A 55,071-nucleotide genomic window follows, 5' to 3' on the forward strand; every position below is an offset into this window, starting at 1 on the left:
CGCCGGTCCGCTACCCACCCTTTCAGACATTTCATCTCGTCACCCCGGACTTGATCCGGGGTCCCGCTGTCCCTTTGGGCGGACAATTGAGCAGGAAGCGGGATCCCGGATCAAGTCCGGGACGACGAACATCGCAACGGCTGGAATTCACCCCAAAATTCCACCCAATCCAACTTGCGCATCCCCGCCACCGCACCGATAATCCCGCCATGCGCACCACCTACCATTCGGCCACCGTCCGCCTCTATCATCTGAGCGACGCCGACGGCGGCGGTGCGGCGACGACGCTTTTCTACGGCCCGCTGAGCGAAGCGCTGCTGATCGCCGAGCAGCAGCCGCAGGATGTGCAGGACGGCCTGTACCTCGCCACCGACAATGATGTGGTGGCTTATCTCGATCTTATAGAGGGTTAGCTTTCCGCTGCCCTCAAAGCCTCCCGACGCCCGGAACAAAGGCTGCCGAGGCCGGTTGACCCCGCGATGGCGGAGGGCGTCAGTTGCGGCTCTCGCAAGAAGGGCCGCGAGGAGAGAGATGTCATGGTCACGCTGACCCCGCTGGAAGTCGGCCTGGCGCTTCTGGCGCTTGTGCTGGTCGTCGCCATCGCCATCATGATCGTGAACAACCGCCGCCGCGCCCAGCTTCGCGCGCGCTTCGGCCCGGAATATGAACGGACCGTGGAACGGACCGGCAGTTCGCGCAGGGCCGAGGCCGAACTGCACGAACGCGAAAGGCGCGTCGCCGCCTTCACCATCCGTCCGCTGTCGCCGCAGCAGGCCGATGCCTTCACCGGCGCCTGGCTGCATGTGCAGGGGCAGTTCGTCGACGATCCGCAGGGCGCCGTCACCCGGGCCGACGCGCTGCTGACCGAAGTGATGGAAGTGCGCGGCTATCCGATCGCGGATTTCGAGCAGCGCTCCGCCGACCTGTCGGTGGACCATCCCGAAGTCGTCCAGAATTACCGCACCGCCCACGATATCGCCCTGCGGCATGCACGGGGCGAAGCGGATACGGAGGATCTGCGCCGGGCGATGATCCATTATCGCGCGCTGTTCGACGATCTGATCCACGAACCGGTGGATCACCGCATGGCGCCGAGCGTCTCGCGCCTGCGGCAGGACGATCTGCGCAGGCCCGACCCGCGCTGACCGGATAAAGGACCCGTCAAGACGTCCCCTGGGATGCGTTTACGCCCTAACCATCCGCAAAACCGAAGGGCGCGTGGGTCCGCCGGAAATCCTCCGGCAGCATGTCGCGCCCGATCGGCGGGGCGGACCGGGCCATGCACTGGCTGCGATGGCACAGGCGGCAGGTGACGCCGATCGGGGTGGGTTCGGGTACGGCCTCCTCCGTCGCATAGATCAGCCGATGGGCATGCTCCGCCGCGCAGCAGAGTGCGATCGCGCGCTCGACCCTGGGCGCATTCCAGGCCCCGCCGCCCGCCGTCACCGTCCGCGCGATCGAAAAGAAGCGCTGGCCGTCGGGCAGTTCCAGCCATTGCGTCAGCAATTCGCGCGGCCGTTCGAAGGCATGATGCACCGACCAGAGCGGGCATGACCCGCCATGACGGGCAAAGGGAAAGCCCGCCCCGTCCAGCCGCTTGCTGACATTGCCCGCCTGATCGACGCGCAGGAAGAAGAAGGGCACGCGCTCCTGCCCCGGCTTTTGCAGCGTCGTCAGCCGATGCGCGGTCTGTTCGAAACTGGTGCCGAACTGCCGGGCCAGCGCCTCGACATCGTAACGCCGCGCCTCCACCGCCTTGGCGAAGGCGCCATAGGGCATCAGGATCGCCGCCGCCGCATAATTGGCCAGCGCCCGCCGGGTGAGCCGCCGTCCGCCCTCGCTGACGAACTGCCCGTCCTTCAGCAACGCCTCGAAATCGCGGCGCATCTCCAGATAGGCGATCTGCAGGGCGAGCTGATATTGGGTGCTGGCCCCGTCCAGCGCATCGTCCAGCAGCACCGCGTCGCGATGCCGGTCCAGCCGCCGCATCGACCCCGCCATCACATCGGACGGCAGCCGCCGGACGCGGAGGTTATGCCGGGCCTTGAGCCAGGCGGGCAGGCCTCCGGCCGCCTCGGCCTCCGCCGCCAGCCTCTCCCCGGCATCGTCCAGCAACGGAAAGCTGTTGCGCCGCGCGGCCAGAAAGCGGCGGGATTCGGCGACCGGATCGGGCGCGTCGAGGGCGCCGTCCCGCTCCCCGCCTGCCGACCCGGCATCCCGATCGGCCAGCGCCAGCTGCTCCTCGCGATAGGCCGTGTGCAGGCGCAGCAGCGCTTCGGTGATGCCGGGATAATTGACCGCCACATCCCCGGTGGCGAGCGCCGGCAGGTCGATATCGGCGAACATAGGGTCCTTCAGCACCGCCTGCAGGCGCGCGGTCTGCTCGGCCCCGCCGTCCCCCGCCAGCTCGCTCATGTCCATCCGGTAGGTGCGGGCCAGGCGCAGCAGCATGTCGGCGGTCAGCGGCCGCTGGTTGCGCTCCAGCAGCGCGACATAGCTGGCCGAAATCTCCAGGTCCGCCGCCATGTCCGCCTGCGTCAGCCCCAACTCGCGCCGCAGCCTGCGCAGGCGCGGGCCCATGTAGACGGGACGATCCTTGGCCATCTGTTCACGCGCTCCTGTGCAGCCTTTACAACTTTACACGCAAATCTTGTAAAGTTCCACAACTCAACTTCACACCCCCTGCCGCACCCGCGAAAGCCTTTCTAGAAACGCTGTCAGTTCACCACTCCCTTCATGGAATCGAAGCGCATGACCTACCAACAGGAAATCACCAGGGCCGGCACGACCATCAGCGGTCAGGGCCATTGGGACGGCATCGCGGCCGAATCTGTCGCCCGGATGCGTCTCCAGAACCGCTTTCACACCGGCCTCGACATTGCCCGCTACACCGCCGCGATCATGCGCCGCGACATGGCGGCCTATGATGCCGATCCGGCGAACTACACCCAGTCGCTGGGCTGCTGGCACGGCTTCATCGGCCAGCAGAAGCTCATCAGCATCAAGAAGCATTTCGGCACCACCAAGGGCAAATATCTCTATCTTTCCGGCTGGATGGTCGCTGCCCTGCGCAGCGAATTCGGCCCGCTGCCCGACCAGTCGATGCACGAAAAGACCAGCGTTCCGGCGCTGATCGAGGAACTCTACACCTTCCTCAAGCAGGCCGACGCCCGCGAATTGGGCCTGATGTTCCGCGATCTCGACAAGGCCCGCGAGAGCGGCAACGATGTCGAGATCCAGCGGCTGACCAACGCCATCGACCATTATGAAACCCATGTCGTCCCCATCATCGCGGACATCGACGCGGGTTTCGGCAATGCCGAAGCGACCTATCTGCTCGCCAGGAAGTTCATCGAGGCGGGCGCCTGCTGCATCCAGATCGAAAACCAGGTCTCGGACGAAAAACAGTGCGGGCATCAGGACGGCAAGGTCACGGTTCCGCATGAGGACTTCCTCGCGAAGATCCGGGCGGTCCGCTATGCCTTCCTGGAACTGGGCATCGACGACGGCATCATCGTCGCGCGCACCGACTCCCTGGGCGCGGGCCTTACCAAGCAGATCGCCTACAGCCGCGAGGATGGCGATCTCGCCGACCAATATAACAGCTTCCTCGACGTCGATGAGGTCACTGACATCACCACCCTGCGCGGCGACGTCGTCCTGGCCCGCGACGGCAAGCTGTTCCGCCCGAAGCGCCTGCCGTCCAACCTCTTCCAGTTCCGCCCCGGCACCGGCGAGGATCGCGTCGTCCTTGATTGCATCACCTCGCTCCAGAACGGCGCGGACCTGCTGTGGATCGAAACGGAAAAGCCGCATGTCGAGCAGATCGCAGGCATGGTCGACCGCATCCGCCAGGTCATCCCCAACGCGAAGCTGGTCTACAACAATTCGCCCAGCTTCAACTGGACGCTGAACTTCCGCCAGCAGGTTTTCGACCGCTGGACCGCCGAGGGCAGGGATGTCAGCGCCTATGACCGCGCCCGGCTGATGAGCGCGGACTATGATGCAACCGATCTCGGCCGCGAGGCTGACGATAAGATCCGCACCTTCCAGAGGGATGCGGCGGCGCGGGCGGGTATCTTCCATCACCTCATCACCCTGCCGACCTATCACACCGCGGCCCTGTCGACCGACAATCTGGCCAGGGAATATTTCGGCGAGGCCGGGATGCTCGGCTATGTCGAGGGCGTCCAGCGCCAGGAAATCCGCCAGGGCATTGCCTGCGTGAAGCACCAGAACATGTCGGGTTCCGACATTGGCGACGATCACAAGGAATATTTCGCCGGTGAAGCGGCCCTCAAGGCCGGAGGCATCCACAACACGATGAATCAATTTGCAGCCTGAAGGCTGCGGGGGAATCAATCTGCAGCCTGAAGGCCGCAGGGGAATCAGTTTGCGGCCGACAAACCGCTGACCGGTCCGGATCGCGGGAGTGCAGTCTCGCGCGATCAGGGTGGAAGGACTGGACGGCCCGGAGCATCGCGCTCCGGGCCGTTTTTTCATAAGGACAGCTTGTGAAACCCTTTGCCGGTTCCGGCTTTTCCCGCCGGGAGGAGCTGCCTATGCCCGAGGGCCTATTTCAAGCGGAGAAACCGATGTCCTACACCCTCGTCACCGCCAACCGGAATTATTCGAGCTGGTCGCTGCGCCCCTGGGTGCTGATGAAGGCGCTGGAAATCCCCTTCATCGACCGGATCGAACCGTTCGAGGCGGCCGAGAATTATGCCGCCTTCCGCGCCTTCTCGCCGACGGGTCAGGTTCCCGCGCTGATCGACGGCGATTGCACTATCTGGGATTCGCTGGGCATCACCCTCTACCTTGCGGACCGTCATCCCGCCGTCTGGCCGCAGCGGGAGGATGCGCGCGCCTGGGCGCAGTCGGCGGTGGCGGAAATGCACAGCGGCTTTGCGACCTTGCGCAACGATTGCCCCATGAATGTCGGGGTGCGAGTGGAAATGCAGCTCCCTTCGCCCGCGCTGAACCGCAATATCGCCCGATTGACCGAGCTTTGGGGCGAAGGGCTGGCGCGCTTTGGCGGCCCTTTCCTCGCGGGGGAAAGGTTCACGGCCGTCGATGCCTTCTACGCGCCGGTGGCATTTCGGGTGCGGACCTATGGTCTGGAGGTCGGGCCGGTCGCGCGCGGCTGGGTCGATCACATGCTCGCCCATCCGGCGATGCGCGAATGGGAAGCAGCCGCGCTGGCCGAAACTTGGCGCGAGGAAAGCCACGAAGCCGAAATGGGCGCGGCTGGGCGCATCGTGGAGGATTATCGCGCGGCCTGAGAGCCTTTTTTGAAACTGCGCCCTTTGGCGCATCGCGGCACCCGGCCCTTTCCCCCACCCGGCCACCCGTAAGACACTGCCGTTGGGTGGCCGGGTGGGGAGAGGGCTGGCGCCGCCTCCAAATGCATTCCTCCGCGCATTTCCAAACAGGCCCTAACCCGTTGACCTGGCGTCGCCGCAGGCGACCATCGGCAAAAACAGGAAGAATGCGCCGCTTTTCCTCTTTTCCCCTGTCCTGTCCGGGTCTAGGGGAAACGCACTATGGGTAAATCGCGCACGCTGTATGAGAAGATCTGGGACGCGCATGTCGTCGAACGCCGTCCCGACGGAACCTGCCTGATCTATATCGACCGCCACCTCGTCCATGAGGTGACGTCGCCGCAGGCGTTCGAGGGACTCCGCATCGCGGGCCGCAAGGTGCGCCGCCCCGATCTCACGCTGGCCGTGCCGGACCATAACCTGCCCACCACCCCCCGCCGGGACGCGGCGGGCCATCGCATCCCGATCGCCGACCCTGAAAGCGCACAGCAGCTTGCCGCGCTGGAGAAGAACGCGCCTGAGTTCGGCGTGCTCCTGATCGGCGATGCCGATCCGGAGCAGGGCATCGTCCATGTCGTCGGGCCGGAACAGGGCTTCACCCTGCCGGGCACGACCCTGGTCTGCGGCGACAGCCATACCAGCTCCCACGGTGCGCTCGGCGCATTGGCCTTCGGCATCGGCACGTCGGAGGTCGAGCATGTCCTCGCCACCCAGACGCTGCTGCTGAAACAGTCGAAGACGATGGAGGTCGTGGTCGAGGGCGAACTGGGCTATGGCGTCACGCCCAAGGATGTGGCGCTGGCCATATGCGGCCGCATCGGCACGGCGGGCGGCACCGGCTATGTCATGGAATATCGCGGCTCGGTGTTCCGCGACATGTCGATCGAGGGCCGCCTGACCGTCGCCAACATGTCGATCGAGGCGGGCGCGCGCTCCGGCCTGTTCGCGCCCGACGACAAGACCTTCGCCTATCTTAAGGGCCGTCCCATGGCCCCCCGGGACGCGGAATGGGACGCAGCGGTCGCTTACTGGAAGACGCTGCACACCGACGAAGGGGCGGTGTTCGACAAGAGCGTCGTCATCGACGCGGCCGACATCGTGCCCAACGTCACCTGGGGCACCAGCCCCGAAGATGTCGTGCCGGTCACCGGCGTGGTGCCCGATCCGGAGAGCTTCGCCGACGCCTCCAAGCGCGCCGCCGCGCAGAAGTCGCTCGACTATATGGGCCTCGCCGCCGGACAGCGGATGGAGGATGTCGCCATCGAGCATATCTTCATCGGCAGCTGCACCAACAGCCGGATCGAGGATCTGCGCGCCGCCGCCGACCTGCTCAGGGGGCGCCACATCGCCAGCGGCATCAAGCATGCCATGGTCGTCCCGGGTTCCGGACTGGTCAAGCGCCAGGCCGAAGCCGAGGGGCTGGACCGCATCTTCACCGAGGCCGGTTTCGAATGGCGCGAGCCGGGCTGTTCGGCCTGCCTCGGCATGAACCCGGACAAGGTGCCCGCCGGGGAGCGCTGCGCCTCGACCAGCAACCGCAATTTCATGGGCCGGCAGGGGCCGGGGTCGCGGACGCATCTCGTCTCGCCCGTCATGGCCGCCGCCGCCGCCATCACCGGCCATCTGACGGACGTGCGCGCATTGATGGGTGAAAAGAGGCAGGGAGAGGTGGTCGCATGAAAAAGGTCTTCTGGCTGCTGGCGCTGGGCGCGCTGGCCAGTGCCGCCATGGCGGCAACATTGGGGCGGGCGGAAGACACGCCGCACCGGGCTACCAAACAGGTACATTGATGGAAAAGCTGAATATCGTCGAGGGCAAGGCCTATCCGTTCGGGATGAAGAATGTCGATACCGACATCGTCATCCCGGCGCATTGGCTCAAGACCATCAGCCGCGCGGGCCTGGGCAAGGGCGCGTTCGAGGTGTTGCGCAAGGAACCGGGCAATGTCTTCGACGACCCGGCCTATGCGGGCAGCCCGATCCTGATCGCGGGCGACAATTTCGGCTGCGGGTCCAGCCGCGAACATGCCGCCTGGGCGCTTGCGGACCTTGGCATCAAGGTGGTGATCGCGCCCAGCTTTTCCGACATCTTCTCCGGCAATGCCTTCAAGAACGGCATCTTGGCCGTGGTTCTGCCGCAGGCGGCGATCGACCGGCTGATGGAGGTCGCCCGAACCCCCGATCCGATCCATGTCGATCTGGAGCATCAGACGGTCACGACCCGGTTCCAGGACCGCTTCGCGTTCGAGATCGATCCTTTCCGCAAACATTGCCTGATCGGCGGCCTGGACGAGATCGGCCTGACCCTGGGCCAGGCGGACGCGATCGGCGCCTTCGAGGCGAAGGATGCGGGCGCGCGCCCCTGGCTCGTTCCGGCCGTTGCGTAAGCGGCGCGACCGACCTATTTCGGATATATCAATCCGCTTATTGTACAGGGCACAGGCATGACGACCTTCGACGACCGTGAAAAGGCCTTTGAAAACATGTTCGCGCACGACCAGGAGATGCAGTTCCGCATCCAGGCGCGGCGCAACCGTCTGCTCGGCGAATGGGCGGCGGCGAAGATGGGCCTGACGCCCGAAGAGACCGACGCCTATGCCAAGGCGGTGGTGCAGGCCGATTTCGAGGAAGCGGGCGATGAGGACGTCATCCGCAAGCTGCTGGGCGACATGACGCAGGCCGGGATCGACATCGACGAAGCGGGTGTCCGCGCGGCCCTGGACGAGCAGCAGGTGATCGCCCGCCGCATGTTCATCGAATAAGCCGGGGGTCGATTGCCGTGCCGATGGCCGCCGAAGACATTGCCGAGATGATCCGCGCCGCGATCCCCGATGCGGAGGTCGAGATCACCGATCTTGCCGGAGACGGCGACCATTATGCCGCGCGCGTCGTTGCGGAAAGCTTCCGGGGCATGAGCCGTGTCGCGCAGCAGCGCGCCGTCTATGCCGCGCTGGGCGGACGCATGGGCGGCGTGCTTCACGCCTTGCAACTCACCACCGCCGTTCCCAATTAACGGCAATCAGACATAGTGTGCGCCCTGAAAGCATGGCGCCTGACAGGAATGGACCATCCAATGACCGACGCCGTGCAGCAGCGGATCGCCGAAATCGTGAACGGCAATGATGTCGTGCTTTTCATGAAGGGCACGCCGCTCTTCCCGCAATGCGGCTTTTCCAGCCGGGCGGTGGCGATCCTCGATCATCTGGGCGTCGCCTATGAAAGCGTGGACGTGCTGCAGGACCAGGGCGTGCGCCAGGGCATCAAGGCCTTTTCCGACTGGCCGACCATTCCGCAGCTCTATGTGAAGGGCGAATTTGTCGGCGGCAGCGACATCATGATGGAAATGTACGAGGCGGGCGAATTGCAGCAGCTCATGACCGATCAGGGCGTCGCTTCGGCCAGCTGAACTTCGTGCGATCAATGACAGAAGGCGGTCCGGTTTCCGGGCCGCTTTTTTGTTGGAGGTGTGGTGCGACCGGGTGGGGGAGGAGGCGGAGACGGCCTCATCCCCCGGTAGGTGAACGGTCGGGAATGGCCCTCGCGTCGCAAGCGGCATGCCAATCCGCTCAAATCACGCAGATCCGGCCAGGACGAAGGTTAACCGCCAAAGCGCTGCGCCGCGCCCTGTAAAGCAGGCCGACAATCCGCCCCGCCAACCCTCGCCCGGCCTACTTGACTACAACTGTAATCAATGTGATTACATCTGTAGTCGAGTCGGGAGCAAAGGGTCGTCCGGTGAGCGAGAAGATCAGCGAGGCGGAACTGGTGGTGATGGAGGCGCTGTGGGAGCGTTCGCCCCTGACCGCCGCCGATGTCGCCGACAGGGTCGCGGCGGGCCGCGACTGGAGCGTCCAGACCGTCAAGACGCTGTTGTCCCGCCTGATGGCGAAGGACATCATCGGCGCCGATCAGGACGGGCGGCGATTTTTGTATCGCCCGCTTGTCGCGCGGGAGGAGTATGTTGCCAGCGAGTCGGGGCGGCTGGTCAACCGGCTGTTCGGCGGGCGCGTCTCGCCGCTGGTGGCCCAGCTCGCCAGCCAGGACCAGTTGACGGCGGAGGATATCGCCGAGCTTGAGGAAATCCTGAAGGGATTGAAATCATGAGCGTCTGGATCGCTGAAACGCTGATCGCCACGACCCTGCTGATGGCGCTGGTCATGCTGCTGCGGCGTCCGGTCGCGCGCTGGCTGGGGGCGGGGGCGGCCTATGCGCTGTGGCTGCTGCCGCTGGCGCGGATGGTGCTGCCCGCCCTGCCGCGCGAGGTCGCCAGTCCTTCGCCCTTGCAGCTTGCGGTCGATCAGGCCGGGATCATGACGATGCTGAACGCGGCGCCGGCGCAGATGGAGGTTGCCGCCCCGGCGCGATGGACCATGCCCTGGCTGGAAATCGGTGCGTCCGTCTGGCTGCTGGGCGTGCTGCTGTTCCTGGCCGTGCAGCTGGTCGGCTATGGGCGTTTCCGCCATCTCATCCTGCGGGGCGAAACGCTGATCGCGCAGGAAGGCCGCATCCGCATCGTCACCAGCCCGCGCGCGGGCGGTCCGCTCGCCTTCGGCGTGCTGCGGCCGACCATCGTCCTGCCCGCCGATTTCGCCCTGCGCTTCGACCCGCAGGAACAGGAGATGGCGATCGCACATGAGCGCGCCCATCATGAACGCGGCGATCTGGCCGCCAATATGATCGCGCTGCTGCTGCTGGGCCTGCACTGGTGCAATCCGGTCGCCTGGATCGCCTATCGCGCCTATCGCGCGGATCAGGAACAGGCCTGCGACGCGCGGGTCCTGTCGCTCTATGGGCAGGACCAGGCCCATATCTATGGCCGCGCCATCCTGAAGGCTGCCGGTGGGCGGCAATTTGCCGGAGCCTGCCATCTCAATCGCGTCACTGCGCTCAAAGGGAGGCTGAAAATGCTCTCTAACCATGAAATGTCGCTGCGCCGGATCAGCTGGGGCATGGCGGCGGTCGCCCTGGTGACTGCGTCCGGCTTGGCGCTGACCGCTTCGGGAAGCCGCGCGGCGCAACAGGTCGCGGCGATCACGGACAAGGTCGATTCGATGAACTTCGGCCGCCTCGCCGATCTGGTCGCGCAGCCCGCCTCCGCCGGCGAGATGGCTGTGGCCCAACCCTCCGAAGCACCCGCAGCGCCATCGGCCCCGGCGCTTGCCGCTCATGGAAAGGCAACCCCCAGCGCGGACGACATTCCGCCCGTTCCCACCGCTCCCCCGGCTCCGCCCGCCCCGGCCGTGGCCATCGCTCCGCCTGCCCCGCCGGCTCCTCCCATGCCGCCCATGGATGTGCGGGACGGCGGTGACGGCGACACGCACATGATCCCCAGCGAAGCCGAAATCCGCCGCATGGTGCCCCATGTCGACGTCGCTGACGGCTGCGAGGGCGGCAAGAGCGTCAATCAACGGGAGACGGTGGATGCCGACGGCCGCCGCCATATCCGGATCCGCATCTGCCAGGCGCAGATCGAGGCGCAGGCGCATAGCGCCGCCCGCGCCGGATTGATCGCCGCCCGTGCCCAGATCGCTGCCGCCATGAAGATGTCGGACAAGGTCAAGGCCGATGTGCTGCGCGATCTCGACCGGGAGATCGCGCATATGGACGGCGAGGAATAGGGTTCAGACCGCGACGACTTCCGGCAGGATCGCGTCGAGCAGCAGCATGCCCGCGGGCAGCACCGTCAGGCGCTGACCCTCCCGCCGGATCAGGCCGTGCGGAGCCAGCCGGGCGACGGCTTCCGCATCGATCAGTGCATCGGCCGGCAGGCCCGACAGCCTCGCGATCCGATCCAGATCGACCCCTTCGGCCAGCCGCAGCCCCATCAGCAGCGCCTCCCGCGCCCGGTCCGCGGCTTCAAGCGGGTCTTCGCTCTGCAGGCCATGCCCATTGCGCGCGACCGCATTCATCCAGTTTTCCGGCTTCCTGTGCCGCAGCGTCGCCAGCCCCCCGCGCCGGCCATGCGCCCCCGGCCCGATGCCAGCATAGTCGCCATAGCGCCAGTAGGTAAGGTTGTGGCGGCTTTCCTGTCCCCTGCGGGCATGGTTGCTGATTTCATAGGCGGGAATGCCCGCCGCCGCCGTCATCGCCTGCGTCTGTTCGTAGAGAGTGGCGGCATGGTCGGGATCGGCGGGGCTCAGTTTCCCCTGCGCCACCAGCGTCGCAAAGCGCGTCCCCGGCTCGATGGTGAGCTGATAGAGCGAGAGATGATCGGTGCCGAAGGACAGGCCGCGCGCCAGCTCTGCTTCCCAATCCGCCTCGCTCTGGCCGGGACGGGCGTAGATGAGGTCGAAATTCACGCGGCCGAACACCGACTGCGCCACCTCCAGCGCCGCGAGCCCCTCGCGCACGTCATGGGCGCGGCCCAGGAAATGCAGCGCATCATCCTCCAGCGCCTGCAGGCCCAGCGACACCCGGTTCACCCCCGCCGCCGCCAGATCGGCAAAGCGCGCCGCCTCGACCGAGCTGGGATTGGCCTCCAGCGTGATCTCGATGTCGGTCGTCGGCGTCCAGTGCTGCGCCGCCGCGTCGATCAGCAGCTCGACGATTTGCGGGGGCATCAGCGAAGGCGTGCCCCCGCCGAAGAAGATGGAGGAAAGCGGCCGCCCACCGTTCAGCGCCGCTTCATGCGCCAGATCCCTCAGCAACGCCTCGCGCCAGGCATCGGTGTCGATGTCCGCCCGCACATGGCTGTTAAAATCGCAGTAAGGACATTTCGAAACGCAAAATGGCCAATGCACATATAAAGCCATGGGGGCAGAGGCATCGGGCGCGGGGATAAAAGGGTCGGGCGACATGAGTGGGGGTCTTCTTAAAGCCGTTTGGCCCGCGCGGCTAGCGCTGGCGGCGCTGATGCTGGCCGGGGCGGCGGGGCGGGGCGATGCGGCGCCGTCGGACGAAGCCCGCGCCATGCCCCCGGCGATGCCCGCTTCCTATTATGGCATGGAGGAAGCCGACCGGGACGATGATCTGCTGCGCGACGTCGCGCTGGGCATGCAGAATGAAGAGCGCGAATCGCTGGGACTTGCGCCGCTGGCGTGGGACAGCGCGCTGGCAGCGGACGCCGCGCGCTATGCGCGGGAGATGGCGCAGACCAACATCTTCCGCCATTCGCCGCGCACCAGCCGCGCCGTTCCGAGCGGCGAAAATCTCTGGATGGGATCGCGCGGCCTCTATGATTATGAAGTGATGGTCGGGTCGTTCCTGGACGAAAAGCGCTATTTCCGGCGCGATGGCAAGCTGCCCGATCTCAGCTCGACCGGCCGCTGGGAAGATGTCGGCCATTATACCCAGATCATCTGGCGCGACACGCGCAAGGTCGGCTGCGCCCTCGCCGCAGGTCAGAGCTACGATTATCTCGTCTGCCGCTATTTCCCCGCCGGCAACGTCTTCGGCCAGAACCCGCTGGACCGGGACGACAGCGCGCCGTCGCGCTATGCCAGCGGCGGGCGCTGACCGGAGCGACCCGTCAGGCCGTTTTTCAGAAGACCGCCGCCACCAACTGCCTGAACGCGTCGGCGCGATGGCTCATGCCATGCTTCTTCTCCGGCTCCATTTCGCCGAAGCTGATCGCATGGCCGTGCGGCTGGAAGATCGGGTCATAGCCGAAACCCTTGTCCCCGCGCGGCGGCCAGGTGATGGTGCCGTCGACCCGGCCCTCGAACACCTCGACATGACCGTCCGGCCAGGCCAGCGCCAGGGCGCAGACGAAATGGGCGTCATGGCCCGCATCCGGTCCCTTGGCCGCGATATTGTCCCACACCAATTGCATGGCGAGCCCGAAATCCTTCGAAGGGCCAGCCCAGCGCGCGGAAAAGATGCCGGGATCGCCGTTCAGCGCCTCGACGCACAGGCCGCTGTCGTCGGCCAGCGCGGGCAGGCCGGAAAGGTCCGCCGCCTGCATCGCCTTCAACTCCGCATTGGCGATGAAGGTCGTGCCGGTCTCGTCCGGCTCGGGCAGGTCCAGCGCGGCGGCCGACACGGTCTCGATGCCATAAGGCGCCAGCAATTCGCCGATTTCGCGCACCTTGCCGGGATTGTGGCTGGCAATCACCAGCCTGCCCGGCCCCAGCTTGCGGATCGCCTGTTCCTGTCCGAATTCGTCGCTCATTTTTTCATCCTACGGCCGCGTTGGGCGAAGTCGAGATGATTTCTCGACTTCGCCCATCCAGCTTTCAGCGGCCGGTCGCCCGGTCCTGCGCCGCGAAGATCTGCGCGCAGCCGATGCGGGCGAGGCGCAGCAGGCGGAGCAGTTCCTCCTCCTCATAGGCTGCGCCCTCGGCGGTCGCCTGCACCTCGGCGAACTTGCCGTCGCCGGTCAGGATCAGGTTGGCGTCGGTTTCGGCATTGCTGTCCTCGGCATAGTCGAGGTCGAGGACCGGCGTGCCGTTGTAGATGCCGCAACTGATCGCCGCGACCTTCTGCACGATCGGGTCTTCCTTGAGCGCGCCGGACGCCAGCAGCTTGTCGATGGCGATGCGCAGCGCCACCCAGCTTCCCGAAATGGCGGCGGTCCGCGTGCCGCCATCGGCCTGGATCACGTCGCAATCGATGACGATCTGGCGCTCGCCCAGCTTTTCCATGTCGACCACGGCGCGCAGCGACCGGCCGATCAGGCGCTGGATCTCCTGGGTCCGGCCGGACTGCTTGCCCTTGGCGGCCTCGCGGCTGCCGCGCGTATGGGTGGCGCGGGGCAGCATGCCATATTCCGCCGTGACCCAGCCCGAACCCTTGCCGCGCAGGAAGGGGGGCACCTTTTCCTCGACGGAGGCGGTGCAGAGGACGCGGGTGTCACCGAAGCTGACGAGGCAGCTGCCCTCGGCATGGATGGTGAAGCCGGGTTCCATGGTGATCTCGCGCATCTGGTCGGGCGCGCGGCCGGAAGGACGCATAAAATTTCTACTCCGAAGCGTTGGTCGGGTGCGGCATAGAGCATCGCGCAAAAAAGTGGGAACCGGTTTTTTGCAAAAAGCGATGCGACCTCCAAACAAACTGCATCGCGCAAAAAAGTGGGAACCGGTTTTTTGCAAAAGTGATGCGACCCCCAAACAAACTGCATCGCGCAAAAAGGTGGGCGAGCCGGAGTCCCGCGCCTCCGGCTCGGGTTTTTTGCAAAAGCGATGCGACCACCGGATAAGCATGGCAGGCCGACAGGTCTGAATGGCGATCGGTCCTGGAGCATTTTCCAGTTCACCGTTGACGATCAACGGCTCGGAAAATGCGGTATGAAAAAACAAGAGCGTTTTCGCTCAAAGTGAAAACGCTCTAAAGAGCGGGCATGTGGATGAAAGCGATCATGATCTTTGCCGCCACGGCGCTGCTGGGCGCCTGCGCGACCGAGCAGGCCGAACTGGAAAAGCCCAAGGCGGCAGGCGACACGATTCGATTTTCCGCCGGTCCCTGTTTCGGCGCCTGCCCCAGCTACACGCTGCGGGTGACGCCGGACGGCTCGGGCCTCATCGAGCCGCAGCGCTTCACTGCCATTCCGGGGCCGACCCGCTTCACCGTGACGCCGCTGCAATATCGCCGCTTCCGCGCCGCGCTGGCGCCGTTCCGCCCCGCGCAGGGGACGGTCAGGCGCATCGGGCAGGGGGAGAATTGCACCCGCTTCGCCACCGACATGCCGAGCTATGTCATCGAATGGACGCGCGGCGAAGCGCCTCCCACCAGGCTGGAATATCAGTCGGGCTGCATGGATGCGGGCTATGGCAGGCTGCGCGCCACGATCGCGTCGATCCCCAGGATGCTCGACGTCGCGGCGATGGTGAAGCCGCAATCCGCCAGGAGCAAGGGACGGCGGGCTTGAGCGCGGCGGATTGCTTGCCTAGATAGATCGGATGGCGGTCACCCCGATCACCGAATTGAACGAGCGCGCGCGGGACGTTTTCCGCCTGGTGGTCGAGAGCTATCTCGGCACCGGGCTGCCCGTCGGCTCGCGCACGATCAGCAAGCTCGCATCCCTCAGCCTGTCGCCTGCCTCCATCCGCAACGTGATGCAGGATCTGGAGGAACTGGGCCTGCTTGCCGCGCCGCATACCTCGGCGGGGCGGATGCCGACCGAAACCGGCCTGCGCCTGTTCGTCGACGGGATGATGCAGGCGGCGCAACCCTCGGTCGAGGAACGCCGCGCGATCGAGGCGGGCATTGCCGAGGGGGGACCGATCGAGGAGGCCCTGTCCGCCGCCACCGCCGCGCTTTCCGGCCTGTCCGCCTGCGCGGGCATCGTCATGGTGCCCAAGCGCGAGCCGGTGCTGCGGCAATTCGGCTTCGTGCCCTTGAACGAACGGCAGGCGCTCGCCGTGCTGGTGGGACAGGACGGGTCCATCGAGAATCGCGTGGTCGATCTGCCGCCTGGCGTCACGCCGATGATGCTGAACGAAGCGGCCAATTTCATGTCCGCCCGCTTCGGCGGGCTGACTCTCGCGCAGGCGGGCGAGGCCCTGCAGCGCGAACTGGAGCGCGAACGGCACGCGCTGCAGGGCGCGGCGCGCGAGTTGGTGGAGCGCGGCATCGCCATCTGGTCGCAGGATGCCGACGACCGCCCGGTGCTGATCGTGCGGGGGCAGGCGCATCTGCTGGACGACGGCACGGCGGCCGATCTGGAACGGGTGCGGCAGTTGCTGGAACAGCTGGAGGGCAAGCAGGAGATTTCCCGCCTGCTGGAAAGCGCGCTGGCGGGCAGCGCGACCAAAATCTTCATCGGGTCGGAAAACAAGCTCTTTTCCCTTTCGGGTTCTTCGGTCATAGCCGCGCCTTACCGGAGCGGTGACGGCCGGGTGGTCGGCGTGGTCGGCGTAATTGGCCCCACGCGCTTGAACTATGCGCGGGTGATCCCCATGGTGGACTTCACCGCGCAGACGCTGTCGAGATTGATGAGATGACCGAAGACAAACAGAATATCGAAAATACCGAACTGGTGGACGAACTGCCCGAGGATGCGGCGCCCGCTGGCGACGCCGCGGCGGAACGGATCGCCGCCCTGGAACATGAGCTGGCGGCCGCCAGACAGGATGTCCTCTACGCCCATGCCGAAACGCAGAATGTGCGGCGGCGGCTGGAAAAGGAACTGGCCGACGCGCGCGCCTATGCCGCGACCGCCTTTGCCCGCGACATGCTGTCGGTGGCCGACAATCTGGGCCGCGCGCTCCAGGCGATCCCCCCCGACCTGCGGGAAGATGAGAAGTTCAAGGGTCTGGTCGCAGGCCTGGAAGCCACCGGCCGCGAACTGGAAGGCGTGTTCGGGCGCAACGGCATCGAGAAGCTGGTGTCGGTCGGCCAGCCGCTCGATCCCAACAAGCATCAGGCGATGATGGAAGTCCCCTCCACCGATGCCGAGCCGGGCACGGTGCTGGTGGAGATGCAGGCGGGCTATACGATCAAGGACCGGCTGCTGCGTCCCGCTCTGGTCAGCGTGGCGAAGAAGCCCGACTGATCGCTGCACAGGCTTGAGGAAAAAAAGGCCCGCCGGACGGTAGTTCGGCGGGCCTTTTCCTTTGTCGCGGGCAGGTAGGGGAAAGGAAGGATATCGTCCCGCCATGCAGGAGCATGATGGCATGGCTGGCACGAACGATATAAAAAGATATATCGCAACTCTTGACGCTGATCGTTTTTAAGATATATCTCAAAGCATCATGAAACAGTTTACAGACTCACATATGCATTTTCATCCTTCTCGTCGCGAACGCGGCCATCATGGCCATGGGCGTTCGCACAGCCGCTTTTTCGGGCCGGAGGGTTTCGATCGCGGCGGTTGGGGCGGCCGTTTCGACGGTGGCCCGCCGGGAGGCGGCCGGGGCGGGCCGTTCGGCGGGGGACGGGGTGGCCGTCGCCGCCTGTTCGGCAACGACGCACTCAAGCTCATCCTGCTGACGCTGATCGCGGAAAGCCCGCGCCACGGCTATGACCTGATCCGCGAGATCCAGGCGCTGTCGGGCGAGGTCTATGGGCCCAGTCCGGGTGTCGTCTATCCGACGCTGACGCTGCTGGCGGACATGGACCTGATCGCCGAGCAGCCGGGCGAAGGCAGCCGCAAGCTGTTCGCCATCACCGAGGCGGGCACGGCCCATCTCGCCGAACATGAAGCGGGCGTAGGCGAGGTCATGGACCGCCTGCGGTCGCTGGCGCAGAAGGCGGAACGCACCGACGGCGCGCCGATCCGCCGCGCGATGCACAATCTGTCGATCGCCGTGCGCCACCGCCTCGAAAAGGAAGGGGCCGACGCGCAAACCATGTTCGACGTCGCGTCCCTGATCGACGAGGCCGCCAGCAGGATCGAAAGGCTCTGACATGACCGTGACAGCCCATGTGCCCACCGCCAGCGGCAGCCGCTACCTCCAGCAATTATGCAAGCATTGGAGCCACAAGTTCGAGACCCGGTTCGACGCGCAGCAGGGCAGCATCGCCTTTCCCATGGGCGCGATCCGGCTGGCGGCCGGTCCGGATGCCCTGACCGTCACCATCGAACCGCAGGACGGCGCCGATGTCGAGCGCTTCAAGCAGGTGGTGGCCGAGCATCTGGATCGCTTCGCCTTCCGCGAAGCCCCGCTGACGTTCGACTGGCGTTAGGATCGCGAAGACCTCGCCTCTCCGCTCCCGCGGGCGGGAGGGGCCGGGGTGGGCCAGCAATGGCTGAAGATTGCGCTCCTGCCTGCCGCTCACCGGCGCTTCTGAAAATTTTCCCTGTCCTACAGGCAGCCCGCTACGTTAAGCTCGCGACGGCTCTTTGACAGGTAAATCGCAAACGGGAATTCCGGCAAAGGCGCCCCTTTCCGGCGTCCCTCATAGTGTCACCTATGTCACCCAAATCCTGTTCCGGCGGCCTGCTATTTGCGCGGAATGCGCCGGGCGCTCGCCAGATGATGCGCATGGGTGATGGCGACGGCCAGCGCGTCGGAGGCATCGGGCCCCGCGACCTTGGCACCGGGCAACAGGCGGGCCACCATGGCGTGGACCTGTTCCTTGGAGGCGTTGCCGACGCCGACCACCGATTTCTTGACCAGCCGGGCGGCATATTCCCCGACCTCCATGCCGGAACGGGAGGCGGCAAGCAGCACCACGCCGCGCGCCTGGCCCAGTTTCAGCGTCGATTGCGGGTTCACATTGACGAACACCTCCTCGACCGCCGCGCTATTGGGCTGATGTTCGAGGATCAGGTCGGTCAGCGCCAGATCGAGGACCAGCAGCCGCGATGCCAGCGCCATTTCGGAATCGGTTTTGATCTGGCCATTGGCGATATGGGTCAGGCGATTGCCGTCAGCGGCGATCAGGCCCCATCCGGTGGTGCCAAGGCCGGGATCGAGGCCGAGGATGATCATGACGGGGGAAGCAGGCGAAGGCGCGGAAAGGCCCGGGAGAAGGATGCCGGCCGGCCATCCATGAAGGAGAAAGCCGGCCGTTCCTTTTCCGCGTTGCCGCGCCCTGGCGTGAAATGCACTTAGCCCAGCTTTTCCATGACTTCGTCCGGGACTTCATAATTGCCCCAGACGGTCTGGACGTCGTCATCATCTTCCAGCGTGTCGACCAGCTTCATCAGCGTCGCGGCATTGCCTTCGTCGACTTCGACGGTGGTTTGCGGCTTCCAGGCGAGCTTGGCGCCTTCGGCCGGGCCGAGCTTGGCTTCCAGCGCCCTGGCGACTTCGTGCAGCGCGTCCATGGCGGTCCAGATCTCATGCTCGTCCTCATTGGAGGACACATCGTCCGCGCCCGCTTCCAGCGCTGCCTCGAAGACGGCGTCGGCATCGCCCGCTCCCGCCGGATAGGTGATGAGGCCCATGCGGTCGAAACCATGGCTCACCGCGCCCGAAGCGCCCAGATTGCCGCCATTCTTCGAAAAAGCGGTGCGGACGTTGGTGGCGGTGCGGTTGCGGTTGTCGGTCAGCGCCTCGACGATGATGGCAACGCCGCCGGGGCCATAGCCCTCGTAGCGGATTTCCTCGTAATTCTCCGTGTCGCCGCCGATCGCCTTGTCGATGGCGCGCTGGATATTGTCCTTGGGCATGGACTGCGCCTTGGCGGCGTTGATCGCCAGGCGGAGGCGCGGGTTCATGTCCGGGTCGGGCATGCCCATCTTCGCCGCGACGGTGATTTCGCGGCTGAGTTTGGAGAACATCGAGGAGCGCTTCTTGTCCTGCGCGCCCTTGCGATGCATGATGTTCTTGAATTTGCTATGGCCGGCCACGGCCTGCTCCTAAACTTGTCTGTTTGTCCGAAGCGCGCTCTCTAGCGGGCGCATCGGCCAAGCGCAACTCAGACGAGGATGGCGGTGCCGGAGGCCGCGACCATCAGCATGGATCCGCTGGAGCCGACCCTTTCATGATCCAGGTCGACGCCGACCATCGCATCGGCGCTCTCCTATGTTGCGGCCTTCATTCGATCCCAAGTGCGGACTTGTAGGTTTCCAGCAGCGCTTCGGCTTCCATGCGGGCGTTGCGCTCCATCTTGCGCAGGCGCACGATCGACCGCATGGTCTTCACGTCGTAGCCGTTGGCCTTGGCCTCCAGATAGACGTCCTTGATGTCGTCGGCGATGCCCTTCTTTTCCTCTTCCAGGCGCTCGATGCGCTCGATGAAAAGGCGTAGCTGTTCGGCGGCGACATTGCCATCGCTCATGAAGAATCTCCAGTCAGTGTGAATCGGTTGGCGAACGCCTCTAGAGCATTTTCACTTGGCGTGAAAATGCTCATCCTTTCTTCGATGCCGCATTTTTCCGCGCCGGGTGCCAAGGGATCGCCTGGCTGGAAAGGTCCCTAATGGCCGTCGGCGTTCTTCGCCACGCTCTCCTGCATCCGGGCGATCTGTTCCGGGGTTGCCTCGTCCTGATAGCGGGCCTTCCACTCGGCAAAGGGCATGCCATGGATGATTTCCCGGGCCTGATCCTTGCCGAGCGTGCCGTCAGCTTCAGCGATCCAGTCGGCCAGGCAATTGCGGCAGAAGCCCGCCGCGCCCATCAGGTCGATATTCTGAACATCCTTGCGGTGCTGCAAATGCGCCACCAGCCGACGGAAGGCGGTTGCGGCCACGGCATCTGTGAGTATGTTGTCGCTCACGGCGAACCTTTCGCTGATCTACATCATCCTGTCGTGCAGCACGGATAATCGAAAACCGCGCCCTGGCAACCCAGCGGCGATCATGACGGTCAGGAGACAAGAGGAATGACGAAGTTACCGCCCCGTTCGCGCAAGGTCCGCATCCTCGCGACCCTTGGTCCCGCGAGCGACAGTCCGGAAATGATCCGGGCGCTCTTTGTCGCCGGGGCCGACGCTTTCCGCATCAACATGAGCCATGGGTCTCATGAAGACCATGCCGCGCGTATCGCGACGATCCGGGCGCTGGAAAAGGAATTTGCCCGTCCGACGACGATTCTGGGCGATCTGCAAGGGCCCAAGCTGCGTGTCGGCACGTTCGAGCGTGGGCTGGCCGTGCTGGAAACCGGCACGGCCTTCGTGCTCGACAGCGATGCGACGCCGGGCGATGCGACCCGTGTGAACCTGCCGCACCCGGAGATTTATGCGGCGCTGGTGCCCGAAACCCGGTTGCTGCTGGATGACGGCAAGATGGTGTTGCGGGTCAAGAAGGTGGCGGCCGACCGGATCGACACCATCGTCGAGGTCGGCGGCACGCTGTCCAACCGCAAGGGCGTGAATGTGCCCGACGTGGTGGTGCCGGTGCCCGCGTTGACCGAAAAGGACCGGCGGGACTTGAGCTTCGCGGTCGAACAGGGCTGCGACTGGATCGCCTTGAGCTTCGTGCAGCGGCCGGAGGATCTAGCCGAGGCGCGCAAGCTGATGGGTGGCTATGGCGCCCTGATGGCGAAGATCGAAAAGCCCTCCGCCGTGCAGCGGCTGGAGGAGATCATAGAATTGGCCGACGGGGTGATGGTGGCGCGCGGCGATCTGGGCGTGGAATTGCCGCCGCAGGCCGTGCCGCCCCTCCAGAAGCAGATCGTCGCGACCGCGCGGCGCATGGGGCGCCCGGTGGTGGTGGCGACGCAGATGCTCGAATCGATGATCAAGGCGCCGACCCCGACCCGCGCGGAGGTGTCCGACGTGGCGACGGCGGTCTATGATGGTGCTGACGCGATCATGTTGTCGGCCGAGACGGCGGCGGGCGACTGGCCGGTGGAGGCGGTCGCGATGATGGACAGCATCGCCCATAGCGTCGAGCGCGATCCGGGTTATTTCGCGCGGCTGCACTTTACCGAGACGAAGCCTGATCCGACGACCGCCGACGCGCTGGCCGAAGGCGCGGGTGGCATCGTGTCCGTCGTTGGCGCGAGCGCCATCACCTGCTTTACCTCTTCTGGCAGCACCGTGCGCCGCGTCGCGCGCGAGCGGCCGATGACGCCGATTCTGGCGCTGACGCCGCGTCAGGACACGGCGCGCAAGCTGGGGCTGACCTGGGGTGTGCATGCCGTGCGGACCAAGGATATCGGCACGTTCGAGGAAATGATCGGTAAGGCCCGGCGCATGGCGCTGCGCCATGACATGGTGGAGAAGGGCGGCAAGATCGTCGTGCTGGCCGGTGTGCCTTTCGGAACGCCTGGATCGACCAATGTGCTGCATGTCGCCGCCATTCGCGGCGATGAGCTGAGGGGCCGGGAAGAAGGCTAGGGCCGTCGATATCGGCCCTGGCGGCCGGCAGATGGCGCTTTCCCGTGCTTCCGGTGCTCCCCTGCTTCTAGCGGGCCGCGCTCCGGCTCGTCATCATCTGAATGTCGATCGGTCCCAAAGCAGGTCCAGCGCGGTCAGTTCGCGGCGCAGCGTGGCTGCGTCGCGAAACAGGTGGCCCCTTATGCCCTCGGCCTCGGCCGCGCGGACATTGTCTTCCCGGTCATCGATGAAAAGGGCCTGTTTTGCGTCTACCCCGAATCGGCTGAGCGCGAGCTGGTAGATTGCTGGATCGGGCTTCACCAGCTTTTCCGCGCCGGAGACAACGATGTCGCGGAAAGGCGCGAACAGGGCCGCTTCGCGAGCGTGGAACGGGGCCCAGAATTCCGCGCTGAAATTGGTGATGGCGAAGAGGGGCGTGCCGCGGGCGTCCAGTTCGCGGACGATGTCGGGCATACCCTCAACGGCGGGGCCGACGCTGTCGATGAACTTCTCTCCCCAGACGCGAATCAGGTCGGCATGGCCGGGGTGGAGGGCAATCAGTTCGGCGCTGGTTTCCGCGAAGGGCCGGCCGGCATCATGCTGGAAATGCCATTCCGGCGTCACCACGTCGCGGAGAAACGCATCGAGCGCCCGATCGTCCTCGATCAGGCGCTCGTAGAGAATCCGGGGATTCCAATGGTAGAGGACATTGCCGACGTCGAAGATGACGGCGGCAATGTCCGCCATTTCCTCAGCCCTGACGGGCCTTGAAGCGGCGGTTGGTCTTGTTGATGACATAGGTGCGGCCGCGGCGGCGGATCACGCGGTTATCCCGGTGACGGCCCTTGAGCGACTTGAGCGAATTGCGGATCTTCATGGAACCAGCCTTTGAATGAATCTTGCGTGATCGAAAAATCGAAGCGCTGCCCCTATGGGTGAGGCGGCGGAAAGTCAAGGGTTGCTGCCCGCATTTTGCGCCCGTTCATCCTGCATGCAGCAAATCCGTGGCTTCACGCTTTTAGGGGATTAGCGGCGTGGTGTCGTGTAGAGGGTGCTATCCTTCGGAGTTCAAGTCCATGTTGAAAAAGATCGCCTTTTCTTCGCTGCTGGCGCTTTCCCTGAGCGGCTGCGCCACCGCCGTTCCGCCGGTGGAAGTGACCCGTTTCCATATCGGCGATCCGGTCCACAGCGGATCGATCGCAGTCGAGGAAATGGCCGGAAATCCCGATGTCGGTCTGGAGTTCCGTACCTATGCCGCCACCGTGGATCAGGAATTGCAGCGGGTCGGCTTCACCGCCGCGCCCGAAGGCGCGAAGAGCGACTATGTGGCGCTGGTCGGTTTCCGCCGGACCTTCCGCGAACCCGATAGCTATGGCGCCAATGGCAAGCCGGTGAGCGTTGGCGTCGGCGGGGCCGTGGGCAGCGGCGGCTATTCGGGCCTGGGCCTGGGCATCGGCATCAACCTGTCGGGCAAGCCCAAGGGGCAGGTCTTCACCGAATTGCAGGTGCAGATTCGCCGCCGTGCCGATTCGACCACCATCTGGGAAGGCCGGGCGCAGACGCAGGCTCGGGAGGGGACGCCCGCGTCGCAGCCGGGCCTGGTGGCGCAAAAGCTCGCGGCGGCGCTGATCGGGGGCTATCCGGGGGAATCGGGGCAGACTATAACCGTCAAATGAGCATTTCCATTACGAGCGCTTTCGACAGCGGCAATATCCGCCTTCTTTCCATCACCGACAGCCAGACCAGCGTCCGCGCCGAGTTGGAGATCGTCAAGGACCGGCAGAGCGACTTCTACCAATGGTTCCACTTCCGCGTCGCGGGCGTCGCCGGGCGCGAGGTGGAACTGGCGATCGTCAATTGCGGTGCGTCGGCCTATCCCGACGGCTGGCCGGGATACAAGGCGCGGGTCAGCGAGGATCGGGAGAATTGGTATCTGGCCGATACCAGCTATGCCGACGGCAGGCTGACGATCCGCCTGTCCCCCGATGTCAACGCGGTCTGGTTCGCCTATTTCGCGCCCTATTCGATGGAGCGGCACCATGATCTGGTCGCCTGGGCCGCCAGCCAGCCGGGGGTGGAGCATCGCGAACTGGGCCTGACGCTCGACAGGCAGCCGCTCGACATGCTGGTGTTGGGCGAGGGGCCGAGGAAGGTGTGGCTCTATGCCCGCCAGCATCCGGGCGAAAGCATGGCCGAATGGTGGATGGAAGGGGCGCTGGAACGGCTTTGCGACGAGGAGGACGCCGTGGCGCGACTGCTGCGGCAAAAGGCGACCTTCCATATCGTGCCGAACATGAACCCCGACGGCAGCCGCCGGGGGCATCTGCGCACCAATGCGGCGGGCGTCAACCTCAACCGCGAATGGCATGAACCGTCGCTAGAAAAGAGCCCCGAAGTGATGCTGGTGCGCGCCGCGATGGACCAGACCGGGGTCGATTTCGCCATGGACGTGCATGGCGACGAGGCGATTGCGGCGGTGTTCCTGGCGGGCTTCGAGGGCATTCCCTCCATCACCGAGCGGCAATTGGGGCTGTATCACCGCTATCGCGACACGCTTGCCAGCCGGACACCCGATTTTCAGACGAAGAAAGGCTATCCGGTCGCGCCGGAGGGGAAAGCGAACCTGTCCATGTCCACCAATCAGGTCGCCGAACGTTTCGGCGCGGTGGCGATGACGCTGGAAATGCCGTTCAAGGATAATGACGACCTGCCCGATGCCGATTTCGGCTGGTCGCCCGCCCGATCGATGCAACTGGCCAAGGATTGCCTGGCCGTACTGGCCGAGATGATCGATGAGATCGGCTAGGGCCTGACCCCGGCGCCGGGTGACATAGGTGACACGATAGCCATGTGGGGAAATGACGGTTTTCCGTCATTTCCCCTCTCTGGGATGCACATGTTCAAAGAGCCTGGCGGGTGTAGCGCGCCGCCCTTCCTGTAGGACAGGAAAAAATGGCGGAGCGCGTTCAGGCCCGGAGGTCAGGCCCAGAGGTCGCCCAGGAAATCGGCCATGGAGCGGAAGCTGCGGCGGTCGGCGTCGGGCTGATAGGCAAGGCCCCTTTCCGGCATTTTGGCATCATGGTCGGTGAAGGCGTGGCCGGTATGGCCGTAGGCGTGAATCTGCCAGTCGCAGCCTGCCTCCGTCAGTTCCTTCGCCAGCGCGACGGCCGCGTCCGGCGGGGCGATCGGGTCGTCCCAGCCATGGCAGACCAGCAGCTTCGCGCTGATGGCCGCAGAGGGGAAGGGTGGGGCGTCGTACACGCCGTGGAAGCTGACGCCGCCTGCGATGTCCGCGCCGCTGCGGGCGAGGTCGAGCACGCATTTGCCGCCGAAGCAGAAGCCGATCGCGGCGGTGCGGCCCTGATCGCTTTCGTCGAGCGATTTCAGCAGCGCATGGGCGGCGTTGGCGCGGTCGCGTAGCAGAGCGCGGTCGGCGTTCAGTTCCGCCATGTAGCGGCCCATGTCGGGATCGGCGCGGGTGGTGCGCCGGCCCTGGCCGAACATGTCGGCGACCAGCACGGCATAGCCCAGTGCGGCTACCCTTTCGGCATAGGCGAAATCGGCTTCCTTGGTGCCCAGCACATTGGGGAAGAGCAGGATGCCGGGGCGAGGGGCGGGGGCGGCATCGTCGAACACCGCCATGCTTTCGAAGGTTCCGCCCGGCCCTTCATGGACGGTGATGCGGCGAGTGATGCTCATGGACGGCTCCTTGTGGAAAGGGAGAGGATTGCCAGGGCTGAATGTCGATCGGCCCTAGATGCTGCCATGGCCGGGCGCCTCGCCCCGCGCATTGCCGTCGATGCGCCGGGGGCGCTTCCAGCCGATCTGCGGGCGCTTGCGCAGGCGAAGCGTCGGCCAGTCGCCGCGGTCGGTGCGTTCGGCCAGGCGCATGCCCTGGGCGCGATAGGCGGCCAGCACCGCGTCGGCCTGTTCGCGCAGCAGCCCGGCGAGGAGGATCGTGCCGCCTTCCTCCACCAGCGCGCAGAGCGACGGGGCGAGTTCGATCAGCGGCCCCGCCAGGATATTGGCGATCAAGAGATCATAGGGCGCGCGGGTGACGATGGCGGGATGGTCCACGCCCGCCGCCGTGTAGAGCGTGAGCTGGCCCTGACCCTTGCCCAGGGGAATGGCGTTGGCGGCGGCATTTTCCGCGCTGATCCCGACGGCGACGGGATCGATATCCGACGCGGTCGCATAGGCATGGGGCCAGAGGTTCAGCGCCGCGAAGGCGAGCAGGCCGGTGCCGGTGCCGATGTCCGCGACATTGCCGAATCGCATGCCGATCCGCCGCATCCGGTCGAGCATCGTCAGGCAGCCTGCGGTGGTTTCATGCTGGCCCGTACCGAAGGCGCGGCTGGCCTCGATCAGGAAATTGACATGACCCGGCGGCTGCGGATCGCTGGCGAGGTTGCGGACATGGAAGCGCCCGGCGGTGACGGGTTCCAGCCCCTGCTGGCTGAGCGTCACCCAATCCTCGTCGGGAAGCTGCTCCACCTGCGGCTTGACCCCCGCGGCGCTGGGGACGAGCGTGCGCAACAGCTTGATCGCCGCCGGGCTGGGCCGCCCCTCGAAATAGGCGTCGAGGCGCCATCTGTCCTGCCCGCTTCCTTCGTCGCCACCCGGCTCCGCCTCGCTGGTCATCAGCACGGGTGGGCGGTCCATCAGCGCGAAGGCGGCAATGTCGCCGTCCAGTGCCTCGGCTTCGGCGCGGGTGCAGGGCAGGGTGACTTTCCAGCTCTGGGCCCTGGCGCCGGTTTCGCCGGTCAGGTCGTCATCCGGGTTGGGGGCCTGGATCGTGGCCGGGGTGGGGGTCTGGGGAGCGGCGTCCTGGGAGGCGGGGGTGACTTCGTCGATCATGCCGCCGCCTTTAGACCTTTGGAGGTGGCAGGGGAAGCGGCCGGTCGGCGGGGCGGGGAAATGGTGCGCCCCCTGGTGCCCTCGCCACGACGCTGTCGCGCCGGGAGGGGCCAGACGGGCGTCAGGCGACCTGTTTGCCGAATTCGGAAGAGGCCATGCGCAGGCTGGAGAGCTTGCCCTCCACGCTCATGAAGCCCCGCTCGAGCTGGTCGATTTCGGAAGCGACGACTTCGGTGTCCTGACGGATCGCGCTGATGGTCGAGGACATGGAGTCGGCGGCGAGCGCGGTTTCGTCGACGGCGGCCGTGATCATCGTCACGGTCTGCGCCTGGGCGTCCATGGCGTGGCGGATGCGCTCGGCGCTGGACTGGACTTCCCCCACCGTGTCGCGGATGCGTTCGTTGGTTTCCACCGATTGGCGGGTCGACGCCTGGATGTCGGCAATCTTCCCCGCAATCTCGTCCGTGGCGCGGGCGGTCTGGTTGGCGAGGCTCTTCACCTCCTGCGCGACCACCGCGAAGCCGCGTCCGGCATCGCCCGCGCGGGCGGCCTCGATCGTGGCGTTGAGGGCGAGAAGGTTGGTCTGCCCGGCGATATCGCGGATCAGGCCAAGGATCGATTCGATCGATTTCGCATGTTCGGACAGCGTCGCCGACATGGCGACCGCATCCCCCGACTGGCGCGCGGCGCGCTGGGCGACCCCGGCGGCGCTTTCGACTTCGGTCCGGGCATCCTCGATCGCGCGGATCAGCCCGGCGGAGGTGCGGGCCGCTTCGCGCATGGCAAGGGCCGACTGTTCGGCCGCGGCGGCGACTTCGGAGGCCTTGCCCAACATGCCGCGCGTGGCGGCGGAGGCGTCCTTCGCCTGTTCGCGCAGCGATTCGCCCAGTTGCGATGCGCCGTCAATCTCCCCCATGATCCGCTGTTCGAACATGGTGCTGAAACGCTGCCGCTCATTGCGCTGGGCTTCCGCCTCGTCGCCTGCGATCACATTGGCCATCAGGCCCGCGTCGGCCATGCCCGCCTGCGTCATGATATGGACCAGGCGACGGCGTTCCGGACCGTCCGTCGTCCGTTCCCAGATCAGGTCGACCAGCTTTTCATTGGCGGCGGTGACCGGCACCAGGACGGCGCGCAGCGTGGCGCCGTGCTTGCGGGCGTGGCGCACGCAGGCGACCGAGGACATGGCCCATTCGCCCGCCTCGTAGAAGCCCAGCTTCTGGCGCACATATTCATGCGCCTCCGTCTCGATCTTCGCCAGCGTGGCCGGGTTCAGTTTCGACTTGAGGCCGGTCTGCTCGACATAGGAGTCGTAAAAGGTGCGGGCCGCCACATTGGCGCTGTCGCCCACGAGGTCGCGGACCTCGCGCAGGCCCCTTGCCAGCTCGCCATGGGCGTCGATTTCCCTCAGCATGGCGGCAATGGCGCTTCTGGGTGTGGCGGCTGAATTCATGTGCGGCAGAACCCCAAATTTCTATCGTTGCTCCTTCGCCTGATAGCGCCATTTGGTTAACTACTTCTTAGAGACAAGTTCGTTGCGGGGAGGATGGCCGGGGTGCCGCCCCGTTCGTCCCACCCTTTCACCGCCCGAACGGGGCGGCTTGCCCTGAGGGGCGTTCGTGCCTAAGGGGACGGGACTCGAGGGACAAACATCAGGGACGTAGGGAAGATATGGCGCGAACCACGAGCCGGCCGCTCTCGCCGCATTTGACGATCTGGAAATGGGGGCCAGCCATGGCCGTTTCCATCATGCACCGCGTGACCGGCAACGGTCTGGCGACCGTGGGCGCATTGGGACTGGTCTGGTGGCTGATGGCCGCCGCATCCGGGCCGGAAGCCTATGCGACCTTCGTGAAGTGCGCCACTTCGCCCGTCGGCTATCTGGTGATGGCGGGATTGAGCTGGTTCTTCTTCCAGCATCTCTGCTCCGGCTTGCGCCATTTCGTGCTCGACATGGGCGCGGGCTATGAGCTGAAGAACAACAAGAGCTGGTCGGTGCTGACCTTCGTCTTCTCGACGCTCCTCACCATCGCCTTCTGGGCCGCGATCTGCACGGGGAAATTCTGATGGGAACCGGAACCGGAATCGGCCGCGTCCGTGGCCTGGGCTCGGCCCGTCACGGCGCGCATCACTGGCTGGCGCAGCGCTATACCGCCGTCGGCAACCTGGCTCTGGTGCTGTGGCTGCTGTTCAGCCTGATCGCCCTGCCGGGCCTCGACTATCAGAGCGTGCACAACTGGATCGCCCATCCGCTGGTCGCCGTGCCGCTGATGCTGATGATCGTCAGCATCTTCTGGCACCTGCGCCTGGGCATGCAGGTGATGCTGGAGGACTATGTCCATGACAAGGGCCTGGCCTTCCTCTCCATGCTGCTGCTGAACTTCTATGCCTTGGGCGGCGCGGCCGCGGGCGTCTTCGCGATCGCCAAGATCGCCTTCACGGGGATCGTCAAATAATGAGCGAAGCCTACAAGATCATCGACCACAGCTACGACACGGTCGTCGTGGGTGCTGGCGGCTCCGGTCTGCGCGCCACCATGGGCAGCGCCGAGGCGGGTCTCAAGACCGCCTGCATCACCAAGCTGTTCCCGACCCGCAGCCACACCGTGGCGGCGCAGGGCGGCATCGCCGCGTCGCTGGGCAACAACTCGCCCGACCACTGGACCTGGCACATGTACGACACCGTCAAGGGGTCGGACTGGCTGGGCGACCAGGACGCGATCGAATATATGGTGCGCGAGGCGCCCGCGGCCGTGATCGAGCTGGAACATGCCGGCGTGCCGTTCAGCCGCAACGACAATGGCACCATCTACCAGCGGCCCTTCGGCGGCCACATGCAGAATATGGGCGCCGGGCCGCCGGTGCAGCGCACCTGCGCGGCGGCCGACCGCACCGGCCATGCCATGCTGCACGCGCTCTACCAGCAGTCGCTGAAATATGACGCGGATTTCTACATCGAATATTTCGCCATCGACCTCATCATGGAAAATGGCGAATGCCGGGGCGTGATCGCCATCTGCATGGAAGATGGATCGATCCACCGCTTCCGCAGTCATGCGGTCGTGCTGGCGACGGGCGGCTATGGCCGGGCCTATTTCTCCGCGACTTCGGCGCATAGCTGCACCGGCGACGGCGGCGGCATGGTGCTGCGCGCGGGGCTGCCGCTCCAGGATCTGGAGTTCGTGCAGTTCCACCCGACCGGCATCTACGGCGCGGGCGTGCTCATCACCGAAGGCGCGCGCGGCGAGGGCGGCTATCTCACCAACTCCGAGGGCGAGCGCTTCATGGAGCGCTATGCCCCGTCGGCGAAGGACCTGGCGTCGCGCGACGTCGTGTCGCGCTCGATGGCGATGGAGATGCGCGAAGGGCGTGGCGTGGGTCCGAACAAGGACCATATCTTCCTGCACCTCGACCATATCGATCCCAAGGTGCTGGCCGAGCGCCTGCCGGGCATCACCGAGAGCGGCAAGATCTTCGCGGGCGTCGACCTGACCCGTCAGCCGCTGCCGGTGACGCCGACCGTCCACTACAATATGGGCGGCATCCCCTGTAACTATCATGGGCAGGTGGTGACGAAGGTCGGCGACGATCCGGAAGTCGTGGTGCCGGGCCTCTATGCGGTCGGCGAAGCGGCCTGCGTGTCGGTGCATGGCGCGAACCGCCTGGGCTCCAACTCGCTGATCGACCTTGTCGTTTTCGGCCGCGCGACCGGCCTGCACCTCAAGGAAACGATCAAGCCCAACGGATCGCATCGTCCGCTGCCCCAGGATTCGGCCGATCTGGCGCTGGGGCGCCTGGATCACTACCGCAACGCCAAGGGCGGATCGCCGACGGCGAAGATCCGCCTGGAAATGCAGCACACCATGCAGAAGCATGCCGCCGTGTTCCGCGACAGCGCGCTGCTGGCCGAGGGCGTCACCAAGATGGCGCAGGTCAATGCCAGCATGCAGGATGTGGGCGTGTCCGACCGCTCGCTGATCTGGAACACCGACCTCATCGAAACGCTGGAGCTGGACAATCTGATGAGCCAGGCGGTCTGCACCATGGTCAGCGCGGAAAACCGCAAGGAAAGCCGCGGCGCGCATGCGCATGAGGATTTCCCGAACCGCGACGACGAGAACTGGATGAAGCACACCGTCAGCTGGTTCGAGGGCTGGGGCGGCAAGAGCGGCAAGGTGACGCTCGATTACCGTCCGGTGCACGATTACACGCTGACCGACGAGGCGGAATATATCAAGCCGAAGGCGCGCGTTTACTGAGGCGCGCTGTCAGCGAGACAAAGGGAAGGGCGGGCCGGAAGGTTCCGCCCTTTTTCTTTCCTTTCAGCGCGGTCGCCGGCGTGACGCGATCCCGATAGGATTCGGGTGACACAAGTGACACGATGGAGGTACGGGAAACCGTCCTTTCCGGGTCTGGCTTCCAACGCATTATGTTAAATTTTCAAAGAGCCGGGTGGAGCCTAGCGTGGAGGGGGCATTGTAGGACAGCGGAAAATGACGGGCCTGTTCACGACCACCATATGGCGCTCAGATGGGCCTGTTGCTTTGTCACGAATGAGCGCAAGTTATAGTGGGACGATAGCGAAGCTTGGCCGGTAGCGGAATGTCGGGTTTAGGGTTGTAGGGTCGGTTTGCTGCCACTCGCGATTAAGGCGTACGGAGGTTCCGCCATAACGTTAATTGGGGCTGTCGCGATATTCCTTATGGAACAGCGCATGGGCGCGCTTAACAACCATCAGCAGCGTCAGCAGGAAGTGCGCGTAGATAAACACCATCGCTGCCGGAATGACGCAGTTATCGAACGACCTGATGAACGACAGTAGCGAAAGCACTAACGCCACGCAGCAAACGAGGATGAGATAGGACAAGTTGGCATTCAATTCGATGAGCAACGTCTTACGGTCGGCTAACGTATTAGCCAACGATGCCGCAACGCGCTTGTCCGAAGGCATTTCCCATTTCCGTTGGAAGATAGAAAACATTGCCACTTGGATATTCAATATCAAAGCGATGAAAATACCGAAGAATGTCACCGAAATATTGTAAGCATTCGCATCAAGTTTCATCTGAAAATAGTATGAAGAAACCGCCGCAATGACAGGAACTATGTAAAATATCGCAACGTCGGATAATGACGCACTATTTCTCCTGCTATCATACAGGGTTTCGAAGTGATCCCTCACTATAGATGAAACGTTGATCTTCATAATTATTTATTAGTCAAAACTTCGTAGAAATCCAACAATATTTTATCGCATTGCTTCGTCAAAGATTCAAATGTTGGATGGCCGTCCGCGCCACGAACTATGTCTTCGGTAATGTCGATAACGCCTGCATTTGAATCGCTGCCGAATACGCCAACGGGACGATACTTCCCGCCAATTTTTACGTCGGCGTAAACTTCAGAAAATTCGATACCATCATGTAGAACTAATCCAGCATCGTTCTTCCTCAACGCTCCGGTTACCTCTCTGAACGATCCGAGTATCTTGTTGCGGTTCGTGGACATGCTAATTTCGAAATTCACTTTGTCCGGCACTCGCCTGCCAAGGAAGCGGTCGGTCACGTCTTGCGGCGCATTGCGTTTTATGAGGCGAAGCCGCCTCACGGGCGCTTTGCTGTAGAGACTGCTACCTTCGCTTGGCAGCAGCTTCCGAAATTTCAGGATATAGCCGGGGTTGATCGCGGCAAATTCCTCTTGGGCCTGATCCATGACGAGTTTGATGCACGACCGGCCTTGGAACGACTGAAACGCGGCGAAACAAAGGTCGGCGCCTTCCGGCCTCCAATACTCGTAAAAGAGCGGGATTTCTTCAATGTCATCGACTTTACGGCGATAATTTTTCGCCTTCGTTTTGCTATCTACGAAATTGCTTTCAAAGCCAAACGTGCCGTAGTGCGTGTAACCTCGACTGCTGCCTTCGCCATCGCCTTCGCGTTCTTCGAAATACCAGCTTCGTTCCTTTTCGTCGTTCTGGACGACGGCGGCATGGCCAGCGACAAAATTCGTGAAAAACTGCGACGGTTTGACATTAAATTCGTCAGCGTCGAACGACAGTACGGCCTTGTCGCCCTTTTTGTGGGCCGTCACCAAATAACCCCGTATGCCAATCGCACTCGCCATTCCGACACCCCCGTTTCGTTCTCCGCATCAAAGCAAGAGACGACGACAAGTTCAACGAACGTTTCGACCATAATGCTGACGATGATCGCGAGGGCGACTTCGCGGTGGACGCCGTTTGGGCTAGGCTGCGGTGCCCACAACGGGGCCTCCTATGATGGACGGTATGTTGGTCAATGCTCAACACGTGGGCAATAATCGACGCCTTTTCGCCATTTCATAGCAGACTTCGGCTTCGCTCAACAGCGTTCTCTCTTTTCAGCTGTGTCCGCTTTGCGGGCGAGGTTCTGTAGTCACCTACGTCTGAAGGTGGCGCATACCGGTCGGGAAGACTGCTAACCTGAACCCCCCGCTTTCCACTCATTCCGGCTATTTCCGCCTTTGTCGGGATGGCTGCGGGGCGTGAAAGTCCCACTGGCGCGGCACCCCTTCCCGCGTTAAGTCTTTCGTTGATGACGATTGATCCGCTGGTCCTGCTGCAGGCCTATGCCATCGGTGTGTTTCCGATGTCCGATGACCGTGAGGCGGACGAGGTTTACTGGATCGAGCCGAAGCGGCGTGCGATCATGCCGCTGGATGGCTTCCATATCTCGCATTCGCTGGCCAAGACCATCCGGCGCGAGCAGTTCCGCGTCACCGCCAATCGCGATTTCGGCGGGATCGTCCGGCTCTGCGCCGAGGCGGCGCCGGACCGGCCCTCGACCTGGATCAACCATCCGATCGAGCGCGCCTACCGGCATCTGCATGAGATCGGCTTCGCCCACAGCGTCGAGGTGTGGGAAGGCGAGGAGCTGGTTGGCGGGCTCTATGGCGTGGCGCTGGGGCGGGCGTTCTTCGGCGAGAGCATGGTGTCGCGGCGGACCGACGCGTCGAAAGTGGCCCTGGCCTGGCTGACGGCGCGGATGCGCTTCGGCGGCTTCACCCTGCTCGACTGCCAGTTCATGACCGACCATCTGCGATCGCTGGGCGCGATCGAGATCAGCCAGCGCGACTATCTTCAGTCCTTGTCGGGCGTGCTCGACGGCGTGGCGCTGGGGGCCGGGCGGGCCGTGCTCACCGGTGGATCGGGTATCTGGGCGGAACTGGCGTTTTCGCCGCTCGCGGGCGATCCGCCGGCGGCGGGCGCGTCGCCCTTGTCGCCCAGCTTCACCGTGTCGGGGCCGGTTTCGGGCCAGGACATCGTGCAGCTTCTGACCCAGACGTCGTAGATGGGGTGCTGCACCACATTGCGGTCGGGCCGGTTGAGGAACAGCCAGCCGGAAAAATTGCGGCGCCACTTATTGTCGGCGGAACTGCGCACGTCGAGCTGAACGAAGGCGCCGGTTTCCTGCACATTTTCCCAGGGGGCGGTGGTCTCGCACGCCTGGAGGCGGACGATGGCGTCGCCCACGCGCAATGCCTCGCCCGGCTTCATCTTGAGGTCGGTGGTGATGCCGTTGCGCTTGTTGAGCAGGCCGATCACCGCCACCCGTTCATTCATCGGCGTTCCGGTCAGCGCCGATGCGCCGCCGTCGCGGATCTTCTGGCCCTCTATGCGGACGGGACCGGTCTGGTTCTGGGTGGGCAGGTCGTCGCCGCCGCAGCCGGCCAGAATCAGGGTGCAGCCGAGAATCGGCAGGAGACGTCCCGCCGGGCGCAGGGTCATGATGCGTCGGGGCTCCACGCCTCATAGTCGCCGGTCGCCTTCTGGCGCAGGCCGCCCTTTTCCAGCGCGCCCGACGGCCGATAGGCCTGGGGCGTGCCGGTGGCGTTGGGGGTGAAGTCCTTTTCCCAGATGCGCGGCGGGGGCAGGAAGCTTTCCGGCGCGCCCTCGATCGAATGGTGCAGCCAGCCATGCCATTCGGCGGGGACGCGACTGGCGTCATTGGGGCCGTTATAGATGACCCAGCGGCGGGTCAGGCCATTGGGGTCCTTGCCGCCCTCATAATAGACATTGCCCTGATGGTCCTCACCGACCTTCGTGCCCTTGCGGGAGGTGTAGAGCGCGGTGCCGATGGTCGCGCCATCCCACCAGGTAAAGATCTTGCCAAGGATTCCCATGGGCGAAGCGCTTACCCGCTGCGGCTGGCGCTTGGCAAGGCATGTTCTACTCGGCAGGGCAGAAATTGAGGCTGTCGCGGGGCTGCGGCGGGCCGGGAACGGCGCAGGGCCCCCAGCGGACGCGATCCCCCTCCCGGATGCCGAGTTCCGCCGCGCGGCCGCCGCGCAGTTCGAGCACGGCGGCGACCGGGATGCCCGCGGACACCGGCTCGCGCGAATAGGGCTGCGCGTTCGCCTTCAGGAAGGCGATGCTGCCGTCGGTATGGATGAACAGCATGTCGAGCGGGATCACCGTGTTCTTCATCCAGAAGCTTGCCGTGCGGGGCGGGTCCATCGGGAAGAGCATGCCGGAATCGGCGTCGAGCCGCTTGCGGAACATGAGGCCCTGTTCCTGCTGCCTTTCGGTGAGGGCGAGCTCGACATCGAAGCGGCGGTCGCCCCGGGCGGTGCGGATCATGAGGGGGAGGAGGCTGGGCCGGGCGGTCGCGGCGGTCGCGTTTCCGGCCTGGGGGGCGGAGGAGGAGCAGGCGGCCAGCAGGGCGAGCGGCAGGAGGAGGAGGAGGCGCTTCATGGCGTAGAGCTAGCCCATGGGCGGGGCGTTGGTCGATCCTCCATCTACTCCTCCCTTTCCGGCCTACTCGTCCCTTTCCGGCACGTCGCCCGGCGCGGCATCGGCCCAGCGGCGGGCGGTGGCATGGCTGTGCCCCGCGCGCAGGAAGGCGGCGATCCATTTTTCGCGCTGCCTGGGATCGGGCCGTTCCAGCGCATAGGGGCCAATGCGCTTGCGACGGGCGAAGCGGTCGGCGGCGGCCCAGCTTTCCGATGCAGCGTGCGCGTCGGCCTCTTCGCGATCGCTCTCGGCTATGCCGTCGGCGCGCAGCGTTTCGGCGACGCGGCGCGCGCCATAGCCGCGCCGGGCGAGCGAGGCGCTCTTGCTCGCGGCGTAGCCCGCATCGTCGACATAGCGAAGATCGGAGAAGCGATCGACCAGCGCCCGCGCGTCGGCGGGCTTCTCTCCGGCCCAGCCGCGTTCGCGGATCTTGCGGTCGAGATAGGCGAGCAGCCTGGCGCGGCTGGTCGCGAAACGGCCGACATAGCGCAGGGCGAGATCGCGCAGGGCATCTTCATCGAGGGGGGGCGGAGGGCGTTTCCCGGTCATGGCAATGGTTCATGCCTGCTGCGCCTTGATTATGCCACAGTCGGGCCGGAATTTTACCGCCCCTTTTGGGGTAGAAGCCCAGGCTGGAATGAAACTATCCGGTGCAAAACCGCTTTAAAGCTGTTAGCGGCCCGCCCGGATATGACGATGATGACAATCAAGACATTGGGTGACACCAATATGACGGGTTCGCAAAGCATGATGGCACCGACGCCGACCAACGACGATCTGCCCCGCCGGTTTTCGGATTTCGAAACGCTGGGCGAAGCGCTGGACTATGCCGCGGCCGGGCGGCGTGGGCTGAATTTCCATGATGCGCGCGGGAATCTGGCGCGACCCTACCCGTTCAGCGAACTGCGCGAGGATGCCATCGCCTGCGCCTACCGGCTGATCGCCCATGGCGTGAAGCCGCAGGATCGCGTGGCGCTGGTGGCGGAGACGGGCCCGGATTTCGCGATGCTCTTCTTCGGCATCGTCTATGCGGGCGGCTGGCCGGTGCCGCTGCCGTTGCCGACCAGTTTCGGCGGCAAGGAAAGCTATATCGACCAGCTCAATGTCCAGCTTTCGAGCTGCGACCCGATGCTGTTCCTCTTCCCCAAGGAACTGGAGGAGATGGCGGGGGAATCCGGCCGCCAGAAGAAGGTCGAGAGCATCGCCTTCGAGGATTTCATCGCGCGCGAGGCCGTGCCCTGCGATCTGCCGCAGGCGCAGGCGCAGGAAATCGCCTATCTGCAATATTCGAGCGGCTCGACCCGCTTCCCCCATGGCGTGGCGGTGACGCACCATGCGCTGCTGAGTAACCTGGCGGCGCACAGCCACGGCATGGAATTGCAGGATAGCGACCGCTGCATCAGCTGGCTGCCCTGGTATCATGACATGGGGCTGGTCGGCTGCTTCCTGTCGGTCGTCGCCAACCAGGTGTCGACCGATTATATGAAGACCGAGGATTTCGCCCGCCGTCCGCTGGCATGGCTGGACCTCATCAGCCGCAACGAGGGCACGTCGATCAGCTATTCGCCGACCTTCGGCTACGACATCTGTGCGCGGCGCATGTCGAGCCAGACCAAGGCGGCGGATCGCTTCGACCTGTCGCGCTGGAGGCTGGCGGGCAACGGCGCGGACATGATCCGCCCCGACGTGATGCAGAGCTTCGTCGATGCGTTCGGCGACGCGGGCTTCAGCCCCAAGGCCTTCCTGCCGAGCTATGGCCTGGCCGAAGCGACGCTGGCCGTCACCATCATGCCGCCGGGGGAGGGCATCATCGTCGAGCTGGTCGAGGAAACCGACCTGTCCGGCGGCGACGCGACCGAGGGCCGCCCGCAGCGCTTCCGCTCGATCGTCAACTGCGGCAAGCCTGCCCGTGACATGATCGTGGAGATACGCGACGAGGACGGCGCGAAGCTCCATGAGCGGCAGATCGGCAAGGTGTGGACCATCGGGCCGTCGCTGATGGTCGGCTATTTCCGCGACCAGGAGGCGACCGACGCCTGCATGGTCGACGGGTGGCTGGACACGGGCGACATGGGATATCTCAGCGACGGCTATCTCTATATCGTCGGCCGCGCCAAGGACATGATCATCATCAACGGCAAGAATCACTGGCCGCAGGATATCGAATGGGCGGTGGAGCAGCTCCCCGGCTTCAAGCAGGGCGACATCGCCGCCTTCGCCATCACCACGCCGGGCGGCGAGGAAGCGCCCGCCGTCCTGGTGCATTGCCGCACCTCCGACAATGACGAGCGTACCCGCCTGCGCGACCAGATTCGCGAGCGGGTCCGGGCGATCACCGGCATGAACTGCGTGGTCGAGCTGGTGCCGCCGCGCACCTTGCCGCGCACCAGTTCGGGCAAGCTCAGCCGGTCGAAGGCGCGCAACCTCTATCTGACCGGGGAAATCCGGCCTTACGACATCGCTGCCTGAATATTTACCGGGGGCAGGATGTTGGAATGGCGGACCATCCCCCTTTCCCGGCGCCAAGCGGTTACGGATTGATAACCGGTTGCTGATAACCCGGCAGGGTGAAACGCGGGCAAGGGCAATCCTCTGAACGGCTCCCCGGGGAGCGGGTATCGCTGCGGGCGATGATGGGGCTTGTGGCCGCGCCGGACGAAGCCACCGAGCGCGTTCTGGCGGCCCAGCTCCGATCCGCCGACACGGTGGCCCTGTTGCGGCTGGCGATGAATGTCTTCGGCCTCATCTTCCTCTGGCAGGTGTTCGGCCATCATGGTTCCGCGCCGCGCCTGGCGCTGTGGAGCGCCGCGCTGGCCGCATCGACGACGCTGTGCGCCATTCTGGGCCGGAGGCGGCGGGGGTCGGAGGTGACGGCCGCCGATCTGCGGATGCATGGCTTGACGGGCCTGTTGCATGGGCTGGTCTGGGCCTTCTGCATGATGTCCCTGTCATCCCATCATGGCGAGGCGCAACTGGTGGCGCACTGGACGCTCATCAGCTGCATCATGGTTTGCGGCGCGATCAGCTTTGCCGCCACGCCGCTGGCGGCGACCGGCTTTCTGCTGCCCTGCATCGCCGGCTTGCCCTTCATGTTCGACGAGCCGGGGCAGTTGCCGCTGCTGGCGCTGGCCACCAGCTACGCGCTGTCGTTGCTGGTCGGCTGTTTCATCTATGCGCGGACCTTCGCCCGGCAGCACAGCACCAGCGTCGAGCTGGAGGAAAAGAGCGAGGTGGTGAGCCTGCTGCTGCGCGAATATGAGCATGGCGCGTCCGATTGGCTGTGGCAGACGGACCCGGCGCGGCGGCTGAACGGCGTGTCGCCGCGGCTGGCCGAGATGCTGGGCCGCACCCCGATCGAAGTCGAAGGCATGCTGCTGGTGCAGCTGCTGGCCGGCAGCGCGTGGGAAAGCGGGCTGTTCCCGACGGCCCTGCACAGCCTGGCGGATCATCTGAAGCGGCGCGAAAGCTTCAGCAACATCGTCCTGCCCGTCGAGGCGAAGGGCGAGGCGCGCTGGTGGGAGCTGTCGGCTTCGCCGCGCTATGACGAACAGGGCACATTCCTGGGTTTCCGGGGGGTGGGTTCGGACGTCACCGAACAAAGGGAGTCGGCCGACCGCATCGCCCAGCTTGCCCGTTTCGATCCGCTGACCGGCCTGCCTAACCGCGCGCATCTGCGCGACGTGCTGGACAAGGCGATGGCGGCGGCGCGGGGCCGGGCGGCAGGTTGCGCCTTCCTGATGATCGATCTCGACCGGTTCAAGGCGGTCAACGACACGCTGGGCCACCAGATCGGCGACAAGCTGCTGACACAGGTGGCGCGGCGGTTGCGGCATATCTGTTCGGGCAGCGAATTTTGCGGGCGCATCGGCGGTGACGAATTTGCCGTGGTGATCCCCACGCTGGGGGAGAATCGCGGCATCGGCAAGCTGGCGGGCCATATCATCAGCGGGCTGTCCGCGCCCTATCAGGTCGATGAACATACGCTCTATGTCGGGGCGTCGGTCGGCTCGGCGGTGTCGCCGCAGGACGGCAGCGAGCCCGAAGCCCTGATCCGCAGCGCCGATCTGGCGCTCTATCGGGCGAAGAGCGAGGGCGGGGGCGTGCATTGCGCCTATGAGCCGCAGCTCCATGCCCAGGCGGAGGAGCGGCGGAAGCTGGAACTGGCGCTGCGCGACGCGCTGGAGCAGGACCAGCTGCATGTGCTGTTCCAGCCGGTGGTGGAGGCGGAAGGCGGCACCATCGTCGGGTTCGAGGCGCTGGTCCGCTGGACCCACCCCGAAATGGGGGCGATCTCCCCGGCTAAGTTCGTGCCGGTGGCGGAGGAAGCGCGGCTGATCGGGCCGATCGGCGAATGGGTGCTGCGGACGGCATGTCTGGAGGCGGCGCGCTGGCCCGATCCGGTGCGGATCGCGGTCAATGTGTCGGCCGAGCAGCTCGGGCATCCGAGCTTTGTCGGGGCGGTGGTGTCCGCGCTGGCGCAGAGCGGGCTGGAGGCGCGGCGGCTGGAGCTGGAAGTCACTGAAAGCGTGTTCGTCAATGCCGACAGCGGGGCGCTCAAGATTCTGGATCAGTTGCGCGGGCTGGGGGTGCAACTGTCGCTCGACGATTTCGGGACGGGCTATTCCTCGCTGGGTTATCTGAGCCGCACGCGGTTCGACACGATCAAGATCGACCGCAGTTTCGTGGTGGGGGCGTCGAACAACAAGGCCGAGAGTCTGGCGATCATCCGCGCGGTGGTGACGCTGGCGGACAGCCTGGGCATGGCGACGACGGCCGAGGGGGTGGAGACCGAGGTCGAACTGGCCATGGTCCGGCGCCTGGGCTGCCACAAGGTGCAGGGCTATTATTTCGGGCGCCCCATGCCCGCCAAGGACGCGGCGGGATTGTTCCCGCCCGATCAGCTTCGCGCGCGCGCCTGATCCGTTTCGACCTGATCGGATCATGATCGAGAGGGCGATGCGTCAAGCCGGACGCAGGTCGCACACTCCGGCTTTTGCTTTCGCATCCTTTCAGGCGCAGAGCCGGTTCCCACTTTTGCGCACGATATTCTAAATGCTTCGAAGCTGCCTTTCGACGGTGGTCCACAGGCCCGCAAAGGCCTGGGCCGGGGGCGACGATGCCGCGAAGGCGCCCAGCGGCTTGCGGCGCACCGCCATCTGTTCGACGGCGCTGGCCATGGGAATGGCGGGCCAGCCGGGCTGTCCTTCCAGAGCGGCGCGGTGCAGGGCGCGGCGGCGGTCGACCATCGAATAGACCGGCATGATCGGCGGGTGGCTGCCGCCGCGCTGCACCAGATAGCGGGCGACCTCCCCCATGGCGCGCTGGGCGAGAGGGGAGGGGATCACCGGGATCACGATCATGTCCGCCGCCCGCAGCACCTGTTCGCTGGTTTCGGTGAGGCCCGGCGGACAATCGAGGATGATGCGGTCATAATCGCGGCCCAGTGTGTCGATCAGCTTGGCGAGCCGCTTCTTCTTGTCCATCTCCCGGAAGAGATGGTCGAGGCTGCGCAGCGACGTGTCGGCGGCGATCAGGTCGAGGCCGGGTACGGTCGAGGGCTGGATCAGCCTGCGGACCTCGACATCCTTGCTGAAGATCGCCTGCGCCGCGTCGCGGCTTTCGGCTTCGGTGGAAATGAGCCAGCTCGCCGCCGCCTGCGGATCGAGATCCCAGAGCAGCGTGCGCCGCTTCGAGATGCTTGCGGATGCCCAGGCGAGGTTGATCGCGAAGGTGGTTTTCCCCACGCCCCCCTTGAGGCTGTAGACGGCGATGGTCGCCAATGCCGGTTCCTTTGCCATGAGCGGAGGCTATCTTGCTGTGCCGCCAAAGCAAGGGTGGAAATCACGGCATTGTTACGCAGTTGTGACAGGCCGTGCCCCGGCGGGCGCGGCCTGTCCGCCGGGAGCCTGTCAGGCGGGGCGGTAGATGGCGTAGACCTTCTTGACCTGCTCGCGGCTGTCCCAGCTGCAATGCGCGCCCTGTTCGACCAAGAAGATGTCGCCCTTGCGGAAAGTGCCTGTCCGTCCGTCGCCATCGACGAAGGTGACGCTGCCTTCCAGCAGGTGCATCAGCTCATAATGGCGATAGGGCATGGAAAGGCGGTGATAGGGCGTCGAATCCCAGGTGCCGCAGACGAATTCCGTGTCGGCCGAGCGATAATCGGTGAAGTTGCGGCAACTGGGGGCGGGGCCGACCAGCAGTTCGGCCAGCGGCGCGCCGGAGGGTTCCAGCGCGGCGGCTTCGTCGATGGGGATGATGGCGGGCGCGGCGTCCGGACTGCCGATGCGGCGCATGGCGATGAGGCGGGTGCCTTCGCGCGACGACCAGGTGAAGCCGGTGCCCCTGGTGATGACGGCGCTCTGGCTGGCGGCGAGCTGGATGGTCTTGTCCGCGCCTTCGATTGTCAGCGCGCCGTCGAGGAGGATGAGGAATTCGTCGTCGGGCAGCGCCTCGACGCGGCCACGGCCCTGCGGCAGCAGGACGAGGTCGATCGAGACGGGGCCTTCGGGCAGGTCGAGCGCCGCGCGGCTGGCGAGAAAGGGATCGCCATGGGTGTCGGCGGGGATCGCTGCGCTCTCCGCAAAGGCGCGCAGGTCGCGGAAGCTGCGGGTGGCGAGGTCCAAGGCTTGCGGCATGAGGATTCCCTGTCCGGTGAGAAACTGGCTTTCGGTTTTAGACCGGCAGGAGCGACATATTCCGCTCAAGGTGCGGGATGGCGCGGGGGAATGTGCCATAAAAAATCCCGCCGCGAGCCATTCGCGCGGCGGGATATTCTTTCTGGTGTTAAAGGATCAGGCCGCGGCGCGGCGTTCCTTCAGTTCCTCGTTCAGCATCTCCGCGAGCAGGAAAGCCAGTTCCAGGCTCTGCGCGGCGTTGAGGCGCGGATCGCAATGGGTGTGGTAGCGATCCGCCAGACCTTCATCGGTGATGGCGATGGCGCCGCCGGTGCATTCGGTCACGTTCTGGCCGGTCATTTCGGCATGGATGCCGCCGCCGAAGCTGCCCTCGGCGCGGTGCACGGCGAAGAAGCCGCGCACTTCGGCGAGGATGCGGTCGAAGGGGCGGGTCTTGTAGCCATTGGCCGCCTTGATGACATTGCCGTGCATCGGGTCGCAGGACCAGACCACCGGATGACCTTCGCGCAGCACCGCGCGGACCAGTTTGGGCAGGCCCGCCTCGATCTTGTCATGGCCATAGCGGGTGATGAGCGTGATGCGCCCCGCCTCACGCGCCGGGTTCAGCACGTCCAGCAGGCGGATCAGCGCGTCCGGCTCCAGGCTGGGGCCGCACTTCATGCCGATCGGATTGCCGATGCCGCGCAGATATTCGACATGCGCCGACCCCTCGAACCGCGTGCGGTCGCCGATCCACAGCATGTGCGCGGAGGTATCGTACCAGTCGCCGGTCAGCGAATCCTGCCGGGTCAGCGCCTGCTCATAGGGAAGCAGCAGCGCTTCATGGCTGGTGTAGAAGCTGGTCCCGCCCAGTTGCGGTACGGTGTCGGGCGACAGGCCGCAGGCGCGCATGAAGTCCAGCGCCTCGCCGATCCGGTCGGCGACAGCGTCGAACTTGGCGGCGAGCGGGCTCCGGCCCATGAAATCCAGCATCCAGCCATGGACGCGGTCCAGGCTGGCATAGCCACCGGTCGAGAAGGCGCGCAGCAGGTTGAGCGTCGCCGCCGACTGGTTATAGGCGCGGATCATGCGGCCTGCGTCGGGTTCGCGCGCTTCGGGCGTGAAGGCGATGTCGTTGACATTGTCGCCGCGATAGCTGGGCAGTTCCACGCCGCCGATCGTCTCCGTATCGGCGGAGCGCGGCTTGGCGAACTGGCCCGCCATGCGGCCGACCTTCACGATCGGCAGCTTGGAGGCGAAGGTCAGCACCACCGCCATCTGGAGCAGCACGCGGAAGGTGTCGCGGATATTGTTCGGGTGGAACTCGGCGAAGCTTTCGGCGCAGTCGCCGCCCTGCAGCAGGAACGCCTCTCCGGCAGTGACCCTGGCGAGTTCGGCCTTCAGGCTGCGCGCCTCGCCGGCAAAGACGAGCGGGGGAAACTGGCTGAGCTGTGCCTCCACCGCGCCAAGCGCCTGGGCATCCCGATAGACGGGCATCTGAATGCCCTTATGCTCCCGCCAGCTTTCCGGCGTCCACTTCGCCGCCACTTTGAGTCTCCCAAAAACGATAAAATAGGCGCCGCACCTACGCTGATGTAGGGGGCTGCGCAAGTTTATAGCATGGGAGGGGCTACATTCCCCTCTTCTGGCGCCCTGGTGCGGACCCGTCGCGCACATTTGCTGTTCATTTCGTTCGCGCAGGGGCGCAGGGGGCGAAGCGCATTCCGCGCCAATGAGATTTCACGAGGCCGGGACTATCCGGGTGATTTGTCGCAGGGATAATGTTCGTTGAGCGCGACGCTGACCAGCACGGAAGCGGGTGCGTTTCGCTGGTCGGGATAGCGGTTCAGATAGGCGATGACGACGCGTTTCACCTCTTCCGCGTCCATCTGGGCGGGCCAGCAATTGGGGCGGGCGCGGCCGATGAAGACGTCCTTCTTGATGCCGTCCACCGCCCCCACGATATAGGCGGTACAGGCGAGCGCATATTCGGGCGCCTTGTTGCGGCATTTGGCGAGCAGGGTATTGCCCGTCTCGAACATATAGCTTTGAGCAGGTGCAGCAACGGGCAGTGCCGATGCGCTGCCGAGCGCGATGATCGCTGCCGCCGCATATTTGAGCATGTGCGGAACCTGCCCGTTTCCGGCCGGTCTGTCCAAACCGGCTGGCCGATCCTACGCACATTCCGGCTCTTTGCACGGAACTTTTTGAGGAAAGGCTGCCCTAGCCCAGCCCCAGGCGCCAGTCCCAGCGTAGCGGATCGCCGTCCATCACCTCGACGCCGCGGGCGATCAGCGCGTCGCGGATTTCGTCGGACAGCGCGAAATCCTTTTCGGCGCGGGCGGCCTGGCGGCGGTCGAGTTCGGCTTCGATCTCCTGCGGCGTGATGGCGGCGTCCCTGGGCTGGACGCGCAGGTCGGCGCGGCTGACCGTCAGCAGGTCGAGGCCGAGCGCCTGGTCGAACGCGGCCAGCAGGCAAAGCTTTTCGTCGACCGGGACTTTCTTGAGCCCGATCGTCTCTTCCAGCAGCGGGAGGGCGCGTGGGGTCATGAGGTCGTCGCTGATCGCGGCATCGAACTGTTCGAGCAGCGGGACGAGACTGGGGTGGAGGTTGGCGCGGAGGAAAGCCAGGTCGGATGATTGCCAGGTGATGCCTTCGGCGCGGGCCTTGAGATTTTCCACACCCATGACGAGGCGCTTGAGGCGGGTGAGGGCAGCAGCGACGCCGTCCGCGCTGAACTCCAGTTCGCTGCGATAATGGGCACCCAGGCACAGCAGGCGATAGGCCAGCGGGTGCACGCCCGCGTCGATCAGCGAGAAAAGGGTGGTGAAGCCGCCCTTGGACTTGCTCATCTTGCCCTGACGATCGACCAGGAAGTTGTTGTGCATCCACCATCGGGCGCCGGTGAAGCCTGCGGTGGCGGCGTTCGGTTCGCCGCAGCAAGCGTGAAATGCCTGATTCTGGGCGATTTCATTGGGGTGGTGGATTTCGCGATGGTCGATGCCGCCGGTGTGGATGTCGAAGGGATGGCCAAGCCGCGCCTCGCTCATCACCGAGCATTCCAGATGCCAGCCCGGCGCCCCCTTGCCCCAGGGAGAGTCCCATTCCATCTGGCGCTGCTCGCCCGGCGGGGATTTGCGCCAGATGGCGAAGTCGGAAGGGTTGCGCTTGCCAGCGACCGGATCGATGCGGGCATGGGCGGCGTCGTCGCGGCCCCCGGCGAGCGCGCCATAATCGGGGACGGTGCTGCTGTCGAAATAGAGACCGGTTTCCAGTTCGTAGCAGTGCGCGGGCGCGATCCTTTCCGCGAAGGCGATCATCTGCGGCACATAGTCGGTCGCGACCGTCCATTCGCTGGGCGGCATGATGTTGAGATCGGCGATGTTCCGCTTGAACGCCTCGGTATAATGGGCCGCGATGTCCCAGATGCTTTTCGCCTGGGCGCGGGCGGCCGCCTCCATCTTGTCGTCGCCCGCGTCGGCGTCGCTGGTCAGATGGCCGACATCGGTGATGTTGATGATATGGGTGACGGCAAGGCCTTTCCACAGCAGCGTGCGGCGCAGCGTGTCGGTGAAGACATAGGCGCGCAGATTGCCGAGATGGGCATAATTATAGACCGTCGGGCCGCAGCTGTAGACGCGGGCATGGCCCGGCTCGATCGGCGCGAAAGGCTCGACCGTGCGGGTCAGGCTGTTGAACAGGCGCAGGGGGGCGTCGGCATGCTGCTGGGCGGGGGTGAACTGGTCGCTCATGGCGCAGAGCCATGCGGCGGTTCGGGGCGGGCGTCAACGGGGCGGAGGGGGGATTCTTTTGCGCGCAGAGGCGCAGAGGCGCAGAGTGCGCAAATCGCCGCTGCCAAACGGTGCTGACCGGTTTCAGGCCGGCCGGGTAGATCGCGCCGCGGCGAAATCCACTCCATGTCCTCTGCGCCTCTGCGCGAGCCTCTCTCGAACGCAGGGAATTGTAACAAATCGTTGCTGATGGGCCGATCGCTGGCTCCACCCCTTGCGCTGGCGCGTTGTCCCACCGATATTGCTCGTGCGGGCCGGGCCCCTCTGGCGGTTGGACATGTATGACATTCCAGCCGTGATGTCGGACCGCATCGAGTGTGCTCGGTGCAGGTTCGTTGAGTCTTTATCCCCCTCTCTAGACTTTACGAAGACCGCGCCGGGCCACTCGATCCCTCGGCTTCTGGCCGTAACTGATGTTTGGATGGAGTATCAACGCCGTGAACAATCCCGTTCGTATGCCGGGCTATGGTGCGAGCCAGACGGCGCAGACCGATGCCGGCCTGCGCGCGCACATGCTGGGCGTTTTCCGCAATATGGGCATCGGCCTGGTCATTACCGGGCTGGTCGCCGCCTTCATCGGCAACACGCCGGCGCTGGCCGCCGCGATCTTCGGCACGCCCCTCAAATGGGTGGCGATCTTCGCGCCGCTCGCCTTCGTGTTCTTCTTCAGCTTCCGCATCGACAGGATGACGACCGCGGGCGCGCGCATGGCCTTCTACGCCTTTTCGGCGGTGATGGGCGTGTCGCTGGCCAGCGTCTTCCTGATCTTCACCGGCGGGTCCATCGCGCAGGCCTTCTTCTCGGCCGCGGTGATGTTCCTCGCCATGGCGCTGTGGGGCTATACGACCGGGCGCGACCTGTCGAAATTCGGGTCGTTCCTGGTGATGGGCCTGATCGGTATCCTGGTCGCCAGCCTGATCAACATCTTCATCGGCTCGTCGGCCATGGCGATGGTGATCTCGATCATTGGCGTGGTGGTGTTCACCGGCCTGACCGCCTGGGACGTGCAGCGCATCAAGTCGGAATATTTCGCCTATGCCGGCCATGAGGTGGCGGAGAAGATGCAGGTCATGGGCGCGCTGTCGCTCTACCTGAACTTCGTCAACCTGTTCCAGATGCTCCTCAGCCTGACCGGCGAGCGCGAATAAGGTCGAACAGCTACGGCGTAAATGGCGCCTCGAACGCGCCATCGGTGAGTTTAGGCCCTGAAAACGACTGCCAATAAGGGGCGTCCCGGTGCTTCGGCGTTGGGGCGCCCACTTGTTTTGGCGAGCAGGCAGCCGACTTGCCTTGGCGGCATGATGCTTTAGGGATTGGCTATCCTCTTCAACGAAGGCTGTTGGCGTGACAGATATTCAGAGCGTTACCCCCGTCATTCTGGCGGGTGGATCGGGGACGCGGCTGTGGCCGTTGTCGCGCAAATCCTATCCCAAGCAGTTCGTGCCCCTGCTGGGGGAGGATACGCTGTTTCGCTCGGTCGTGCGGCGGCTGTCGGGTGCGGGGGAGGGCTATGGCTTTGCCCGGCCGGTGGTGCTGACCAACGCGACCTTCCGTTTCATCGTCGCCGAGCAGTTGGCGCAGGAGGGCGTGGACGCGGAAGCGATCATGATCGAACCTTCGGTGCGCAACACCGCGCCTGCGATTCTGGCGGCGGCGCTGCATCTGGCGGCGCAGGATCCCGAAGCGGTGATGCTGGTCGCGCCCTCTGACCAGGTGGTGCCGGATGCCGACGCCTTCCGCGCGGCGGTAAGCCGGGGTCTGGGGGCTGCCCGGGCGGGCGATCTGGTGACCTTCGGCATTGCGCCGACACGGCCGGAAACCGGCTATGGCTATTTGCAGGTCGTGGCCAGGCCCGATGGATCGGGCGAGCCGATCAAGCTCAAGCGCTTCGTGGAAAAGCCCGATGCGAAGCGGGCGGCCAAGATGCTGGCGAGCGGCGATCATCTCTGGAATGCCGGGATTTTCCTGTTCGCGGCGAAGGACCTGATCGCGGCATTCGAGCAATATGCGCCCGACGTGCTGGCGGCGACGGTGCCTGCGGTGGAGCAGGCGGAGGGCGACCTGGGGTTCCTGCGTCTGGCGCCGGAACCTTGGGGGCAGGCGCCGGACATTTCCATCGACTATGCGATCATGGAGCGGGCCGCCAATCTGTCGGTCGTGCCCTATGATTCAGGCTGGTCGGACCTGGGCGGCTGGGACGCGGTGTGGAGCCATGCCGGGCCGGACGGGGATGGCGTGACGGTCAGCGGCGGAGCGACGGCGATCGATTGCAACGACACATTGTTGCGGTCGGACAGCGACGGCATGGAACTGGTCGGCATTGGCCTCAGCAACATCATAGCGGTGGCGATGAACGATGCGGTGCTGATCGCGGACAAGGCGCGATCGCAGGATGTGAAGCTGGCGGTGGAAGCGCTGAAGGCCAAGGGCGCGGTGCAGGCGGAGAGCTTTCCCAAGGATCACCGGCCCTGGGGCTGGGTGGAAGGGCTGCTGTCGGGCGAACGCTTTCAGGTCAAGCGGATCATCGTGCAGCCCGGGCAGTCCTTGAGCCTGCAGAGCCATTTCCATCGGTCGGAACATTGGATCGTGGTCGAGGGAACGGCCAGGGTGACGGTGAATGAAGAGGTGACGCTGCTGACCGAGAACCAGTCGCTTTATGTGCCTTCGGGGGCGAAGCATCGGGTGGAGAATCCGGGCAGGATCCCCGTGGTCTTCATCGAGGTGCAGACGGGCACCTATCTGGGAGAGGACGATATCGTCCGCTACGAGGATCGCTACGCGCGGAGTTGAGCCACACATCTTCTCATTCGTCATTCCGCGAAGGAAACCACCTCCCGACGCTGCACCAAGCACATTCTCGTGGGAGATAGATTCCCGCCTTCGCGGGAATGATGGGAAAGGTTAGTGGGCAGCTCCCCAGCTGCGGCCATGACCGATCTCCACCCCAAGCGGCACGCTCAGTTTCACGATCGGTTCGGCGGCGCTTTCCATGACCCTGCGTATGACAGCGCTGGCCTGTTCGACATCGCCTTCGGGCAGTTCGAACACCAGTTCGTCATGCACCTGCAGCAGCATTTTCACCTTGCCCAGGCCCGCTGCCGCCAGTGCCGGTCCCATGCGGGCCATGGCGCGCTTGATGATGTCGGCGCTGGTGCCCTGGATCGGGGCGTTGATCGCGGCGCGCTCGGCGCCCTGGCGCTCATGCTGGACCGGGGCCTTGATGCGCGGGAACCATGTCTTCCGGCCGAAGAGGGTTTCGGTATAACCCCTTGAGCGCGCCTTCTCGATCGTGTCGGTGATGTAGAGGCTGATGCCGGGGAAGCGCTCATAATAGCGGCTGATCATGTCCTGCGCTTCGTCGGCGCTGATCTCCAGCCGCCCGGCGAGGCCCCAGCGGGAAATGCCGTAGAGGATCGCGAAATTGATCGTCTTGGCCCGGCCGCGCGTGTCGCGGTTGACCTCCCCGAACAGTTGCTGGGCGGTGGCGGCGTGAATGTCCTCGCCATTGGCGAAGGCCTCTTTCAGCGCCGGAACGTCGGCCATATGCGCGGCGAGGCGCAGTTCGATCTGGCTATAGTCCGCCGCAAGGATGACATTGCCCGGCTCGGCCACGAAGGCGTGGCGGATCTGGCGGCCGACCTCCGTGCGGATCGGGATGTTCTGGAGATTGGGGTCGGTCGAGGACAGGCGGCCGGTCTGCGCGCCGGACAGGCTGTAGCTGGTGTGGACGCGGCTGGTATCCTTGTTGATCTGGGCCTGGAGCGCGTCGGTATAGGTCGATTTGAGCTTCGATAGCTGGCGCCAGTCCAGCACCTTCCCCGCGATCTCGGCGCCCTGCGCCTTGAGCTGTTCGAGGATGGTGACATCGGTGGAATAGGCGCCCGACTTGCCCTTCCTGCCGCCCTTGTACCCCATTTTGTCGAACAGGATCGCGCCCAGCTGCTGGGTCGATCCGATGGCGAAGGGCTGGCCCGCAAGGGCATGGATTTCCGCCTCCAGCGCGGCGATGCCCGCGGTGAATTCCGAAGACAGGCGGGACAGGGCTTCGCGGTCGACCTTGATCCCCTCATGCTCCATCTTCGCGATCACGCCGACCAGCGGGCGATCGACCAGTTCATAGACGCGGGTGGCGCCTTCATGGGCGATGCGGGTCTTGAACAGCTTCCACAGCCGCAGCGTGACGTCGGCATCCTCCGCCGCATATTCGGTCGCCTTGTCGAGCGGGACTTCGGCGAAGCTGATCTGGCTCTTGCCGGTGCCGCAGACATCCTTGAAGCTGATGCATGTGTGATTGAGGTGGACCTTCGCCGCCTCGTCCATGCCGTGGCCGGCAAGGCTCTGGCCCGCGTCGAGGTCGAAGCTCATGACGATGGTGTCGTCATAGGGGGCGATCTCGATGCCGTGACGGCGCATGACGGTCAGGTCATATTTGAGATTCTGCCCGATCTTGAGGACGCTGTCGTCCTCCAGCAGCGGCTTCAACCGGGCGAGGACGAGGGCGAGGGGAAGCTGCTGCGGCTTTTCCGCGAACATGTCCTTGCCGCCATGGCCGACCGGGATGTAGCAGGCCGCGTTCGGCCCGACGGCGAGGCTGATCCCGACCAGCGCGCAGGACACGCAGTCCAGCATGTCCGTCTCGGTATCGACGGCGACCAGACCTTCTGCATGGGCGGCGGCGATCCAGCGGTCGAGCGCCTCCTGCGTCACCACCGTTTCGTAGAGGCTGCGGTCGATCGGCGGTTCTTCCTCATGGACCGGGGCGGCGGGGGGCGTGACCTCGGTGACGGCGGCGGCCGCGGTCGCAACGGCCACGGCGGCGGCGGGTGCCCCGGCGCGGGCGAGCAGCGACTTGAAGCCATGATGTTCGAGGAAGGCCTGCAAGGGTTCGAGCGGAATGCCCTTGAGCGTCAGGTCGTCCAGCGGTTCGGGCAGGTCCATCGCATCGTGCAGCGCGACGAGGCGGCGGGAAAGCCGGGCCATGTCGGCATGGGCGATCAGATTTTCCTGCATCTTCGACTTCTTCATCGAAGGCGCGGCCGCCAGCGCGGCTTCCAGCCCGCCATATTCGGTGATGAGCTTGGCGGCGGTCTTGGGGCCGATGCCGGGGACGCCGGGGACATTGTCGACGCTGTCGCCCATCAGGGCCAGGACGTCGCCCAATTGCTCCGGCTGGACGCCGAACTTGGCCATCACATAGTCGGCGCCGCGCCGTTCATTCTTCATCGTGTCGTACATGTCGACGCCGGGCTGGATGAGCTGCATCAAGTCCTTGTCGGAACTGACGATGGTGACGTGCCAGCCCGCCGCGACGGCGGCCCTGGTGTAGCTGGCGATGATGTCGTCGGCCTCGAAACCCGCCTCCTCGATGCAGGGGAGGGAGAAGGCGCGGGTGGCGTCGCGGATCATCGGGAATTGCGGCACGAGGTCTTCGGGCGGCGGCGGGCGATTGGCCTTGTAGGCGTCGTACATGTCGTTGCGGAAGGTGTGGCTGCCCTTGTCCAGCACCACAGCGAGATGGGTCGGCCCCTCCGCCTTGCCCAGTTCGTCGGCCAGCTTCCAGAGCATGGTGGTATAGCCATAGACCGCGCCGACCGGCTGGCCATGCTTGTTGGTGAGCGGCGGAAGTTGGTGATAGGCGCGGAAGATATAGCCGCTGCCGTCCACGAGGTAGAGATGATTCTGGGGCATGGGGGAGGGGATAGCGGGTAATGTGGGGTGGCTCCAGTGGCCTATGTCGCGGGGGTGGATTTGGGTGACATAGGTGACACGATGGAGAGGTGGGAAAGCACCGGCTCCGGGCGTTTTCCTGCAGGCGGTTTACGGTTCAAAGAGCGGGATCGGGTGTAGCCTGTGCGGCGGCGTGTAGGACAGGAAAAAACTTCTGACGGAGGCCTTCAACACTGGTTGACGTTAACCCAACGATCATTTGTTTGCTGTTTCATTGCAGGATGCGTTACTTGATAGCTGCGATGCTGTTCGCTTCGGCTTTTAATCCCGTGGAGGCCATGGCGCAGGAAATCCCTCTTGTCGGGATTGGTTTGCCATATTCCCCGGAGAGCCCGAGGCCGCTTGTTCCCGCTCATCCTCTGTATCAGCGGATCGAGGTAGGAGAGATTGAAGGCCTGCCGCCCACGATAAAGAGTTCGTCACTCAACTGGATCGCTGCTGCCAAGCGGTCGAGCATCAATATGGCGTTGCGTGAAAGCCTCGAGCGCATGAACATGCTGGCTTCGAACACCGGAGCTGCGAGGGCCCGGCTGATCGTCGGTTGGGGCGGCGATAGCACTCCATTCCGAATAGCTAGACGTAATCGCACCACTGTCACTATGCATTATCGTCTGATCAGGATCGACAATGGACAGCTGCTCTTTGATCGGGATATCAGCACTTCGGTCGAAGGTGGTGGCGTCGACGCCTCCATGCGCGACAATGGTATCGTTCGCGCTGCCATAGCGACGAATTTCGCTTCTGCGGTTAATTGCTTGGATCATGCTGCTTTTGGAGAAGCGCCCGCCGATTGCGCACTTGTCCCATTGTTCAGCGTTTCGGTTACGCGTCGATAGCCGCTGCCAGCAGCAAATTTGCGATCGTTAAAGCACTTCGCTCGCCCGTTCCGGCGGGCGGGCGATGACGGCGCCCCTGGGCGTGATGACGATGGCGCGTTCGATCAGGATCGGGTGTGCCGCCATCGCGTCCAGGACCGCCTTGTCGTCGGTCAGGTCGAGGCCGATTTCCTTGGCCACCGCCTCGCCCTTGCGGACGGCCTGCGAGGGGCGGATGCCCGCCTTTTGCAGCACCGCTTCGATTTCGGCGCGGCTGGGCGGGGTCTTGAGATATTCGACCACCTCGACCTCAACCCCCGGCGCGGCTTCAAGGATCGCGAGTGCGGCCCTCGATTTCGAGCAGCGGGGGTTGTGCCAGATGGTCGCCTTCGTCACGCCTGCTCGTCTTTCGCCAACCAATCCTCCAGCCACTTGATCGTATAGTCGCCGTTGAGGAATTCGGGGTCGGTCAGCAGCTTCTGGTGGAGCGGGATCGTGGTCTTCATGCCCTCGATCACATATTCCTCCAGCGCCCGGCGCAGCCGCATGATCGCGCCCTCGCGGGTGCGGCCATAGACGATCAGCTTGCCGATCATGCTGTCATAATAAGGCGGCACCTTATAGCCCTGGTACAGGCCGCTATCGACGCGGACATGCATCCCGCCCGGCACATGATAGCTGGTGACGGTGCCCGGCGACGGCGCGAAGGTGCGGGGGTCTTCGGCGTTGATGCGGCATTCGATGGCGTGGCCGTGGAATTCGATATCCTCCTGCGCGACCGACAGCGGCTTGCCTTCCGCCACGCGGATCTGTTCGCGCACCAGGTCGACGCCGGTGATCATCTCCGTCACCGGATGTTCCACCTGCAGGCGGGTGTTCATCTCGATGAAGTAGAATTCGCCGTCTTCCCACAGGAACTCGATCGTGCCCGCGCCGCGATAACCCATGTCGGCCATCGCCTTGCGCACCACCTCGCCCATCCGGTCGCGCTCCGCGGTGGAGAGGACGGGGGAGGGGGCTTCCTCCAGCACCTTCTGGTGGCGGCGCTGGAGCGAGCAGTCGCGCTCGCCCAGATGGATGGCGTTGCCGTTGCCGTCGCCGAACACCTGGAATTCGATATGCCGGGGGTTGCCGAGATATTTTTCCATGTAAACGGTGTCGTCGCCGAAGGCTGCCTTCGCCTCCGAACCGGCCTGCTTCATCGATGTTTCGAGCAGATCTTCGGAGGGCACGACCTTCATGCCGCGGCCGCCGCCGCCCGATGCCGCCTTGATGAGCACGGGGTAGCCGATCTTCGCGGCCACTGCCTTCGCTTCCTCGACGCTGGAGAGAGCGCCGTCGGAGCCGGGGACCAGCGGCAGGCCGAGCGCGCCCGCCGTCCGCTTCGCCTCGACCTTGTCGCCCATGATGCGGATATGTTCGGGCTTGGGGCCGACGAAGGCGATATTGTGCGCCTCCACGATTTCCGCGAACTGGGCGTTTTCCGACAGGAAGCCATAGCCCGGATGGATCGCGTCCGCGCCGGAGATTTCGGCGGCGGAGATGATCGCGGCGATGTTGAGATAGCTGTCCTTGGCGGCGGGCGGGCCGATGCAGATGGCTTCGTCGGCAAGGCGCACATGCATGGCGTCGGCGTCGGCGGTCGAATGGACCGCTACCGTCTTGATGCCCATTTCATGGCAGGCGCGATGGATGCGGAGCGCGATTTCGCCCCGGTTCGCGATCAGCAGCTTTTCAATGGCCATTGGAAACGCGGCCTTATTCGATGACGATCAGCGGCTGGTCATATTCGACCGGCTGGCCGTTATCGACCAGCACCGCCTTGACCGTGCCCGCGGTGGGGGCGGTGATCGCGTTCATGACCTTCATGGCTTCGACGATCAGCACGGTGTCGCCGGCCTTCACCGTCGCGCCGACGGGAGCGAAGGGCGCGGCGCCCGGCTCGGCCGCGAGATAGGCGGTGCCGACGATGGGCGAGCGGACGGCATTGGCGGCGACGGTCGCCGGGGCTGCCTCGGCCGGAGCGGCGGCGGCTACCGGAGCGGCCGCCACGGGGGCGGGGGCGACGGGGGCGGGTGCATAGGCGATGGCGGCGCCGCCCGCCTTGCGCGCGACGCGGATCTTGCGATCGCCGTCCTCGACCTCGATTTCCGTCAGGTTGGTGTCGTCGAGCAGTGTGGCGAGGTCGCGCACCAGTTGCACGTCTACCTGCATTGCGCCCTTTTCAGCCTTATCGTTCATGTCATGTCCCTGGACGGTGAATTTCGTTTCTGACGGTCGCGCCTATGCGCATTTCGGGCGAAGCGCAACTTTTGAGCGATGAGCGGGAGTCCGTTGCGCCCAATCCGGCATGGTCGCGCGCTCCGGCTCCCGCTCGTCGCATCGTCGGGCAGAAAGGTTCAAGTGGAAGACCGGTTCCCACTTTTCCCGGGCTGTCCTAAAGCTCGAGCGCCGCTTCCAGTGCCAGCATGTAGGACAGGGGGCCGAAGCCCGCGATGGTCCCCTTCGCCGCCATGCCGACATAGCTTTTGTGGCGGAAAGGCTCGCGCGCATGGGGATTGGACAGGTGGATTTCGATCACCGGAACCGTGA

The 55,071-nt window shown here is 64.9% G+C and carries 57 protein-coding genes and 2 pseudogenes (1 of these 59 only partly in view); 29 read left to right on the forward strand and 30 right to left on the reverse strand.

All coding sequences use genetic code 11. The features are described 5' to 3' along the window. Positions 1-209: 209 nt before the first annotated feature. On the forward strand, positions 210-413 hold the full coding sequence (locus MJ601_RS09950) for a hypothetical protein (RefSeq protein WP_242125872.1): 204 nt from the start codon (positions 210-212) through the stop codon (positions 411-413). A gap of 123 nt (positions 414-536) precedes the next feature. Beyond that, positions 537-1,145, forward strand: a complete 609-nt coding sequence (locus MJ601_RS09955; RefSeq protein WP_242125875.1) for a hypothetical protein — start codon at positions 537-539, stop codon at positions 1,143-1,145. Between the two features lie 46 nt (positions 1,146-1,191). On the opposite strand, the gene MJ601_RS09960 is transcribed toward MJ601_RS09955, so the two are convergent. Further along, positions 1,192-2,604 (reverse strand): helix-turn-helix domain-containing protein, encoded by a 1,413-nt coding sequence (locus MJ601_RS09960; protein ID WP_242125877.1) that lies wholly within the window; start codon positions 2,602-2,604, stop codon positions 1,192-1,194. Between the two features lie 147 nt (positions 2,605-2,751). On the opposite strand from MJ601_RS09960, the gene MJ601_RS09965 reads away from it, so the two are divergent. The 9 genes from MJ601_RS09965 (at position 2,752) to MJ601_RS10005 (ending at position 10,938) form a co-directional block, all read left to right on the forward strand. After that, positions 2,752-4,344 (forward strand): isocitrate lyase, encoded by a 1,593-nt coding sequence (locus MJ601_RS09965; RefSeq protein ID WP_242125879.1) that lies wholly within the window; start codon positions 2,752-2,754, stop codon positions 4,342-4,344. A gap of 251 nt (positions 4,345-4,595) precedes the next feature. Next, positions 4,596-5,282, forward strand: a complete 687-nt coding sequence (locus MJ601_RS09970) for a glutathione S-transferase family protein (protein ID WP_242125881.1) — start codon at positions 4,596-4,598, stop codon at positions 5,280-5,282. 261 nt (positions 5,283-5,543) lie between these two features. After that, positions 5,544-7,001, forward strand: coding sequence for a 3-isopropylmalate dehydratase large subunit (gene leuC / locus MJ601_RS09975; RefSeq protein WP_242125883.1), 1,458 nt, complete (start codon positions 5,544-5,546; stop codon positions 6,999-7,001). A 109-nt stretch (positions 7,002-7,110) separates the two neighbouring features. Further along, entirely contained in the window at positions 7,111-7,707 is a 597-nt protein-coding gene (leuD, locus tag MJ601_RS09980) for a 3-isopropylmalate dehydratase small subunit (protein ID WP_242125885.1), read from the forward strand. A gap of 57 nt (positions 7,708-7,764) precedes the next feature. Beyond that, positions 7,765-8,082: a DUF1476 domain-containing protein gene (locus MJ601_RS09985; RefSeq protein WP_242125887.1), complete on the forward strand. Its 318-nt coding sequence runs from the start codon at positions 7,765-7,767 to the stop codon at positions 8,080-8,082. Positions 8,083-8,099: 17 nt separating this feature from the next. Then, positions 8,100-8,333 (forward strand): BolA/IbaG family iron-sulfur metabolism protein, encoded by a 234-nt coding sequence (locus MJ601_RS09990; protein WP_242125889.1) that lies wholly within the window; start codon positions 8,100-8,102, stop codon positions 8,331-8,333. A 60-nt stretch (positions 8,334-8,393) separates the two neighbouring features. Then, a complete protein-coding gene (gene grxD / locus MJ601_RS09995) occupies positions 8,394-8,726 on the forward strand; it encodes a Grx4 family monothiol glutaredoxin (protein WP_242125892.1) in 333 nt (110 codons plus the stop codon). 329 nt (positions 8,727-9,055) lie between these two features. Beyond that, positions 9,056-9,424 carry a BlaI/MecI/CopY family transcriptional regulator gene (locus MJ601_RS10000; RefSeq protein WP_242125894.1) on the forward strand — a complete coding sequence of 123 codons (369 nt, stop codon included), beginning with the start codon at positions 9,056-9,058 and terminating at the stop codon, positions 9,422-9,424. After that, positions 9,421-10,938, forward strand: a complete 1,518-nt coding sequence (locus MJ601_RS10005; RefSeq protein WP_242125896.1) for a M56 family metallopeptidase — start codon at positions 9,421-9,423, stop codon at positions 10,936-10,938. Before MJ601_RS10000 ends, MJ601_RS10005 begins: the two co-directional genes overlap by 4 nt. 3 nt (positions 10,939-10,941) lie before the next feature. Here MJ601_RS10005 and hemW read toward each other — a convergent pair whose 3' ends face one another. Then, positions 10,942-12,117: a radical SAM family heme chaperone HemW gene (gene hemW, locus MJ601_RS10010; RefSeq protein ID WP_242125899.1), complete on the reverse strand. Its 1,176-nt coding sequence runs from the start codon at positions 12,115-12,117 to the stop codon at positions 10,942-10,944. Between hemW and MJ601_RS10015 the strand changes: the two genes are divergently transcribed. Further along, entirely contained in the window at positions 12,116-12,775 is a 660-nt protein-coding gene (locus tag MJ601_RS10015; RefSeq protein ID WP_242125901.1) for a CAP domain-containing protein, read from the forward strand. The genes hemW and MJ601_RS10015 overlap by 2 nt on opposite strands. A gap of 25 nt (positions 12,776-12,800) precedes the next feature. Here MJ601_RS10015 and rdgB read toward each other — a convergent pair whose 3' ends face one another. Beyond that, positions 12,801-13,430 carry an RdgB/HAM1 family non-canonical purine NTP pyrophosphatase gene (gene rdgB, locus MJ601_RS10020; protein WP_242125903.1) on the reverse strand — a complete coding sequence of 210 codons (630 nt, stop codon included), beginning with the start codon at positions 13,428-13,430 and terminating at the stop codon, positions 12,801-12,803. Positions 13,431-13,494: 64 nt separating this feature from the next. After that, the gene (rph, locus tag MJ601_RS10025; protein ID WP_242125904.1) at positions 13,495-14,211 is read right to left on the reverse strand and encodes a ribonuclease PH; all 717 of its coding nucleotides are present in this window, start codon (positions 14,209-14,211) and stop codon (positions 13,495-13,497) included. 386 nt (positions 14,212-14,597) lie between these two features. Here rph and MJ601_RS10030 point away from each other — a divergent pair, with 386 nt between their 5' ends. The 5 genes from MJ601_RS10030 (at position 14,598) to MJ601_RS10050 (ending at position 17,884) form a co-directional block, all read left to right on the forward strand. Beyond that, positions 14,598-15,125 (forward strand): DUF6438 domain-containing protein, encoded by a 528-nt coding sequence (locus tag MJ601_RS10030; RefSeq protein ID WP_242125907.1) that lies wholly within the window; start codon positions 14,598-14,600, stop codon positions 15,123-15,125. Between the two features lie 31 nt (positions 15,126-15,156). Further along, positions 15,157-16,200 carry a heat-inducible transcriptional repressor HrcA gene (gene hrcA, locus MJ601_RS10035; protein WP_242125909.1) on the forward strand — a complete coding sequence of 348 codons (1,044 nt, stop codon included), beginning with the start codon at positions 15,157-15,159 and terminating at the stop codon, positions 16,198-16,200. Then, a complete protein-coding gene (gene grpE / locus MJ601_RS10040; protein ID WP_242125911.1) occupies positions 16,197-16,751 on the forward strand; it encodes a nucleotide exchange factor GrpE in 555 nt (184 codons plus the stop codon). The genes hrcA and grpE overlap by 4 nt, the downstream gene beginning before the upstream one ends. 223 nt (positions 16,752-16,974) lie before the next feature. Further along, positions 16,975-17,604, forward strand: coding sequence for a PadR family transcriptional regulator (locus MJ601_RS10045; protein ID WP_242125913.1), 630 nt, complete (start codon positions 16,975-16,977; stop codon positions 17,602-17,604). A 1-nt stretch (position 17,605) separates the two neighbouring features. Beyond that, the gene (locus tag MJ601_RS10050) at positions 17,606-17,884 is read left to right on the forward strand and encodes a DUF2218 domain-containing protein (protein WP_242125914.1); all 279 of its coding nucleotides are present in this window, start codon (positions 17,606-17,608) and stop codon (positions 17,882-17,884) included. 257 nt (positions 17,885-18,141) lie between these two features. On the opposite strand, the gene ruvC is transcribed toward MJ601_RS10050, so the two are convergent. The 5 genes and pseudogenes from ruvC to MJ601_RS10075 form a co-directional block, all read right to left on the reverse strand. Then, on the reverse strand, positions 18,142-18,633 hold the full coding sequence (ruvC, locus tag MJ601_RS10055; RefSeq protein ID WP_242125916.1) for a crossover junction endodeoxyribonuclease RuvC: 492 nt from the start codon (positions 18,631-18,633) through the stop codon (positions 18,142-18,144). A 119-nt stretch (positions 18,634-18,752) separates the two neighbouring features. After that, positions 18,753-19,496, reverse strand: coding sequence for a YebC/PmpR family DNA-binding transcriptional regulator (locus tag MJ601_RS10060; RefSeq protein WP_242125918.1), 744 nt, complete (start codon positions 19,494-19,496; stop codon positions 18,753-18,755). 68 nt (positions 19,497-19,564) lie between these two features. Beyond that, positions 19,565-19,660, reverse strand: a pseudogene (locus MJ601_RS10065) (hypothetical protein); the annotation flags it as partial. A gap of 23 nt (positions 19,661-19,683) precedes the next feature. Then, positions 19,684-19,926: a DUF2312 domain-containing protein gene (locus MJ601_RS10070; protein WP_133653277.1), complete on the reverse strand. Its 243-nt coding sequence runs from the start codon at positions 19,924-19,926 to the stop codon at positions 19,684-19,686. 137 nt (positions 19,927-20,063) lie between these two features. After that, positions 20,064-20,363, reverse strand: a complete 300-nt coding sequence (locus tag MJ601_RS10075; RefSeq protein WP_242125920.1) for a DUF1244 domain-containing protein — start codon at positions 20,361-20,363, stop codon at positions 20,064-20,066. A 105-nt stretch (positions 20,364-20,468) separates the two neighbouring features. Between MJ601_RS10075 and pyk the strand changes: the two genes are divergently transcribed. Continuing rightward, the gene (gene pyk, locus MJ601_RS10080) at positions 20,469-21,926 is read left to right on the forward strand and encodes a pyruvate kinase (RefSeq protein ID WP_242125922.1); all 1,458 of its coding nucleotides are present in this window, start codon (positions 20,469-20,471) and stop codon (positions 21,924-21,926) included. 93 nt (positions 21,927-22,019) lie between these two features. Here the strand turns inward: pyk and MJ601_RS10085 are convergent, their stop codons facing one another. Together MJ601_RS10085 and ykgO are read right to left on the reverse strand one after the other, a co-directional pair. Continuing rightward, a complete protein-coding gene (locus tag MJ601_RS10085; protein WP_242125924.1) occupies positions 22,020-22,652 on the reverse strand; it encodes an HAD family hydrolase in 633 nt (210 codons plus the stop codon). A gap of 4 nt (positions 22,653-22,656) precedes the next feature. After that, positions 22,657-22,782: a type B 50S ribosomal protein L36 gene (ykgO, locus tag MJ601_RS10090; RefSeq protein WP_004210176.1), complete on the reverse strand. Its 126-nt coding sequence runs from the start codon at positions 22,780-22,782 to the stop codon at positions 22,657-22,659. Positions 22,783-22,981: 199 nt separating this feature from the next. On the opposite strand from ykgO, the gene MJ601_RS10095 reads away from it, so the two are divergent. Continuing rightward, positions 22,982-23,581 (forward strand): DUF4136 domain-containing protein, encoded by a 600-nt coding sequence (locus tag MJ601_RS10095; protein ID WP_242125926.1) that lies wholly within the window; start codon positions 22,982-22,984, stop codon positions 23,579-23,581. Further along, positions 23,578-24,711: a M14 family metallopeptidase gene (locus MJ601_RS10100; protein WP_242125928.1), complete on the forward strand. Its 1,134-nt coding sequence runs from the start codon at positions 23,578-23,580 to the stop codon at positions 24,709-24,711. Before MJ601_RS10095 ends, MJ601_RS10100 begins: the two co-directional genes overlap by 4 nt. A gap of 173 nt (positions 24,712-24,884) precedes the next feature. On the opposite strand, the gene MJ601_RS10105 is transcribed toward MJ601_RS10100, so the two are convergent. The 3 genes from MJ601_RS10105 to MJ601_RS10115 form a co-directional block, all read right to left on the reverse strand. Further along, positions 24,885-25,604, reverse strand: coding sequence for a dienelactone hydrolase family protein (locus MJ601_RS10105; protein WP_242125931.1), 720 nt, complete (start codon positions 25,602-25,604; stop codon positions 24,885-24,887). A 54-nt stretch (positions 25,605-25,658) separates the two neighbouring features. Beyond that, positions 25,659-26,762, reverse strand: coding sequence for a 50S ribosomal protein L11 methyltransferase (locus tag MJ601_RS10110; protein WP_242125933.1), 1,104 nt, complete (start codon positions 26,760-26,762; stop codon positions 25,659-25,661). 121 nt (positions 26,763-26,883) lie between these two features. After that, positions 26,884-28,215, reverse strand: a complete 1,332-nt coding sequence (locus tag MJ601_RS10115; RefSeq protein ID WP_242125935.1) for a methyl-accepting chemotaxis protein — start codon at positions 28,213-28,215, stop codon at positions 26,884-26,886. Between the two features lie 281 nt (positions 28,216-28,496). Here MJ601_RS10115 and sdhC point away from each other — a divergent pair, with 281 nt between their 5' ends. The 3 genes from sdhC to sdhA are packed head-to-tail and all read left to right on the forward strand — an operon-like array spanning position 28,497 to position 31,020. Further along, positions 28,497-28,829 (forward strand): succinate dehydrogenase, cytochrome b556 subunit, encoded by a 333-nt coding sequence (gene sdhC / locus MJ601_RS10120; RefSeq protein ID WP_491572904.1) that lies wholly within the window; start codon positions 28,497-28,499, stop codon positions 28,827-28,829. Further along, positions 28,829-29,218: a succinate dehydrogenase, hydrophobic membrane anchor protein gene (gene sdhD, locus MJ601_RS10125; protein WP_242125938.1), complete on the forward strand. Its 390-nt coding sequence runs from the start codon at positions 28,829-28,831 to the stop codon at positions 29,216-29,218. Before sdhC ends, sdhD begins: the two co-directional genes overlap by 1 nt. After that, complete coding sequence (gene sdhA / locus MJ601_RS10130; protein WP_242125940.1) at positions 29,218-31,020, forward strand: succinate dehydrogenase flavoprotein subunit; 1,803 nt, start codon at positions 29,218-29,220, stop codon at positions 31,018-31,020. Before sdhD ends, sdhA begins: the two co-directional genes overlap by 1 nt. A gap of 416 nt (positions 31,021-31,436) precedes the next feature. Here sdhA and MJ601_RS10135 read toward each other — a convergent pair whose 3' ends face one another. Continuing rightward, entirely contained in the window at positions 31,437-31,967 is a 531-nt protein-coding gene (locus tag MJ601_RS10135; RefSeq protein ID WP_242125942.1) for a hypothetical protein, read from the reverse strand. A gap of 2 nt (positions 31,968-31,969) precedes the next feature. Next, on the reverse strand, positions 31,970-32,884 hold the full coding sequence (locus tag MJ601_RS10140) for a hypothetical protein (protein WP_242125944.1): 915 nt from the start codon (positions 32,882-32,884) through the stop codon (positions 31,970-31,972). 449 nt (positions 32,885-33,333) lie between these two features. Between MJ601_RS10140 and aat the strand changes: the two genes are divergently transcribed. Beyond that, positions 33,334-34,089 (forward strand): leucyl/phenylalanyl-tRNA--protein transferase, encoded by a 756-nt coding sequence (gene aat, locus MJ601_RS10145; RefSeq protein ID WP_348635569.1) that lies wholly within the window; start codon positions 33,334-33,336, stop codon positions 34,087-34,089. A gap of 35 nt (positions 34,090-34,124) precedes the next feature. Here aat and MJ601_RS22025 read toward each other — a convergent pair. The 4 genes and pseudogenes from MJ601_RS22025 to MJ601_RS10165 form a co-directional block, all read right to left on the reverse strand. Further along, positions 34,125-34,526, reverse strand: a pseudogene (locus MJ601_RS22025) (DUF2155 domain-containing protein); the annotation flags it as partial. Then, on the reverse strand, positions 34,523-34,921 hold the full coding sequence (locus MJ601_RS10155; RefSeq protein ID WP_242125948.1) for an NADH:ubiquinone oxidoreductase subunit NDUFA12: 399 nt from the start codon (positions 34,919-34,921) through the stop codon (positions 34,523-34,525). The gene MJ601_RS10155 and the pseudogene MJ601_RS22025, both read right to left, overlap by 4 nt. Before the next feature lie 46 nt (positions 34,922-34,967). Next, positions 34,968-35,492, reverse strand: a complete 525-nt coding sequence (locus MJ601_RS10160; protein WP_242125950.1) for a DUF192 domain-containing protein — start codon at positions 35,490-35,492, stop codon at positions 34,968-34,970. Positions 35,493-35,555: 63 nt separating this feature from the next. Continuing rightward, positions 35,556-36,080 carry a regulatory protein RecX gene (locus MJ601_RS10165; protein WP_242125952.1) on the reverse strand — a complete coding sequence of 175 codons (525 nt, stop codon included), beginning with the start codon at positions 36,078-36,080 and terminating at the stop codon, positions 35,556-35,558. Between the two features lie 198 nt (positions 36,081-36,278). Here MJ601_RS10165 and MJ601_RS10170 point away from each other — a divergent pair, with 198 nt between their 5' ends. Both MJ601_RS10170 and MJ601_RS10175 read left to right on the forward strand, forming a co-directional pair. Further along, positions 36,279-38,000 carry a fatty acyl-AMP ligase gene (locus MJ601_RS10170; RefSeq protein WP_242126184.1) on the forward strand — a complete coding sequence of 574 codons (1,722 nt, stop codon included), beginning with the start codon at positions 36,279-36,281 and terminating at the stop codon, positions 37,998-38,000. A gap of 161 nt (positions 38,001-38,161) precedes the next feature. Beyond that, positions 38,162-40,450, forward strand: a complete 2,289-nt coding sequence (locus MJ601_RS10175; protein ID WP_242125953.1) for a putative bifunctional diguanylate cyclase/phosphodiesterase — start codon at positions 38,162-38,164, stop codon at positions 40,448-40,450. Between the two features lie 129 nt (positions 40,451-40,579). Here MJ601_RS10175 and MJ601_RS10180 read toward each other — a convergent pair whose 3' ends face one another. From MJ601_RS10180 to MJ601_RS10200, 5 genes are all read right to left on the reverse strand, one after another. Continuing rightward, positions 40,580-41,329 carry a ParA family protein gene (locus MJ601_RS10180; RefSeq protein ID WP_242125955.1) on the reverse strand — a complete coding sequence of 250 codons (750 nt, stop codon included), beginning with the start codon at positions 41,327-41,329 and terminating at the stop codon, positions 40,580-40,582. Between the two features lie 111 nt (positions 41,330-41,440). Continuing rightward, positions 41,441-42,166 (reverse strand): cupin domain-containing protein, encoded by a 726-nt coding sequence (locus MJ601_RS10185; protein ID WP_242125958.1) that lies wholly within the window; start codon positions 42,164-42,166, stop codon positions 41,441-41,443. Positions 42,167-42,322: 156 nt separating this feature from the next. Continuing rightward, a complete protein-coding gene (locus MJ601_RS10190; protein WP_242125960.1) occupies positions 42,323-43,693 on the reverse strand; it encodes a class II 3-deoxy-7-phosphoheptulonate synthase in 1,371 nt (456 codons plus the stop codon). A 206-nt stretch (positions 43,694-43,899) separates the two neighbouring features. Continuing rightward, entirely contained in the window at positions 43,900-44,268 is a 369-nt protein-coding gene (locus MJ601_RS10195; RefSeq protein ID WP_491572906.1) for a Rap1a/Tai family immunity protein, read from the reverse strand. Between the two features lie 100 nt (positions 44,269-44,368). Continuing rightward, complete coding sequence (locus MJ601_RS10200) at positions 44,369-45,898, reverse strand: cysteine--tRNA ligase (protein WP_242125964.1); 1,530 nt, start codon at positions 45,896-45,898, stop codon at positions 44,369-44,371. 494 nt (positions 45,899-46,392) lie between these two features. Between MJ601_RS10200 and MJ601_RS10205 the strand changes: the two genes are divergently transcribed. Next, complete coding sequence (locus tag MJ601_RS10205; RefSeq protein WP_242126187.1) at positions 46,393-47,085, forward strand: Bax inhibitor-1/YccA family protein; 693 nt, start codon at positions 46,393-46,395, stop codon at positions 47,083-47,085. 196 nt (positions 47,086-47,281) lie between these two features. After that, complete coding sequence (locus MJ601_RS10210; protein WP_242125966.1) at positions 47,282-48,727, forward strand: mannose-1-phosphate guanylyltransferase/mannose-6-phosphate isomerase; 1,446 nt, start codon at positions 47,282-47,284, stop codon at positions 48,725-48,727. A gap of 111 nt (positions 48,728-48,838) precedes the next feature. Here the strand turns inward: MJ601_RS10210 and polA are convergent, their stop codons facing one another. Beyond that, positions 48,839-51,625, reverse strand: coding sequence for a DNA polymerase I (gene polA / locus MJ601_RS10215; RefSeq protein ID WP_242125968.1), 2,787 nt, complete (start codon positions 51,623-51,625; stop codon positions 48,839-48,841). 281 nt (positions 51,626-51,906) lie between these two features. Here polA and MJ601_RS10220 point away from each other — a divergent pair, with 281 nt between their 5' ends. Continuing rightward, a complete protein-coding gene (locus MJ601_RS10220) occupies positions 51,907-52,500 on the forward strand; it encodes a hypothetical protein (protein WP_242125970.1) in 594 nt (197 codons plus the stop codon). Positions 52,501-52,527: 27 nt separating this feature from the next. Here the strand turns inward: MJ601_RS10220 and arsC are convergent, their stop codons facing one another. The 4 genes from arsC to aroQ form a co-directional block, all read right to left on the reverse strand. Beyond that, positions 52,528-52,875, reverse strand: a complete 348-nt coding sequence (arsC, locus tag MJ601_RS10225) for an arsenate reductase (glutaredoxin) (RefSeq protein ID WP_242125972.1) — start codon at positions 52,873-52,875, stop codon at positions 52,528-52,530. Beyond that, positions 52,872-54,224 carry an acetyl-CoA carboxylase biotin carboxylase subunit gene (gene accC / locus MJ601_RS10230; RefSeq protein WP_242125974.1) on the reverse strand — a complete coding sequence of 451 codons (1,353 nt, stop codon included), beginning with the start codon at positions 54,222-54,224 and terminating at the stop codon, positions 52,872-52,874. The genes arsC and accC overlap by 4 nt, the downstream gene beginning before the upstream one ends. A 13-nt stretch (positions 54,225-54,237) precedes the next feature. After that, positions 54,238-54,720, reverse strand: coding sequence for an acetyl-CoA carboxylase biotin carboxyl carrier protein (accB, locus tag MJ601_RS10235; RefSeq protein ID WP_242125976.1), 483 nt, complete (start codon positions 54,718-54,720; stop codon positions 54,238-54,240). A 196-nt stretch (positions 54,721-54,916) separates the two neighbouring features. Continuing rightward, positions 54,917-55,071, reverse strand: partial view of a type II 3-dehydroquinate dehydratase gene (gene aroQ / locus MJ601_RS10240; RefSeq protein WP_242125978.1) — the 3' portion only. It continues 286 nt past the right edge of the window; only the last 155 of its 441 coding nucleotides appear in the window; its start codon lies beyond the right edge, outside the window; it ends in the stop codon at positions 54,917-54,919.

The sequence above is a fragment of the Sphingobium trunci genome, assembly GCF_022664535.1.
Classification (GTDB): Bacteria; Pseudomonadota; Alphaproteobacteria; order Sphingomonadales; family Sphingomonadaceae; genus Sphingobium.

Bases quoted from the DNA above. Each gene is read 5' to 3' on its own strand.
- MJ601_RS09950 (WP_242125872.1), top strand. From the start codon at position 210: ATGCGCACCACCTACCATTCGGCCACCGTCCGCCTCTATCATCTGAGC.
- MJ601_RS09955 (WP_242125875.1), top strand. From the start codon at position 537: ATGGTCACGCTGACCCCGCTGGAAGTCGGCCTGGCGCTTCTGGCGCTT.
- MJ601_RS09960 (WP_242125877.1), bottom strand. From the start codon at position 2,604: ATGGCCAAGGATCGTCCCGTCTACATGGGCCCGCGCCTGCGCAGGCTG.
- MJ601_RS09965 (WP_242125879.1), top strand. From the start codon at position 2,752: ATGACCTACCAACAGGAAATCACCAGGGCCGGCACGACCATCAGCGGT.
- MJ601_RS09970 (WP_242125881.1), top strand. From the start codon at position 4,596: ATGTCCTACACCCTCGTCACCGCCAACCGGAATTATTCGAGCTGGTCG.
- leuC (WP_242125883.1), top strand. From the start codon at position 5,544: ATGGGTAAATCGCGCACGCTGTATGAGAAGATCTGGGACGCGCATGTC.
- leuD (WP_242125885.1), top strand. From the start codon at position 7,111: ATGGAAAAGCTGAATATCGTCGAGGGCAAGGCCTATCCGTTCGGGATG.
- MJ601_RS09985 (WP_242125887.1), top strand. From the start codon at position 7,765: ATGACGACCTTCGACGACCGTGAAAAGGCCTTTGAAAACATGTTCGCG.
- grxD (WP_242125892.1), top strand. From the start codon at position 8,394: ATGACCGACGCCGTGCAGCAGCGGATCGCCGAAATCGTGAACGGCAAT.
- MJ601_RS10005 (WP_242125896.1), top strand. From the start codon at position 9,421: ATGAGCGTCTGGATCGCTGAAACGCTGATCGCCACGACCCTGCTGATG.
- MJ601_RS10015 (WP_242125901.1), top strand. From the start codon at position 12,116: ATGAGTGGGGGTCTTCTTAAAGCCGTTTGGCCCGCGCGGCTAGCGCTG.
- hemW (WP_242125899.1), bottom strand. From the start codon at position 12,117: ATGTCGCCCGACCCTTTTATCCCCGCGCCCGATGCCTCTGCCCCCATG.
- rdgB (WP_242125903.1), bottom strand. From the start codon at position 13,430: ATGAGCGACGAATTCGGACAGGAACAGGCGATCCGCAAGCTGGGGCCG.
- rph (WP_242125904.1), bottom strand. From the start codon at position 14,211: ATGCGTCCTTCCGGCCGCGCGCCCGACCAGATGCGCGAGATCACCATG.
- MJ601_RS10030 (WP_242125907.1), top strand. From the start codon at position 14,598: ATGTGGATGAAAGCGATCATGATCTTTGCCGCCACGGCGCTGCTGGGC.
- hrcA (WP_242125909.1), top strand. From the start codon at position 15,157: ATGGCGGTCACCCCGATCACCGAATTGAACGAGCGCGCGCGGGACGTT.
- grpE (WP_242125911.1), top strand. From the start codon at position 16,197: ATGACCGAAGACAAACAGAATATCGAAAATACCGAACTGGTGGACGAA.
- MJ601_RS10045 (WP_242125913.1), top strand. From the start codon at position 16,975: ATGCATTTTCATCCTTCTCGTCGCGAACGCGGCCATCATGGCCATGGG.
- MJ601_RS10050 (WP_242125914.1), top strand. From the start codon at position 17,606: ATGACCGTGACAGCCCATGTGCCCACCGCCAGCGGCAGCCGCTACCTC.
- ruvC (WP_242125916.1), bottom strand. From the start codon at position 18,633: ATGATCATCCTCGGCCTCGATCCCGGCCTTGGCACCACCGGATGGGGC.
- MJ601_RS10070 (WP_133653277.1), bottom strand. From the start codon at position 19,926: ATGAGCGATGGCAATGTCGCCGCCGAACAGCTACGCCTTTTCATCGAG.
- pyk (WP_242125922.1), top strand. From the start codon at position 20,469: ATGACGAAGTTACCGCCCCGTTCGCGCAAGGTCCGCATCCTCGCGACC.
- MJ601_RS10085 (WP_242125924.1), bottom strand. From the start codon at position 22,652: ATGGCGGACATTGCCGCCGTCATCTTCGACGTCGGCAATGTCCTCTAC.
- ykgO (WP_004210176.1), bottom strand. From the start codon at position 22,782: ATGAAGATCCGCAATTCGCTCAAGTCGCTCAAGGGCCGTCACCGGGAT.
- MJ601_RS10095 (WP_242125926.1), top strand. From the start codon at position 22,982: ATGTTGAAAAAGATCGCCTTTTCTTCGCTGCTGGCGCTTTCCCTGAGC.
- MJ601_RS10100 (WP_242125928.1), top strand. From the start codon at position 23,578: ATGAGCATTTCCATTACGAGCGCTTTCGACAGCGGCAATATCCGCCTT.
- MJ601_RS10105 (WP_242125931.1), bottom strand. From the start codon at position 25,604: ATGAGCATCACTCGCCGCATCACCGTCCATGAAGGGCCGGGCGGAACC.
- MJ601_RS10110 (WP_242125933.1), bottom strand. From the start codon at position 26,762: ATGATCGACGAAGTCACCCCCGCCTCCCAGGACGCCGCTCCCCAGACC.
- MJ601_RS10115 (WP_242125935.1), bottom strand. From the start codon at position 28,215: ATGAATTCAGCCGCCACACCCAGAAGCGCCATTGCCGCCATGCTGAGG.
- sdhC (WP_491572904.1), top strand. From the start codon at position 28,497: ATGGCCGTTTCCATCATGCACCGCGTGACCGGCAACGGTCTGGCGACC.
- sdhD (WP_242125938.1), top strand. From the start codon at position 28,829: ATGGGAACCGGAACCGGAATCGGCCGCGTCCGTGGCCTGGGCTCGGCC.
- sdhA (WP_242125940.1), top strand. From the start codon at position 29,218: ATGAGCGAAGCCTACAAGATCATCGACCACAGCTACGACACGGTCGTC.
- MJ601_RS10135 (WP_242125942.1), bottom strand. From the start codon at position 31,967: ATGAAGATCAACGTTTCATCTATAGTGAGGGATCACTTCGAAACCCTG.
- MJ601_RS10140 (WP_242125944.1), bottom strand. From the start codon at position 32,884: ATGGCGAGTGCGATTGGCATACGGGGTTATTTGGTGACGGCCCACAAA.
- aat (WP_348635569.1), top strand. From the start codon at position 33,334: ATGACGATTGATCCGCTGGTCCTGCTGCAGGCCTATGCCATCGGTGTG.
- MJ601_RS10155 (WP_242125948.1), bottom strand. From the start codon at position 34,921: ATGGGAATCCTTGGCAAGATCTTTACCTGGTGGGATGGCGCGACCATC.
- MJ601_RS10160 (WP_242125950.1), bottom strand. From the start codon at position 35,492: ATGAAGCGCCTCCTCCTCCTCCTGCCGCTCGCCCTGCTGGCCGCCTGC.
- MJ601_RS10165 (WP_242125952.1), bottom strand. From the start codon at position 36,080: ATGACCGGGAAACGCCCTCCGCCCCCCCTCGATGAAGATGCCCTGCGC.
- MJ601_RS10170 (WP_242126184.1), top strand. From the start codon at position 36,279: ATGATGGCACCGACGCCGACCAACGACGATCTGCCCCGCCGGTTTTCG.
- MJ601_RS10175 (WP_242125953.1), top strand. From the start codon at position 38,162: ATGATGGGGCTTGTGGCCGCGCCGGACGAAGCCACCGAGCGCGTTCTG.
- MJ601_RS10180 (WP_242125955.1), bottom strand. From the start codon at position 41,329: ATGGCAAAGGAACCGGCATTGGCGACCATCGCCGTCTACAGCCTCAAG.
- MJ601_RS10185 (WP_242125958.1), bottom strand. From the start codon at position 42,166: ATGCCGCAAGCCTTGGACCTCGCCACCCGCAGCTTCCGCGACCTGCGC.
- MJ601_RS10195 (WP_491572906.1), bottom strand. From the start codon at position 44,268: ATGCTCAAATATGCGGCGGCAGCGATCATCGCGCTCGGCAGCGCATCG.
- MJ601_RS10200 (WP_242125964.1), bottom strand. From the start codon at position 45,898: ATGAGCGACCAGTTCACCCCCGCCCAGCAGCATGCCGACGCCCCCCTG.
- MJ601_RS10205 (WP_242126187.1), top strand. From the start codon at position 46,393: ATGCCGGGCTATGGTGCGAGCCAGACGGCGCAGACCGATGCCGGCCTG.
- polA (WP_242125968.1), bottom strand. From the start codon at position 51,625: ATGCCCCAGAATCATCTCTACCTCGTGGACGGCAGCGGCTATATCTTC.
- MJ601_RS10220 (WP_242125970.1), top strand. From the start codon at position 51,907: ATGCTGTTCGCTTCGGCTTTTAATCCCGTGGAGGCCATGGCGCAGGAA.
- accC (WP_242125974.1), bottom strand. From the start codon at position 54,224: ATGGCCATTGAAAAGCTGCTGATCGCGAACCGGGGCGAAATCGCGCTC.
- accB (WP_242125976.1), bottom strand. From the start codon at position 54,720: ATGAACGATAAGGCTGAAAAGGGCGCAATGCAGGTAGACGTGCAACTG.